Annotated in this window: 40 protein-coding genes (2 of these 40 cut by a window edge); 11 read left to right on the forward strand and 29 right to left on the reverse strand. The window is 58.8% G+C overall.

Annotated elements, in window-relative coordinates; all coding sequences use genetic code 11:
• Window positions 1-1,591, reverse strand: the 5' portion of a protein-coding gene (locus ACFSKT_RS05235; RefSeq protein WP_377719002.1) for an EAL domain-containing protein. The gene continues 626 nt to the left of window position 1, outside the view; the window shows 1,591 of its 2,217 coding nt (coding positions 1-1,591); it begins with the start codon at window positions 1,589-1,591; the stop codon falls past the left edge of the window.
• A gap of 154 nt (window positions 1,592-1,745) precedes the next feature.
• On the opposite strand from ACFSKT_RS05235, the gene ACFSKT_RS05240 reads away from it, so the two are divergent.
• A complete protein-coding gene (locus ACFSKT_RS05240) occupies window positions 1,746-2,588 on the forward strand; it encodes a hypothetical protein (protein WP_377719003.1) in 843 nt (280 codons plus the stop codon).
• A 57-nt stretch (window positions 2,589-2,645) separates the two neighbouring features.
• Here ACFSKT_RS05240 and ACFSKT_RS05245 read toward each other — a convergent pair whose 3' ends face one another.
• The 7 genes from ACFSKT_RS05245 to ACFSKT_RS05275 all read right to left on the reverse strand — a co-directional run bounded on the left by ACFSKT_RS05245 (window position 2,646) and on the right by ACFSKT_RS05275 (window position 14,916).
• A complete protein-coding gene (locus ACFSKT_RS05245; protein WP_377719004.1) occupies window positions 2,646-3,332 on the reverse strand; it encodes a YceI family protein in 687 nt (228 codons plus the stop codon).
• 466 nt (window positions 3,333-3,798) lie between these two features.
• Window positions 3,799-5,517, reverse strand: a complete 1,719-nt coding sequence (cysI, locus tag ACFSKT_RS05250; protein ID WP_377719005.1) for an assimilatory sulfite reductase (NADPH) hemoprotein subunit — start codon at window positions 5,515-5,517, stop codon at window positions 3,799-3,801.
• Window positions 5,518-5,545: 28 nt separating this feature from the next.
• On the reverse strand, window positions 5,546-7,390 hold the full coding sequence (locus ACFSKT_RS05255; protein WP_377719006.1) for an assimilatory sulfite reductase (NADPH) flavoprotein subunit: 1,845 nt from the start codon (window positions 7,388-7,390) through the stop codon (window positions 5,546-5,548).
• Between the two features lie 304 nt (window positions 7,391-7,694).
• Complete coding sequence (locus ACFSKT_RS05260) at window positions 7,695-8,300, reverse strand: pentapeptide repeat-containing protein (protein ID WP_377719007.1); 606 nt, start codon at window positions 8,298-8,300, stop codon at window positions 7,695-7,697.
• A 149-nt stretch (window positions 8,301-8,449) separates the two neighbouring features.
• Window positions 8,450-12,829: a carbohydrate binding domain-containing protein gene (locus tag ACFSKT_RS05265; RefSeq protein ID WP_377719008.1), complete on the reverse strand. Its 4,380-nt coding sequence runs from the start codon at window positions 12,827-12,829 to the stop codon at window positions 8,450-8,452.
• Between the two features lie 79 nt (window positions 12,830-12,908).
• Window positions 12,909-13,787, reverse strand: coding sequence for a carbohydrate ABC transporter permease (locus tag ACFSKT_RS05270; RefSeq protein ID WP_377719009.1), 879 nt, complete (start codon window positions 13,785-13,787; stop codon window positions 12,909-12,911).
• Window positions 13,788-14,055: 268 nt separating this feature from the next.
• Complete coding sequence (locus tag ACFSKT_RS05275; protein ID WP_377719017.1) at window positions 14,056-14,916, reverse strand: ABC transporter permease; 861 nt, start codon at window positions 14,914-14,916, stop codon at window positions 14,056-14,058.
• Between the two features lie 243 nt (window positions 14,917-15,159).
• Here ACFSKT_RS05275 and ACFSKT_RS05280 point away from each other — a divergent pair, with 243 nt between their 5' ends.
• Complete coding sequence (locus ACFSKT_RS05280) at window positions 15,160-16,872, forward strand: sensor histidine kinase (protein ID WP_377719010.1); 1,713 nt, start codon at window positions 15,160-15,162, stop codon at window positions 16,870-16,872.
• A gap of 12 nt (window positions 16,873-16,884) precedes the next feature.
• A complete protein-coding gene (locus tag ACFSKT_RS05285; RefSeq protein ID WP_377719011.1) occupies window positions 16,885-18,540 on the forward strand; it encodes a response regulator in 1,656 nt (551 codons plus the stop codon).
• Window positions 18,541-19,162: 622 nt separating this feature from the next.
• Here ACFSKT_RS05285 and ACFSKT_RS05290 read toward each other — a convergent pair.
• Both ACFSKT_RS05290 and bglS read right to left on the reverse strand, forming a co-directional pair.
• On the reverse strand, window positions 19,163-20,851 hold the full coding sequence (locus ACFSKT_RS05290) for an extracellular solute-binding protein (RefSeq protein ID WP_377719018.1): 1,689 nt from the start codon (window positions 20,849-20,851) through the stop codon (window positions 19,163-19,165).
• A gap of 293 nt (window positions 20,852-21,144) precedes the next feature.
• Entirely contained in the window at window positions 21,145-21,858 is a 714-nt protein-coding gene (bglS, locus tag ACFSKT_RS05295) for a beta-glucanase (protein WP_377719012.1), read from the reverse strand.
• Window positions 21,859-22,388: 530 nt separating this feature from the next.
• Between bglS and ACFSKT_RS05300 the strand changes: the two genes are divergently transcribed.
• Window positions 22,389-23,948: an IS1182 family transposase gene (locus tag ACFSKT_RS05300; RefSeq protein ID WP_377776307.1), complete on the forward strand. Its 1,560-nt coding sequence runs from the start codon at window positions 22,389-22,391 to the stop codon at window positions 23,946-23,948.
• A gap of 149 nt (window positions 23,949-24,097) precedes the next feature.
• Here ACFSKT_RS05300 and ACFSKT_RS05305 read toward each other — a convergent pair whose 3' ends face one another.
• Window positions 24,098-26,071: a glycoside hydrolase family 127 protein gene (locus ACFSKT_RS05305; RefSeq protein WP_377717379.1), complete on the reverse strand. Its 1,974-nt coding sequence runs from the start codon at window positions 26,069-26,071 to the stop codon at window positions 24,098-24,100.
• A gap of 137 nt (window positions 26,072-26,208) precedes the next feature.
• Here ACFSKT_RS05305 and ACFSKT_RS05310 point away from each other — a divergent pair, with 137 nt between their 5' ends.
• Entirely contained in the window at window positions 26,209-27,192 is a 984-nt protein-coding gene (locus ACFSKT_RS05310) for a helix-turn-helix transcriptional regulator (RefSeq protein WP_377717380.1), read from the forward strand.
• 24 nt (window positions 27,193-27,216) lie between these two features.
• Window positions 27,217-28,656, forward strand: coding sequence for a MocR-like pyridoxine biosynthesis transcription factor PdxR (gene pdxR, locus ACFSKT_RS05315; protein WP_377717381.1), 1,440 nt, complete (start codon window positions 27,217-27,219; stop codon window positions 28,654-28,656).
• Window positions 28,657-28,740: 84 nt separating this feature from the next.
• Here pdxR and ACFSKT_RS05320 read toward each other — a convergent pair whose 3' ends face one another.
• Entirely contained in the window at window positions 28,741-28,944 is a 204-nt protein-coding gene (locus tag ACFSKT_RS05320) for a hypothetical protein (RefSeq protein ID WP_377717383.1), read from the reverse strand.
• Window positions 28,945-29,380: 436 nt separating this feature from the next.
• On the opposite strand from ACFSKT_RS05320, the gene ACFSKT_RS05325 reads away from it, so the two are divergent.
• Window positions 29,381-30,466 (forward strand): permease, encoded by a 1,086-nt coding sequence (locus ACFSKT_RS05325; RefSeq protein ID WP_377717384.1) that lies wholly within the window; start codon window positions 29,381-29,383, stop codon window positions 30,464-30,466.
• A gap of 28 nt (window positions 30,467-30,494) precedes the next feature.
• Window positions 30,495-31,514, forward strand: a complete 1,020-nt coding sequence (locus tag ACFSKT_RS05330; protein ID WP_377717385.1) for a TIGR03943 family putative permease subunit — start codon at window positions 30,495-30,497, stop codon at window positions 31,512-31,514.
• 112 nt (window positions 31,515-31,626) lie between these two features.
• On the opposite strand, the gene cntE is transcribed toward ACFSKT_RS05330, so the two are convergent.
• The 11 genes from cntE to ACFSKT_RS05385 all read right to left on the reverse strand — a co-directional run bounded on the left by cntE (window position 31,627) and on the right by ACFSKT_RS05385 (window position 42,705).
• The gene (gene cntE / locus ACFSKT_RS05335; RefSeq protein ID WP_377717387.1) at window positions 31,627-32,850 is read right to left on the reverse strand and encodes a staphylopine family metallophore export MFS transporter CntE; all 1,224 of its coding nucleotides are present in this window, start codon (window positions 32,848-32,850) and stop codon (window positions 31,627-31,629) included.
• Between the two features lie 62 nt (window positions 32,851-32,912).
• Entirely contained in the window at window positions 32,913-33,650 is a 738-nt protein-coding gene (locus ACFSKT_RS05340) for an ABC transporter ATP-binding protein (RefSeq protein ID WP_377717388.1), read from the reverse strand.
• Window positions 33,644-34,459, reverse strand: coding sequence for a staphylopine uptake ABC transporter ATP-binding protein CntD (cntD, locus tag ACFSKT_RS05345; protein WP_377717389.1), 816 nt, complete (start codon window positions 34,457-34,459; stop codon window positions 33,644-33,646). Before cntD ends, ACFSKT_RS05340 begins: the two co-directional genes overlap by 7 nt.
• Window positions 34,440-35,327 carry a staphylopine uptake ABC transporter permease subunit CntC gene (cntC, locus tag ACFSKT_RS05350; RefSeq protein WP_377717391.1) on the reverse strand — a complete coding sequence of 296 codons (888 nt, stop codon included), beginning with the start codon at window positions 35,325-35,327 and terminating at the stop codon, window positions 34,440-34,442. Before cntC ends, cntD begins: the two co-directional genes overlap by 20 nt.
• The gene (opp1B, locus tag ACFSKT_RS05355; protein WP_377717392.1) at window positions 35,327-36,259 is read right to left on the reverse strand and encodes a nickel/cobalt ABC transporter permease; all 933 of its coding nucleotides are present in this window, start codon (window positions 36,257-36,259) and stop codon (window positions 35,327-35,329) included. The genes cntC and opp1B overlap by 1 nt, the downstream gene beginning before the upstream one ends.
• Before the next feature lie 21 nt (window positions 36,260-36,280).
• Window positions 36,281-37,900, reverse strand: a complete 1,620-nt coding sequence (gene cntA / locus ACFSKT_RS05360) for a staphylopine-dependent metal ABC transporter substrate-binding lipoprotein (protein WP_377717394.1) — start codon at window positions 37,898-37,900, stop codon at window positions 36,281-36,283.
• Complete coding sequence (locus ACFSKT_RS05365; protein ID WP_377717395.1) at window positions 37,897-39,195, reverse strand: opine metallophore biosynthesis dehydrogenase; 1,299 nt, start codon at window positions 39,193-39,195, stop codon at window positions 37,897-37,899. Before ACFSKT_RS05365 ends, cntA begins: the two co-directional genes overlap by 4 nt.
• Window positions 39,192-40,019 carry an SAM-dependent methyltransferase gene (locus ACFSKT_RS05370; protein ID WP_377717397.1) on the reverse strand — a complete coding sequence of 276 codons (828 nt, stop codon included), beginning with the start codon at window positions 40,017-40,019 and terminating at the stop codon, window positions 39,192-39,194. The genes ACFSKT_RS05365 and ACFSKT_RS05370 overlap by 4 nt, the downstream gene beginning before the upstream one ends.
• 32 nt (window positions 40,020-40,051) lie before the next feature.
• Window positions 40,052-40,885, reverse strand: a complete 834-nt coding sequence (locus ACFSKT_RS05375) for a diaminopimelate epimerase (protein ID WP_377717398.1) — start codon at window positions 40,883-40,885, stop codon at window positions 40,052-40,054.
• 204 nt (window positions 40,886-41,089) lie between these two features.
• Window positions 41,090-41,941: an AAA family ATPase gene (locus ACFSKT_RS05380; protein WP_377717400.1), complete on the reverse strand. Its 852-nt coding sequence runs from the start codon at window positions 41,939-41,941 to the stop codon at window positions 41,090-41,092.
• 179 nt (window positions 41,942-42,120) lie between these two features.
• Complete coding sequence (locus ACFSKT_RS05385; protein WP_377717401.1) at window positions 42,121-42,705, reverse strand: TetR/AcrR family transcriptional regulator; 585 nt, start codon at window positions 42,703-42,705, stop codon at window positions 42,121-42,123.
• 277 nt (window positions 42,706-42,982) lie between these two features.
• Between ACFSKT_RS05385 and ACFSKT_RS05390 the strand changes: the two genes are divergently transcribed.
• Window positions 42,983-44,410: a DHA2 family efflux MFS transporter permease subunit gene (locus ACFSKT_RS05390; protein ID WP_377717414.1), complete on the forward strand. Its 1,428-nt coding sequence runs from the start codon at window positions 42,983-42,985 to the stop codon at window positions 44,408-44,410.
• Window positions 44,411-44,543: 133 nt separating this feature from the next.
• Here ACFSKT_RS05390 and ACFSKT_RS05395 read toward each other — a convergent pair whose 3' ends face one another.
• On the reverse strand, window positions 44,544-44,711 hold the full coding sequence (locus ACFSKT_RS05395; protein ID WP_377717402.1) for a XapX domain-containing protein: 168 nt from the start codon (window positions 44,709-44,711) through the stop codon (window positions 44,544-44,546).
• A 178-nt stretch (window positions 44,712-44,889) separates the two neighbouring features.
• Between ACFSKT_RS05395 and ACFSKT_RS05400 the strand changes: the two genes are divergently transcribed.
• A complete protein-coding gene (locus tag ACFSKT_RS05400) occupies window positions 44,890-45,312 on the forward strand; it encodes a CBS domain-containing protein (protein WP_377717403.1) in 423 nt (140 codons plus the stop codon).
• A 174-nt stretch (window positions 45,313-45,486) separates the two neighbouring features.
• Here ACFSKT_RS05400 and galU read toward each other — a convergent pair whose 3' ends face one another.
• The 3 genes from galU to ACFSKT_RS05415 form a co-directional block, all read right to left on the reverse strand.
• Entirely contained in the window at window positions 45,487-46,380 is an 894-nt protein-coding gene (gene galU / locus ACFSKT_RS05405; RefSeq protein WP_377717405.1) for a UTP--glucose-1-phosphate uridylyltransferase GalU, read from the reverse strand.
• Between the two features lie 39 nt (window positions 46,381-46,419).
• Window positions 46,420-48,630 (reverse strand): bifunctional alpha,alpha-trehalose-phosphate synthase (UDP-forming)/trehalose-phosphatase, encoded by a 2,211-nt coding sequence (locus tag ACFSKT_RS05410; protein WP_377717406.1) that lies wholly within the window; start codon window positions 48,628-48,630, stop codon window positions 46,420-46,422.
• Window positions 48,631-48,835: 205 nt separating this feature from the next.
• Window positions 48,836-52,954 (reverse strand): choice-of-anchor I family protein, encoded by a 4,119-nt coding sequence (locus tag ACFSKT_RS05415; RefSeq protein WP_377717407.1) that lies wholly within the window; start codon window positions 52,952-52,954, stop codon window positions 48,836-48,838.
• 307 nt (window positions 52,955-53,261) lie between these two features.
• Between ACFSKT_RS05415 and ACFSKT_RS05420 the strand changes: the two genes are divergently transcribed.
• Entirely contained in the window at window positions 53,262-54,341 is a 1,080-nt protein-coding gene (locus ACFSKT_RS05420) for a VanZ family protein (RefSeq protein ID WP_377717409.1), read from the forward strand.
• A 108-nt stretch (window positions 54,342-54,449) separates the two neighbouring features.
• Here ACFSKT_RS05420 and ACFSKT_RS05425 read toward each other — a convergent pair whose 3' ends face one another.
• On the reverse strand, window positions 54,450-55,580 hold the full coding sequence (locus ACFSKT_RS05425; RefSeq protein WP_377717410.1) for an aminotransferase class I/II-fold pyridoxal phosphate-dependent enzyme: 1,131 nt from the start codon (window positions 55,578-55,580) through the stop codon (window positions 54,450-54,452).
• A 210-nt stretch (window positions 55,581-55,790) separates the two neighbouring features.
• Window positions 55,791-57,671, reverse strand: the 3' portion of a protein-coding gene (locus ACFSKT_RS05430) for a methyl-accepting chemotaxis protein (RefSeq protein WP_377717411.1). Its footprint extends 132 nt past the window's final position; 1,881 of the gene's 2,013 nt are visible here — the last part of the coding sequence; its start codon lies beyond the right edge, outside the window; the stop codon is at window positions 55,791-55,793.

A 57,671-nucleotide genomic window follows, 5' to 3' on the forward strand; every position in this document is an offset into this window, starting at 1 on the left:
GATCCTTATCCTCAACACCCTCCGCCATTACGCTCAGTTTCAGATTATGCGCCATGTTGATGATCATCTTCACGATCGTCGCGTCATTGACGTCGACCGGACACTCCTGGATGAACGATTTGTCGATCTTCAGCTTATCGATCGGGAATTTGCGCAAATACGACAACGAGCTGAACCCGACGCCGAAGTCATCCAGACTGATCCGAACGCCGAGCGCTTTCAAGGCTCGCAGCACGATCAACGCCTGCTCTGCTTCGATCATAATGCTTTCCGTAAGCTCCAGTTCCAAATAACGCGGTTCCAGTTCCGTTTCTTCAAGAATACGGCTAACGACCTGAACGAGTCCCGGCTGGTAGAACTGCCTCGCCGACAGATTGACGGCGACCGTAATCGGCGCAAGGCCCGCGTTCTGCCACGCTTTGTTTTGTTGGCATGCTTCGCGCAAGGCCCATGTCCCGATGTCGTTGATCGTCCCGTTCTCTTCGGCCAAGGGGATGAACGACGACGGCGGAATCAAGCCGAGGTCCGGATGGTGCCACCGAATGAGCGCCTCCGCGCCGGTCAGCTGCTGGTTGCGCAGATCGTATTGCGGCTGATAGTGGAGGACGAATTGTCCGGTTGCCAAGGCATGGCGCAAATCATCCTCGCGTTCGATCGGCGGCCGGTCGCCCGTCTCTTTACGCTCATCGAACACGCGAACGTTATTCCGGCCTTCTTTCTTCACTTGATACATGGAATGATTCGCTTTTTTCATCAAGATCGTCAGTTCCCGGCCGTCTTCGGGATAGAACGCGATCCCGATGCTTGCGGACATCCGCAGCGCTTGGCCGTGGATGAAGAACGGCTCGGACAAGGCTTCGAGCATCCGTTCGGCAATTCGCACCGCATCGTCCCGTTCGTTCAACTTCGGGATCAGCAGCATGAATTCTTCGCCGCCCACGCGAGACAGCAGCTCACCTTGACGGACGCATGGTTTCAACCGCTTGGCCACCTCCTGCAGCAGCAAGTCTCCGCCCTCGCAGCCTACCGTGTCGTTCACCGATTTGAATCGGTCCAGATCGATGAACAGCACGGCGAATTTCGCGTCCGTCATGTTGGCCAGGTCAGCGGACACGCCGTTCATAAAACCGCGGTTGTACAAACCGGTTAGCGCGTCGCGAACCGACATTCTCCCCAACTCCAGCACGTAGCTTAAATGATTCGCAAACTTCTGCAAATAAGCGATATCAGCTTCGGAATACTGCCCGGGCTGCGAATCGAGCACGCACAGCGTGCCGTACATGGTTCCGTCGCGAAGCAGGACCGGCGCGCCCAAGTAGGAGTCGATCCGGGCATTTTCCGTCACCTCGACCGGTTCGCGGCTGCCCGAATGAACGATCCCGCAGTAAGATTCATGAATGGGCAGGAAGATGCCTTTTTCGATATGCAACCCGCCGGCGTTCAGCGTTTCCAGCACGCGAAAGGCATGCTCGTCCGTGTGCGCGACAAAACAAGCTTTCTTTCCGTAATAGCGGCTGACCAGCTCCAGCATATCGCGAAGCGCATCTTCGAACGGATGGAGCGGCATGGCGTCTTGCGTCGAATTCTTCACCTTCACGTTACTCCTTTTTGCCAATCTTCAGGTATCATTAGTATGACCTGGATGCGTACCGTTAAATAATGGGGAAGATCCGGTATATCCCGCTCCGCAGATGGTAAAAATGAGGGGACATTGAAGCATTCACTCGCTTGGAGGCAGGCCTAGCATGCCGAATATGGTTCCTTATCTCATCCTTGCTTCTCTGGCGATTTCGCTCTTGAGCTATATCTTGATCAGCTCCAAAAGATGGATGAACGTCGTTCTGTTTCTCGCCTTCATCGGCATGATTTATTTGTTCGAGTACACGATTCTCGTCCTCTTCGACTGCTATGTCTATTATCCGAAAATACTGCCGAACCCTTATCTGGATAGCATGATGGGGGCGCTGATCTCGAATTTCCTGACCGTTCCCGTGCTCGGCTTGGCGATGGTCGTGTATCGGCTATCCTTTCGTTGGAACCTTGTCTTCACGCTGCTGTTGTGCGGCGTAGAGTGGCTTTTTCTTCATCTGGGCATCTATGCGCATCATTGGTGGAAACTTGGCTATACGCTGGCGGCCTTTCTGTTCTTCTTCTGGTTCGTTCGATATTGGGCGAATCGATTGTCGCGAGGCAGACGGCTCTTTCAATACGTCACGCTGCTCATGTTCTCGCTCAGCACGGTGGACACGATGTCGTACCTGTTCATGCTGACGGGCGTGCGGCAATTCCTGCCCGGCGTGTTCGAGCTGCACTCGCGCGACGACGTATTTTTCACGTTTCCGTACACCTTAGTTAAGGCGGCGCTCATCGCCAACGCGGTGTTTTGGAGTCCTCGGCTGCGATGGCTGTTCGCCGCGCTGTTCATCATTATGCTTCTGCAATATCCGCTGATTCGGACGGGCGTACTGCACATTTATATCCCCTTGTGGCTCTACTATCTCATTTATGTCCCCTGCTGTTTGTTCGCGGCATGGTGCATTCGCAGAGGCATGCGCGTCTTCCGCGACCAAGACGCCTCTACCGCATGAATTTTCGCAATTGAACAAAGCCGATCCAACCTGGACCGGCTTTGTTTCACTTCTATATTATACCGCCGGCTTATCCAGCAGCAGCCGAAGCTCAACCTTCACGTCATTCTCCGTCTCTACGATCACCTGATGCGGGTTCTTCATGCCGAAGTCGGCAAAGGTGACGATCGTGCTGCCTTCCAGCTTGACCTGGCCTTGCTCATATACCGCTTGGCTGTCGAACACGACCTCCTTGTCGACGCCGCGGACGTTCAACGTTCCCTTCAGCTGAAGCGGCACGGCGACGCCCTCGCTCCACGTCTCCGGGAAACCGTCGATCGACGTTGCGGCGAACTTCGCTTGCGGATGGGCCTCGGCGTTCAAGTATTGATCGCCTTTAATATGACCGTCACGCATCGGATTGCCGGAATCCAGTCCTGCCAGGTCGACCACGCCTTCGGCCGTCATCTGTCCGGCGCTAGCCGTATCGATCGTCCATTTGCCCGTTACCGTGCCGGCCGTCATATTGACGGTTTCCTTCGACGTTGTCATCGAGATATACACTTCGGATCCGTCGGCAATCGTCCATTCGCCGTTCAATTGCTCGCTCGTGACAACGGCGCCCGAGGCTGCCGCGGCCTCTGTTTCGCCGATCACTTCCTTAATCTCCACCTGGTTGCCCGTGAAATAATCGTACGTCCAATACCCGCCGCCTGCCAAAACCACGATGGCCGCTCCTGCAGCCAATACCCATTTCTTGTTCATCGCTTCTCCTCCTCCTATGTATGTCGCCACCAACCAACACTACGCTGTGTAGTGTTGAAGAGTAAAAAAAGATGGCAACTGGTTACCTCGCCCCACACTACGTGTTGTAGTGCAATGAGACAAATGAATTACTCTTACCTTATCAGCGCAGTATGAAAAGAACCTTAGCGCAATCTGAAAATCAGCTTAAAAACGAGAACGAACTAGATACTCGCATCGCTCGCGAGCATGGCTGCGATACCGCCGCCTAGAACGCCGTTGGTTTGCCAAATACGAAAAACAGGAAAATCAATGAAAGTCTCTTCGTTCCCGCCGCGTCCAACCAGCCCCTTTCGACTGCGTCCTCGGCACTTTAAAGCGCAATCGCATACGATTGCCCGCCTTCTCGCCTAACAAACACAAGGAGCATGCGATTCGTAATCGCATGCTCCTCGGAAGCTTGTCTCACGCCGCCATCAAGCGGCCTTTAGGCATGGAAATTGGTACCGTCCGTCGTCGCGGCGATGACGCCCGCGCGAATGACGAAGTCGCCGAAGTGTTCTCCGCTCTGGCGTTCCTGCGCATAACGCGGGATCAGCACCGACAGTTCGCGAAGAATCTCTTCCTCGCCGATATTCTCCCGGTACATCTTGCTCAAGCGGCTCCCGTCGTGAGCGGCGCCCAAATACATGTTGTATTTGCCCGGCGCCTTGCCGATGAAGCCGATCTCGCCGAGCGAGTGACGCGCGCACCCGTTCGGGCAGCCGGTCATCCGGATCGTGATTTCTTCTTCGCGCAGTCCGTTCTCATCCAGCATGACATCGATCTTGTCGATGAGCACCGGCAGGTAACGCTCGGCTTCGGCCATTGCGAGGCCGCACGTCGGCAGCGCAACGCAAGCCATCGAGCTGCGGCGGAGCCCCGAGAACCGTTTGCCGTCGGACAGGCCATAGCGCTCGATGAGAGCGGAAATCTCCGCTTTCTTCTGCGCCGATACGTTGGCGATGATCAAATTCTGGTTCGCCGTCAAGCGGATGTCGCCGGTGTGCACCTTGGCGATCTCTCGAAGACCCGTCATTAGCGGATAGCCGTCGAAATCCGCCACGCGTCCGCCTTCCACGAACAACGTATAGTGCCACGTATCGCCTACGCCTTGCACCCAGCCGTAACGGTCGCCGTTATCGTTGAAGTGGAACGGCTTGGCGGCCGCCAGCTTCCAACCCAGCCGGCGCTCCAGCTCGGATTTGACGTTCTTCAGGCCGAGACGATCGACCGTATATTTGAACCGGGCATTCTTGCGATGCGCGCGGTTGCCGTAATCGCGCTGGATCGTGATGATTTTCTCGGCTACGTCGTAGATCTGCTCCGGCTTGCAGTAGCCGATGACCTTCGCCAGCTGCGGGTAAGTCTCTTTGTCGCCGTGCGCCATTCCCATGCCGCCGCCGATCGCGACGTTGAAGCCGGTCAATCTGCCGTCCTCGACGATCGCGATGAAACCGAGATCCTGCGAGTAAACGTCGATGTCGTTGGATGGCGGAACCGCGATGCCGATCTTGAATTTGCGCGGCAGATAGAGCGGGCCGTACATTGGTTCGACTTCGTCGACCTCCGGCGTGGAAGCGACCTTCTCTTCGTCCAGCCACAGCTCGTGGTACGCTCTCGTCCGCGGCAGCAGATCATCGCTGAGCCGCTTCGACCATTCGTACACTTCGGCGTGGACGTCGGATTGATACGGATTCGGATTGCACATGACGTTGCGGTTAACGTCGCCGCAGGCGGCGATCGTGTCCAGCAGCGACGCGTGGATCGATTGAATCGTCTTCTTCATGTTCCACTTCAGAATGCCGTGCATCTGGAATGTCTGACGCGTCGTCAGCTTCAGCGTGCCGTTGCCGTATTTGTTGGCCAGCTCGTCCATGACCAGCCATTGCCCCGGCTGGGCGACGCCAGCCGGCATGCGGACGCGGAGCATGAATTGATACGCGGGTTCGAGCTTCTGCTTCTGGCGCTCGTTGCGCTGGTCGCGGTCGTCCTGCAGATAGCTGCCGTGGAATTTCATCAGCCGGTTATCGTCATCCGAGATGCCCGCGCTGAGCGGCTCGAGCATCGATTCGGCCAAGGTGCCGCGCAAATAATTACTTTCGCGCTTTATGCGTTCGACATCGCTAGGTGTTCCCTCAGGGGCCGTTAATTTCGTCTTTGCCATGCTAAGTCGTGCTCCTCTTCATCCAAAATCAATATACGTCGCGCTGATACCGCTTGCTCTGCTGCATCGACGCCAGATAGTTCTCCGCTTCCTCGCGGCTCTTGCCGCCTTCGGTCTCGATAATCTCCAAGAGCGTGCGGTGCACGTCTTTGGCCATGTTCTTCTCGTCGCCGCAAATGTAGAACGACGCGCCTTGCTCCAGCCATGCGTACAATTCCTTGCTGTGCTGAAGCATGCGGTGCTGCACGTATACTTTCTCGTCCGTATCCCGGGAGAAGGCCACGTCCATGCGAGTCAAGACGCCGTCTTTGACCCAGCGCTGCCATTCCGTCTGGTACAGGAAGTCCGTCACGAAATGCTGATCGCCGAAGAACAGCCAGGATGGGCCTTGCGCCCCGCTCTCTTCGCGCTCCTGCATGAACGAGCGGAACGGCGCGATGCCCGTGCCCGGTCCGACCATGATGATCGGCGTGCTTGGATCTTCCGGCAGCTTGAAGTTCTCGTTCGGTTGAATGTACACCGGCACCGTATCGCCCGGCTGCAGCCGCTCGGCGGCGTAGACGGAGCAGACGCCCTTGCGCTCGCGGCCGTGCGCTTCGTAACGCACCGCGCCGATCGTCAAATGCACTTCGTCCGGATTGGCGGACTGGGCGCTTGCGATGGAATACAGACGCGCCGGGATTTTGCGAAGCAACGACACGACGTCCTGCGCGCTTCCTTGCAGCGGACCGTAGTCACGGATGAAATCAAGCAGATCGCGGCCATGAACGTAGGCCTTGAATTTCTCCCGGTTGCCCGCGTCCAGCAGCTCGAGCGCTTCCTTGTTCGCGGCGATCTGCGCGAGCTTCTCGATCAGCGGCTTGGACAGCGTCGTAATATCGAAGTATTCGATGAGGGCTTCGCGCAGCGCGCGAACCTCGCCATTCTTGTTCACCGTTACCTGCGCCTGCGGATCCCACTTCGTCGCTTCCAGCAGCTCGTCGACGAGCGCCGGATCGTTCTGCGGATAGACGCCAAGAGCGTCGCCCGGCTTATACGAGATGCCAGATCCTTCGAGGGACAGCTCGAGATGGCGCGTTTCTTTGTTCGAACCGCGGCCGTTCAGGTTCAAGCTCGCCAGCACTTCGGCGCGGAACGGGTTGGTGCGGGAATATGCGGATTCCGCAGCAGCTCCGGCATCGGCCGTCGGCGCGGCGGCCACGGCCGCTCCCGTACCGGCGGAAGCCGCTTCCTTCAAGCGATCCACGACGCTCTTCAACCAAGCGGATGCCGGTTCGTCGAAGTCGACGTCGCAATCGACGCGGTCGACAAGACGCGTCGCGCCGAGCTCTTCCAGACGGGCGTCGAACTCCTTGCCGGTCTGACAGAACAGCTCATACGAGGTGTCCCCGAGCGCCAATACCGAGAAGGTCATGCCTTCCAGCCGCGGCGCGCGTTTGCCGAGCAGGAACTCGTGGAACGAGATGGCGTTATCCGGCGGCTCGCCTTCGCCGTGCGTGCTCGCCACGATCAGCAGCTGTTGGACTTTCTTGAGCTGGTTCGTCTTGAAATCGCTCATCGCGGAGACGGTGACGTTGAAGCCGTTCTCCGTCAATACCTTAGCCGATTTCTTGGCCAATCCCGCCGAATTGCCGGACTGGGAGCCGAAGAGAATCGTCACGTCCTTGCTCGCTGCGGGTGCCGGCGCGGCTGCAACGGCGCTTGGCGCCTGCTGCGCGGCCAGCGGAGCCGCGGAGCCCGCCTGTGCGGAGGCCGTCGCGGCAAGGAAACCGCTGAGCCAAATTTTTTGACTGTCGGTCAAGCTCGGCAGTAGCCGGTTCAGAAGGTCGACCTGCTCTTGGTTAAACGGACTGTTGGTTACTTGCAATTGCAACGCGATCCACCCCACAAAAGTTTGTCTTGCGAAAACATGCCGGGCGGGCAGACGTACATCTCCGCCCTCCGATTAACTTACCTTTTGAAAACTATACCATATAACGCGAGCGAAATGGTCGACTTAAAGATAATGAATTCTGATGAATCCTATAATAAAACACAATGCGCTGGGCGTTCTTTCCAATATTCGGCGAAAACGGGCTCATCCATCCTATCCAACGACGCGAAAAAGAGCATGCCTCTCAGGGACATGCTCTTCATGCTTCATGCAGGGTGCGGGAATACGAAGGCGTCGGATACGCCTACACGATCTTCGCCCCGAACGACCGCGCCACGAGCACTGCTTGCTCCCGGTCCAGCTTCACGCCCGTCAGCGCCATCGTCTTGAAATCCACGCCGTCCAGCTTGGCGCCGCGGAGATCGGCATCCTTTAGGATGGCCTTCGATAAGACGGCCATCGTCAAGTCGCAGTCCCGCAAATCCGCCTTCTCCAAGTTGGCGCCGGACAAATCGGCTTCCACCAACCGGACGCCGCGCAGGTTCTGTCTCGCCAGCCGGGCTTGTCTCAAATTCGCGTACGACCAGTCACCCTGCTCGATCGTCATGCCGTCTAACGTGGCGCCCGAGAAATCGGAGCCCGTCATTTTGCACGCTTCGAATTTGGCCACGAACAGATTGGCGCCGCCGAACCCGCAGTTCTCGAAGGCGGATTCTTTATGAATGGACCCGTTCAGCAGCGCCCCGCGAAAATCGCATGACATGAAACGGCAGCCGCTGGTGACGACCTCTTCCAGCGAACCGTTCGCGAACGTACATTGATCAAATGTGCAGCCGATCAGCTCGCCGTATCGCAAATCCTTGGCGCCGAAATCGACCTTCACGTAATGCTGTTGATGATGTTGAAACATGCTAGCCTCCCGAGTACGCGATATAGCTCCACTATAGCACACGGCTGTCAAGACCCCGGGTATGCGCCGCGAAATGTCAAGCACTAAATTTATCGAAGGCAAAAAGCGCCGAACGTCCGCAGGGGTCGTATCGGCGCTTGCTATTGACTTTATTCGCTGCTCGCCGGACCGATGTTGACCAGACGAACCTCGGAAAGCGAGATGACCGTCTGTCCTGCGCTGCCGCCGGGGATGTTGCCCATATCGAAGGAAATGCGCGCATTCCGGTAGCTTTCGGCCGTCGCGTCGAATGTGAACGAGAAGGACTGCTCCTCGGTCGTCAGGTCCACCTGCCCGCCGAAATAGCCATGCCATTCATAGTTCGCCGCGACGTCCACCCAACCGATGCCGATGCCCAGCTTCCGCGGCGAGACGGCCTTCGCCTTGAAGGTGAGCGTATACCGGGAACCTTGCTGAACGGCGAATCCTTCGTTGATGACTTGGCGGTCCCATGGGTTGTCCCCGACGCTGCCGATGGCCGCTTGAAGCTTGCCGCCCTCGGCGGTGATTGAGAGCTGGCTCGCGTCTCCGGCGGCATAGGAGAACCAGCCTTCCGTACCGCTGGCGAAATTACCGTTATGCAGCAGATTGACGTTCACCGGTTGTCCGCCGCCATCCGCCGACGGATTCACCTCGTACAGCTGCACGTCGTCGATCACTACCTCGTGAGCGTCACCGGCGGCCGCGGGCACTCCCAGACCGAAGGCGAGTACGGCGGCGTTATCCGTCGGCGCGTTCATCGTGAAGGTATAAGCGAGGTGAGACTGCTCTTGCGCGAGCGCTGTTTCTTCTATTAAATACTTCGTATATTCGCCGTTGCTTTGCGAGACGACGACGTGCATCGTCCTTGGCGTCGACGACCTGGCCGCAAGCTCCAGCCGGTAGGTTTTCCCTTGTTCGACCTTCAGCCCTGCTTGCTGAATCTGATGATCCCACCACTGCGCGCCCGTACCCGGCAGACGGACGGTTAACTCGCCGCCTTCGGCCACCGCCATGCTCGCCGAATCCGTCGTGATCAAATTCCATGTCTCGGTACCGGCATCGAAGTCGCCGTTCCGCACTTTATTTTCCGACATATCTACCCACAGCGTATTATAGTCGCGACCCTGGAACTCGACGTAATAGTTCCTGCCGGCCGCAAGCGCGATCGAATCAAAATAAATCGTCTTGTACGTCTGCCAGCCGCCCGTATTGCCAACGTTCGCTTCGGACTCGGCAATCGTCGCGCCGTTCTCGTCCTTCACGCGAAGCCGAATCGGAGAATCGTCCTCGCCGCTCGCGACTCGCGCGGAGAGCACGTATTCGGCGTCCTTGGCGACGCTGATTTTATATTGAAGCAGGTCGCCTTCGTCCATATAGCCGACGTTCTTGCCCCCTTCCGAGGCATCCTCCAGCTGAAGGCCGCGCATCTCCCAAGCCTGAACAGCCGGGATATGGGCATAAGCCGAGACATGAACCGGCTGTCCGCGCTTCACCAATCGCACGTTGTCCACGTACACGGTGCCCGCGTCGCCGCCGAACAAGAGCTTAAGCTCCGATTCCGCATCGGCCTCCGGCCCGATGACGATCTCTTTCGAATAGGTCGCAAGCTCGGTGCCAAGCTGAACGGACGCGCCCTGCGGGAGTTGCGCGCTTCCTCCGTCCTCCCGGGCGATCGCCACCCGCATGGTCCTCGGCGTATCTGCCTTCGCCTCGAAATAGAGACCGTACGCCGCGCCCGCTTCCAGCTTCAAGCCGGGCTGACTGACGACGACGCTGTCTGCCGCGAACCCTTCTTCTTCAACTTGGACGACCAGCTGCCGCTCCATGATCGGGAACTTGAGGAAGTTGTTCACGCTAATTCGCGCCTTTGCATCCGACGCGATTGCAGGCGACCAGAACCCCAACCGGTCCGTCCCTTGATCGAACGTGCCGTTATAGACCAGGTTCCCGTCCGGGAGCGCACCGCGTTCGATCGTCTCGTCCGGCAGCGGCGGCGCATCGCCGATCTCGACCAGCTTCACGTTTGCAAGATAAACCGTTTCTTCATTTAACCCGAGGTTAAATTCGAACCGGGCGTTATTGTCCGTGCCCTCGCGCATGTCGAAGGTGTATTCAAACGGCTGCCAATCCGTCGTTAGCGTAAAGGTTTGCTCGCCGGAATAATTTTTCCAGCTCTTCTGATATTGGTTTACCTTGGCCATGATCGTTCGGTTCGCGTCCGCTTTGGCCTCGAAAGTCGCCTTGTAGCGCTTGCCATTCTGAACATACATCGGCATCTGCGTGAGCTGGACCGCATACAGCTGCTCGCCCGCGTTCGCGATCGACACCTTCGCTGCCTTCCCTTTCGCCGCGTCCTCGATGACGGACACGCTTCCTTCGCCGCCTGCGTTCAGAAGGAATTGCCAGTCGCGCGGAACGCCGTCCGCGCCTTGCTCGCCGCGGAAATCATGATTGTACAGCTGGTTGCCGTCCGGCTGCGGCTGACGCTGCATCGCCGGTTCCGGCGGATGGCCCGTCACGTCCGGCCATTCGTCCAGCTTCTTATAGGAATAGACGCGTACGAAATCCACCTTCATCTCGTCCGATACGAAATTCGCATCCGGCGAGCCCGGCCAATCGCCGCCGACAGCCAAATTGAGAATCAAGTAGAACGGACGATCGAACGGAGCCGGGTAGGTGTAATATTCCGGCTGGCCCGGACCCTTGGTCTTCCAGTCGCTCACCTCGTGATACAGCCGGCCGTCCACGTAGAACCGGATGACGCCCGGCAGCCATTCAACCTGAAAATCATGATAATCGTTCGCGAACGATGCGCCCTGCGCTAATTCATAGATACCTTGGTCGTGGCCGTGGGAGCCGTCCGGCTGCACGCTGTCATAGTGAAGCGTGCCGTAGACGCGGTGCTTGTTTTGCTCGCCCCCAATCAGCTCCATAATATCGATCTCGCCCGAAGCCGGCCAGCCGCCGTAATGCGCTTCGTCCGTCGGCATCATCCAGATCGCCGGCCACATGCCCTTGTCGACCGGAAGCTTGGCGCGAACAACGACCTTCCCGTATGTCCAATCCCCTTTTCCCTGCGTGATTAGCTTGGCGGACGTGTAATCGCGGCCGCGATACGATTCCTTCTTCGCGGCGACGTTCAGCACGCTGCGGCTGCCGTCCTTCTGTATGGAAGCATTGTTCGGGCTGTAATATTCCAGCTCGTTATTATAAACGACATCCGTATCCAAGACCGTCCACTTGGACGCGTCGATGCCGGGCGCATTGAATTCGTCGCGCCAGACGAGCTCCCAATCCTGGTCGGGAATCGTCGTCGGCGCGACTGGCGGCTCGCTGCCGGCGGGCGGCGTGCCGGGATTCCCCGGCGGCGTCGTCGAATCGGACTTCGGTTCAAAGGAGACTGCGTAGCCCGCGCGCACTTCTTTGCCGTTCACGGTCACCTTGTCGGCCTCCACCAGCAGTCGACCAATCTTCCCATCGGTCGTCAGCTTGGATGTGCCCGCCGTCTCGCCGAAGGTCATCGCGCCGATCGCGCTATCCGCCTCGACCTCGATCTGAGCAGGCTGCCGAACGGCCACCGTCTCCGCACTCGAGCCGGCTTGGAAGGCGACCCGGATCGGCTTTCCCCGCTTATCGATGACGACCCGTCCCAACTTGGCATTCTTGAAGACGATCGAATGGCTCCCGCCGCCCTTAATGATCGCGCTTCCGGTGACCGTTACGCCCTCCAGCGTAACCTCGCCTTCTCCGATGCCTTCCGCGAGCAGCAAGTTACCTTCTATAACGGTGTTCCTTATCGTGACGCCGCCCGTTCGAACGAGGACGTTCCCCGTGATCTTCGCTGCTTCGTATTGCGTCGGCTTCGCAATAAGCACGGACATCATGCCTGCGAGCAGCGATGCCGATTCCGCGCGGGTTATCGGCTTCTTGGGCAGCAGTCGCCCGTTCGCCCCCTTCATCGCCTTCGTCTCCACGAGATAAGTAAGCGCTTTCTCCGCATAGCCGGCTATATCCTCGCTATCGTCAAAGGTCTGCAGCGATGCGACGGACTCCGCCCCCGTCGACAATTGGAAGGCTCGGTCCAGCAAGACTGCCGCGCCTTCTCTCGTCACCGGGGCGTTCGGCGCGAATCGGCCGTCCTCCGTTCCTTCGACGATGCCCGACCCGGCGGCGTTCATGACGGCGCGGTAGTACCACGCCTCGGGAAGCACGTCGGCGAACGATTTGGATCCGACGCCGGCGAAGCCGAACGCCCGATCCAGCACCGCGATGAATTCCGCTCTCGTGATCGGCCGGTTCGGTTGGAACCGCCCGTCCGCATCGCCGGTCATCAGCCCCAGCGCTTGAAGCTGCTCGGCGGCGGGCTTCGCCCAATGCGAGCCGCTCACATCCGCGAATCCTTCCGCGGTCGACAGCTTCTCCGTTTCGCTTGCATATGCCGCCGGACTGATCGCCGAGATCAGCAAGCCGCCGACGAGAATCGAGGACAGCCATTTCGTCATCTTCATGTTCGTCTCCTCCTGAATGTAACGTTCATGCGTTTGGCGAAGACTGCCCTGGGCAGCCCTGCCAACCGAAGCCATGCGCTTATTCCTTTACCGCGCCGATGACCATACCCTTGACGAAAAACCGCTGCAGGAACGGGTAGACGAGCAGGATCGGCAGCGCGCCGATAAAAATTTGAGCCGCCCGCACCGTCCGCTGCGAGATATTCTCCAGCTGGCTCGGATCGACGTTGATTTTGGAGAAATCCTGCTGCACGATGATCGTCTGGAGCAAGGACGCGAGCGGATAATCTTTCACATCCGACATATAGATCATCCCGTCGAACCAGGCATTCCAGTGATAGACCATCGTGAACAGCGACAGCGTCGCGATCGCCGGCATGGAGAGCGGAACGTACACGAGCATGAGCGTCTTCAGCTGACCCGCGCCGTCCAGATAGGCCGCCTCCTCCAGTTCCTTGGGCAGCCCGCGGAAGAAATTCATCATGAGGATAATGTTCCATACCGAGACCGCGCCAGGCAGGATGAGCGCCCAGATCGAATTCATAAGCCCCACCTTCTGCACGAGAATGTAGCTCGGAATAAGACCGCCGCTGAACAAAATCGTGAAGACGAAAAACCATGTATACATCGATCGACCCTTGAAGCTGTGCTCCTCCTTCGCCAGCGGGAAAGCCGTCAGCGTCACGAGCGCCATGCCGATGACGGTCGCCAGCACCGTCCGCTCCGCCGAGATCCAGAGGGAGTTCAAGAAGTTCGAGTTGCCGAACGTCTTGACGTACGCATCGGTCGTAAAGCCGATCGGCCAGAATCCGACCAGATTGGCCGACGCCGGAGCCATGCTGCTGAACGAGACCGCCAGAATGTGGATGATCGGCAGGATGCACAGCAGCGACAGCGCGCCGAGGAAGAGATAGTTTGCGATGCCGAACAATCGATAGCCTGTTGTTTTGTGATACAAGAATGAGCCCTCCTAGATAGAATCCGAGCACCGGACCTCGAGCTTGATTGCGCAAGATTCGATGCCGTGTTAAACCTTGAACTGCTTCGTGATCAATGTTCAAAAAGTCGACCATTCAGCACCGAGAAGGTTGCGTGAAGGCGAAGAAGGAGGCGCGGAGTTTAGGCCAACCTAAATGAGCACCGGACTTCGAGCCTGAACGCAAGATTCGATGTCGAGTTACACCTTGAACTGCTTCGTGATCAATGGGCGACTTTTTGAACTTCCGCTAAAACACGCGGTAGTTGGCGAGTCGGTAGGCCAGCCAGTACGAGACAACGATGAGCACGGTGCCGACGACCGATTTGAACAGGCCGACCGTGGTCGCGAAGCTCATTTTGCCATTCAGAATGCCCAGCCGGTACACGAAGGTGTCGATGATATCCCCCTTCTCGTACACGAGCGGGTTGTACAGATTAAATACCTGATCGAAGCCGGCGTTCAAGATGTTGCCGATCGAGAGCGTCAGCAGCACGATCGCGATCGGCAGGAGCGCGGGCAGCGTAATGTGCAGCGTCTGCTTCAGCCGGTTCGCGCCGTCTACCTCGGCCGCCTCATAAAGGGCGGGGTTAATGCCCGCAAGCGACGCCAGGAACACGATCGTGCCGAAGCCGAATTCCTTCCAGACGTCGCTGACGACGAGCGTCACCCGGAACCAGTCCCCGTCGCCGAGGAAGAACACCGGCTGTCCGCCCAACGCGACGACCAGCTTGTTCACCATCCCGCCGTCCGGGGACAAGATGTCGAGCAGAATGCCACCGAGAATAACCCACGACAGGAAGTGCGGCAGATAGACGAGCGTCTGGGAAATCCGCTTGAACGCCATCGACCTCACCTCGTTCAGCAGCACCGCGAACAGGAACGGCGCGATCAGCCCGGCGACGATTTTGAAGAACGCGATCAGGAGCGTGTTCCAGATGACTTGGTCCACGCCGGGATAGCGGAACAGGAATCGGAAGTTATCGAGCCCGACCCACTTGGACCCGCCAAGACCGAGCCACGGCTTGAAATCCTGGAACGCGATGACGAGCCCGCCCATCGGCACGTACTGGAACAGCAGCGTCAGCAGCACCGCCGGTAAGAGCATCATGTGCAGCGGCCAGTTCCGTTTCAGATTCCATTTTCCCCTTGCGGCAGCCCGCTCGGCGCGCGGCTTACTCGCTTCTAAAGCCAACTCATTCAATTTCGCATCCTCCGTTATTCGACGAATTTTTACTTTGCTAGGTCCGGCAGACCTTGTAATATAACGATTATAGCAACGGCCATTAGCGTTCTATATCCTAAGATTGCAAGAACGGTATTGATATTTTAACTAGATGAGGAGGCTCCCGCCGTGCTGTCGCGCTTCAACGTGTTCACCAAAATCACGCTGCTGATCCTGCTGCTGCTCATCCCCGTCCTCACCTTGTACACCTATTCCAACCGGGAGAGCGTGAAGGTCATCGAGCACGAGATTCAGAGCGGCACGACGAATCGGCTGTCCTTCTTCGCCTCCCAGGTCGAAGCGACGATCTATCAGCTGTCGTTGTACGGCGTGTCAATCGGGCAAGACTCCTCGATCCAGGAGTACCAGCGGCCCGATTTCGCGGGACAGCCGTACGAACGGGTGAAGCTGAGCGTCTCGATTCTGGAGAAAATGAATCTCTACAATGCCGCCAGCAAGTGGCATTCCGACATCACGCTGTACTTCCCCCGCATCCGTCAGGTGCTGTCGACCGACTATTACGCGGCGCTAGCCTATGACGAAAAGCAGTTCGAAGCACCCTTCCCCCAAACATGGCGCTATGAGGGCAACCGGTTCGTCTGGCACGCGACCGACCCCGTGTCGGCGATGGCCAGTCCCAAATTGGCGCGGCTTATTACGAAAATCAGCTTCCCGATCGAGCACTTGACCGCGCTGCTCGACCAGAACAAGATCAACAACAGCGGCGATCCGTTCCTGTTCGACCCGGCCGGCGGCACGATTCGCAACGGTTCGGCGAACGAAGCGCGCATCGCGCTCTTGTCGAACCGGTTGAAGGATACGCCCCTCGCGGAGAACGGCGCCTTCCGCGCCGAGCTGGACGATACCGAATATTTCGTGTCGTATATCCGGTCGAAGAGCCTTGGGTGGTACTATGTCGATTACGTGCCGATGCAGCAAATTTTGACTCCCGTCACGAGCAGCCGGAATCTGTTCTATCTGTCGATCGCGGTGCTGCTCGTCATGAGCGTCGCCGTCGTCTTCGCGCTCTATCGCAGCGTGCAGCTCCCGCTCCTGCAGCTCGTCCGGGGGACGAAACGATTGTCCGCCGGCGACTTCTCCGTACGGCTGCCGAACGCGGAGCGCAACGAATTCAGCGTGCTGTTCGGACGGTTCAATATCATGGCGCAGCGCATCCAGGAGCTGATCGAGAACGTCTACGAGGAGCAGCTGCGCCGGCGCGAGGCGACCTTGAAGCAGCTCCAGTCGCAGATCAACCCGCATTTCCTGTACAATTGCCTGTTCTATATCAAGAACATGGCGCGCATGAAGAACGAGCAGGCCGTTGTCGCGATGTCGCTCAATCTGGGCGAATATTACCGGTATATCACGAGAAGCGAGAATGATCGGGCCACCCTCCGCGAGGAAGTACGCATGGCGACCAACTACTTGAACATCCAGGCGCTCCGGCTGGAGCGGATGAGGTTCGAGATCCGCATCCCCGATGCGATGCTGGAGCGCGCCGTGCCGCGGCTGACGCTGCAGCCCATCATCGAGAACGCCATCGTGCACGGATTGGAGCCGCAAGCCGAGGATGGCGAGATCCTTGTAGACGGGTCGTGCGAGAACGGCTTATGCATGATTACGGTGGAGGACAGCGGAGTCGGCATGACGGATGAAGCCATGGCGGTTTTGCAGCGGAACTTGGAGAAGCCGCTGGACCGAGATATGGGGTGCGGAACATGGAATGTCCATCAACGCATGATCTTTCTCTTCGGCGAAGGCGCCGGCCTCCGTTACGCCCGATCGGCTTCGGGCGGCGTCAGAGTAACGCTAACTTGGCCGGATAATACAGACGAATAGGTGGAGACGCATATGCTGCAATTATTATTGGTGGACGACGAGCGCTCGGTCGTCGAGACACTCGCCGAGACGATTCCGTGGGCGGAATGCGGCATCGGCGCCGTGCACGAGGCGTTGTCCGGCGCGATGGCGCTGGAGGTGCTGGAGAACAACGCGATCGACGTGGTCATGACGGATATCCGGATGCCGGGCATGTCGGGAATCGAGCTCATCACGCAAATCCAGCAGCGATGGCCGCATATTCGGACAATCCTGCTCTCCGGCTATGCGGACTTCGAATATGCCAAGCAGGCGATCGCGCAGCAGACGTTCGATTATTTGCTGAAGCCGGTCAGCGACGAGGATCTGATCGATTCGGTCACGCGCGTCGTCGGGCAAATCAAGGCGAAATGGGAAGAAGCCGCCTCCGTCCAGAAGGCGCTGTACGCGTTGAACGAGAATTTGCCGCTGCTGCGCTCGACGATGCTAAGCGAGCTGCTGGCCGGCAAAGCTTACGCCGCGCCTGCGCTTGCGGATAAGCTCCAGCTGCTCGATTTGCCCTACTCCGTTCAGGACGAATTCAATCTGCTGCTCGTGCGCATGGAGGAGCGGTTCGCCGATCTGTCCGCCCGCGAACAGGCGCTTATGGAATATGCGATTTGCAATATCGTGAGCGAAGTCATGCAGGACGATTTTCACATCTGGCCGACGCGGGATGCGCACGACTATATCGTCATCCTTGTCAAACGGAAAGCGACCGCTTCCGGAGGCGGACCTTCGGACGCCGCGTCATCGCGGCCTCTCGTCGAACGGCATGCCGCGCAAATTCAGACGAACGTGCACAATTACTTAAAGGGCGCCATCTCCATTCTCGTCGGCGGCCGGGGCGTCTTCCCCGACCAAGTCCGAGACATCTACGACCAAGCCGTTCGCTCCATGCGCCAGAAGATGGGGCACGTCCAAGGGCTGTTCGTCATGATGCCGCAGAACGCGGAGCCGGCGAATACCGCGGTGAACGCCGTCTGGTCGCTGTACGAGCCGCCGACGCTCATGCATCTGCTGGAGGCCGGACGGTTCGACGACGTCGAGAGCAAGATCAGGCGGATCTTCGACGAGCTGCTGCGAGCAGACGATGCGGACGTCCCGGAGCGGCTGATCGAAGCGTATCACGTGCTGGCCGGCGCGTTCGCCTACATCATCCGCAAGAACGGCAAGCAGCTGCGCGCAGTCCTGCCGGATGAAGCGTACCGGCATTTCCAAAGTCCCGCCTACTCGACCGCGGCGCAGCTGCACGAGTGGGCGCTGCGGACGCTGCATCGCATTCGCGACGACGCCGAACAGGAGCTGCTGGACAACCACAGCACGATCGTTCGCAGCGTGCGCAGCTTCGTGGACCGCCAGCTGGCCTATGACGTGTCGCTGCCCGCGATTGCCGGCCACGTGCACCTGCACCCGGTCTATTTGTCCAAGGTGTACAAGACGGAGACCGGCGAAGCGCTGACGGAATACGTGTACCGGCTGCGGATGGAGAAGGCGGCCTTCTATCTGCGGACGACGGCGTCGAAGGTGTTCGAAATCGCGGAGCTCGTCGGCTACAACAATACCGCGTACTTTATTCGGGTGTTCAAGAAGTATTACGACGTGACGCCCCAGGAGTACCGGGACAGTCTGCATCAACCGCAAGGGTAACGGCACCAGAACAAAGGGCTTCGCCCCTTCGACCCCGTTTTTATTGCTGCCTCCCCCTTCCCCCTCCGCTGAGGGGAACCAGAGGACTTTGCCCTCTGGACTCCCTTTTTCGTGCTGACTTGATGGTTAGTGGATGGCGGGTGCTTTCGATCGTGGCACGCTTTTGTCCTGCGGACAAAGCTTACGTAGGTGTTGAAGTCCTAAGACATAAGCCTGTCAACTATGGGCCATGGGTGGCTTCACAGGGCGTTTTTCCTTAACCCGACTGCATTGTCTTTCGCTGAGGGGAACCAAAGGACTGAGTCTATGCTCCCGAAGTCGTTTTCCTCCGGAAAACGTTCACCTCTGGACTCCCTCTTCGTGCTTGAACGTTTGTTCGCGTTCGGCGGGTTGGTTTGAGCGGGACACGCTTTTGTCCGGACGGACAAAGCTTCATGCGTAGTTGCCCCCTACCCAGTCCACCAATGCTGTCTTGTTACGCATATCGGGACGGGTGACAGAGCAGTAGGTGCATCAGGGCAATTTTTCAACGACGAAAAAAGCGCCGCGGGGATTACCCCGTGGCGCTCTTTTGCGCTGTTGTCGCGACTGAGGCAAGATACTCTGCCCCATCGCTTATCGTCTATTGTCCGCTGACGGACTGATACCATTCGTTGACTTCCTGCGTGATCTGATCGCCGCCGGACGCCTTCCACTTCTCGACGAAGGCGTCGAACGAATCGATCGGCGCTTTGCCATAGATGATTTGCGAGAACGTGTCCTTCTCCATCTTCGCAAGAATGTCGTTGTTCATCTGCATCGTCGCCGTCGGCGCGCCGGTGAACAGCTGCTGCATCGTGATGTCCTTCTGCTCGAGCACGATCTTCGCCGCGTCCAGCATCGTCTGCGGCGTGCTGAGCTTAAGCTTCTTCTCGAATGGCGTCGCCGCCTCGCCTCCGTCCGCGAGCTTCGCCAGCGTCTCCATGTTCAAGCCCGGAATGCGGGCCCCGTCGAACGTGAGCGTATATTTCTCCGGCGCGAAGCCGCCGGTGTGGGCCGCGTCGGTCGTCGGCTTGCCGTCCAACATGACCCAGTCGTAGCCCTCGGCCAAGCCGTTCTCGAATTCCCCGCCGATCGGCGGATTCGCGAATTGATCGAACAAATAATTCTGATACGTAAAGAACGCTTCCGGGTTCGCCATATCCTTGTTGATCAGCACGACGCCGTTCGCGTTGGACGTGCCGTGGCGACCGGCTTGTCCGTTCGGTCCGGACGGAATCGGATATGCCTTGTACTGCGCGTCCTTGTTGTTCTTCTTCACGTCTTCGAGCGGCCAAGCCGGCATCCAGTGCGGACCCACGACAATGCCCGCCTTGCCAGCAGTGAAGTCCTCCGCCGCCTTCGTCTCGTCGTACAGCCCCGCCTCGGTCGGCAGATAGCCTTTGCCCATCCAATCCTGCAGCTTCGCCAGCGCCTGCTTCGCGCCCGGCGTCACGGAGCCGTACTCCAACTTGCCATCCGCGCCTAAGTTCCATTGGTTCGACATCGTGCCGAATGCGCCGAAGATCCAACCGGCATCGGACATCCACGTGTTGATCCAGTTTTTGAAGCCGATCGCCAGACCGTAGGTATCCTTTTTGCCGTTGCCGTCCGGATCTTGGTTCGCGAACGCGTCCATGACCTTCTCGAGATCGTCCAGCGTCTTCGGCGCGGACAAGCCCAACTTCTTCATCCAATCCTCGCGAATCCACATGACCGGGTCGCCGTTGTACGCGTAATCGAGAATCGGTATGCCGATCCGCTTGCCGTCTTGCATGTACGGATACCAGACCGAAGGATCCTCCGCCATCGCCTTCTTCCACGTCTCGCTCGCGTACTGGTCGAACAGCTCGCCCGCGTCGACGAACCGGCCGGAATCGATCAGCTCCCGGACGAGGTTGAAGTCGCCGCGGTACGAAATAATATCCGGCATTTTCTCATTCGTCGCCAGCGACAGGCGCAGCTTCGTCTCGAACGCATTGTTGGTCGACGGCGAGATCCATTGATTTTTGAGCTCGATGCCAAGCTTCTCGCGCGCCCACTTCACATGCACGTTGTTGTCCTGATTCTCTCCGTCCTTGAACTTCACGTCCGGTCCCCACGGGCGGAGATACGTGATCGTAATCGGCGGATCGTATTTGCCGTCCTTCAGCCCCGCGCCTGCATCCGCTTTCGCCTCGGCGTTCGCCGGCTGCTCGTTCGCCCCTTCGCCCGCGTTCTCACCCGCATTATTGCCGCAGCCGCTCGCGATCGCAGCCAGCGAGACGAGGCCGGTCAGCAGCATCGCGCCCATGCGCTTCTTGTTCCGTGTGTCCAACGTTGTTTCCCCCAATTCGTAGGTTGTGTACAAAGCCTATAGTAAAGAAACCGCGTTTGGTCCGCCTATACAAAGATTGCAACATCGATTGCACTTCTTTAGGATGTTGCATATTGAATAGTATTTCTTGCAAAAGTAGCATCTTCCTCTCGCGGAGACCGCGCAATTTGGCTTACGGCGTCGATTTAACGGCATAGACGGCAAAAAAGCAGCCCCTGGCAGGGCTGCTCGTCTGATCATTCTTGTCCGGCGATACCGTTCGCATCGCTTTAATTGCTCGTATACTTCACCCAATCATACTCGGCGTACAGCGGATTCGCCCCGTTATACGCGCCAAGCCAGCTGTCGACTCCCGTCCCGTTCCAAATGTTCATCATGATTTTGCCCGGATGACTCGGGATATTGGTCGTCGCCGTATGCTTCAGAACCCCGTCGACATACCACTTGATATGCCCAGGCTGCCAGTCGAATGCGTACGTATGGAAGCCGGCAGCCGCATCAAAGCCGAGGTCCACCAGCTTCTCGTGTCCGCCGACGCCGTTGGTGAAGTAATTGAATTGCACCTTGGTCGTGTCCTTGCCCAGGAATTCGATGTCGATCTCGTCCCAAGCCGTGCCTTCGCTGGGACCCGTGTACGTGAAGAAAGACGAGACGATGCCCACGTTCTTCGCCGGTTTCATGCTCACCTCGTAGAGACCGTAGCCCGTCTTGAACGTCGAACGATATTCGCCGCAGTCGAACTTGTTGTACGCGGAGCTCGTCAATCCGAGTCGAAGCTTGCCATCGGCTGTGAAGCCGACGTTGTTCGCCCGCCACGTGCAGTTGAACATCCCGCCGTTCGAATAACCGTCGGCCTTCTGCCACGTAGCGGAATTGAAATACGTCAGCGGCTCCCAGAATACGGACGCGCCATAAGCGTTCGTGACAAGCAAGACGGACGCGATGACCGTCGCAATCGAGGTAAGCCAAGTTTTCTTCTTCATCATTACACCTCCGCATCAATTCGCCTGGAATATGAACGCACGCCTGCAACCAGCCGCATTCACGCCTCCCTTCCTTCTGAAATAAAGCGTTTTCATTTCCGGCGATTTCATTGTAGCGCCTAGCGGCCGGGACATTATATAGCAACCTTGCAAGATCAGATAGCAATATCTAAAGGTTTGCGTTCCCAATCCAAAGATTGGGAACGCAGCATTCAGCGAACGCGAAAACGGGGGTGTCCCAAAAGTCATCAAAAGATGACCTTGGGATACCCCGTTTTTTAAAAACAATGTCTGGGTTACCGCACCCACTGCGCGGTCACATGTTCTTCCGATCGCTGTTGTTCCCGGATTCCCTGAATGTAATGGGCGAAGGTAGGAATCCGCTCACAAAGGCGAACGCTGACGCTTCTCCAGAATCATGCGACCTGCTCCGTTTTGGCTAACCATTCATTAAAATTTCAAAACAAAAGAAGCCTGTCCTTGTTAGAATGGAAGTACCACCAACCATCTAACCAAAGGAGAGGCTTCTTTTGTACAAAGAATATACCATGGACCAACTGTCCTTGCCAATGGACTTGCAAGAAGATATCCCTCAAAACCATCTCGTTCGCATCGTCAATGATGCGGTCGACCGCTTAAATATGAACCTCTTCACCAAGGCCTATCCCGGCGGCGGTCGGGACAGCTACCACCCCAAAATGCTGACGAAGATCATCATCTACGCTTACACGCAGCGGATTTACTCCTCACGCCAAATTGCCAAAGCCGTTCGGGAGAACATCATGTTCATGTGGCTGGCTGCGCGGCAGCGCCCAGACTTCCGCACCATTAATCGCTTTCGTTCCGAGCGCATGAAAGACGTATTGGAATCCATTTTCACCGCCGTTCTTCAGTTTCTCATCGAAGCGAAGTACGTCAAACTCGAGCATTACTTCGTAGACGGGACCAAGATTGAAGCCAATGCGAACCGCTACACCTTCGTCTGGGGTAAGGCGGTCATTAAACACAAAATGAAACTGCAGGAGAAAGTACAGACCTTGTTCGCGACCATCGAAGAAGCGGAGAAGCAGGAAGATCAAGTCCTCCGCGGTCTGGATCTAAGTGAGCTTGGTGAAGCAGCAGACATGACGAGCGAAAAGCTGGAACATGCGGTGCAGCAGCTCGAACAACGACTCGAAGCGAAACCAAAGGACAAGCCGCTCAAGAAAACAGTTCGCATCCTTCGTAAAGACCTGCTGCCGCGACTCCAAAAGTACGAATCCCAGCAAACCATCTTGGGGAGCCGCAACAGTTTCAGCAAAACAGATCCAGACGCCACCTTCATGCGCATGAAAGAAGACCATATGCGAAATGGTCAGCTCAAACCCGGCTACAATGTACAGATCGGAACCGAGAACCAATTCATCCTAGGGTACAGCGTTCACCATCGTCCAACGGACACCAGATGCCTGAAGCCGCATCTGGAGAAAGTGAAACACGCATTAGGAGTACTACCTGGCACGATCATCGCGGACGCCGGCTATGGCGGAGAAGAGAACTACGCGTACCTGGAGCAAGAAAACGTGGAAGCCATTGTGAAGTACGCAACGTACCATCGCGAGAACACCAAGGCTTGGCAGCAAGACGTGAGCGAACTAGATAACTGGACGTACACCGCTGAAGAGGACAGCTGGGTATGTGTGGCGGGACAAACGCTTACCTTCCGCAGAGAAAGCAAAGAACGTACGGAAAGCGGTTATGAACTTTGCCACCGTCATTACCGTAGTGCCAGCTGCGAAGGATGTCCGCTAAAAGTAAACTGCACAAAGGCAGCTGGTGACCGCGAGATTAAAGTGAGCCTGGATTATCTTCGCTACAAGCAACAGGCACGTGAGCGCTTGAAGAGCGAAGAAGGCTACGCACTCTCGGTTCGACGAATGCATGAACCCGAGAGCGTATTTGGACAGATGAAGAACAACCGGGGATTCCGAAGATTCCTGCTTCGGGGCTTGCCAAAAGTGAGCCTGGAGGTCGGGTGGCTTTCGCTCGCCCATAATTTGCTGAAGAAAGCCGCAATGGACCGAAAATGGCAAATGGCGTCACAGGGATAAGACCCTGTAACGCCATTTTTTGTGCAATTGGAGGCCATTCGCGAGTTAGGAGTCACTTACTTCAACCCTTTTGAGACGGCCTCGCCCCTGACGCCCAGCTTAATACGCGTAAATCGCAGAACTGGCGTACGTTTGACCTGCTAGCTTGCCTACTCCTTCATCCGGAACCATACGCTCATCTCGCCGGCGCCCCGATTGCCCCACGCGCTGTACGGCACCCATTGCAGCTGTACGGACTCCGCCTTCCGGCTGACCGGACGATACAGCTCGCAGCTCCAATCCGCTTGCGCGTCGCGGAAGCCTTCCCCCTTCAGCACGACCGTTCCGCCGAGGACGTCCGGCTCCAACACGGCCTCGAACTTCGCATCCGGCTTGACCGCGATCGCGGACAGATGGCTGCCGTTGTCCGTCTCCTCCAGACAGTAGACGAGCGGGCCGCGGGTCATCGCCGCCTTGCCGGCATTCGCCCGGACGCTCGGATTCGCTTCGATCAGGCGCGCTTCCATCGGCAGCGCAAGCTCGAGGGCATCTCCGTCTCCCCATGTCCGAGTTACGTAGAGATACCCTTTGCGGAGACCCTCGCCGCCCGGCTGCAGCGGTTGTCCGTTGACCTTGACTTCGAAGCCGTCCGCCCACGACGGAATGCGCATCGCCAGCGTGAATGTGCGCGGCTCCCCGATCCCCACCGTTAACCGCACGTTCCCGCTCCATGGATAATCGGTCTCCTGCTTCAGCTTGATCGCCGCGCCGCCCGGCAGCGCCGCTTCGGCTTCGCTGCCGATATAGAGATGGGTGTAGATCGTCTGATCGTCCGTCGTATAGATATACTCGCCGAGCGAGGATAGCAGCCGCGAGACGTTCGGCGGGCAGCAAGCGCAGCCGAACCACTTCTGCCGGACCGGCTTCACGTGATGGCGGCCGGGATTCTTCTCGCTCGCCTCCGGCCACACGTCAAGCGGATTCACGTAGAAGAAGTGCTTGCCGTCCTGCTGCATGCTGCCGGCGACGTTGTTGTAGAGCGCCCGCTCCAGCACGTCGGCATATTCGGCGTCGGCTTCGATTTGAAGCATGCGGTGCGCGAAGAAGATGAGGCCGATCGAGGCGCATGTCTCCGCATAGACCGTGTCATTGGGCAAATCGTAATCGAACGAGAACGCTTCCCCGTGATGCGTGGAGCCGATGCCGCCCGTAATGTACATTTGCCTGCCGACCATGTTGTTCCACAGCTTGCGGCATGCCAGCAGCAGCTGCTCGTCGCCCGTAAGCGCTGCCAAATCCGCCATGGCGGTATACATATACACTGCGCGGACCGAATGTCCGACCGCGACGTCCTGCTCGCGGACCGGCTTATGGGCTTGATTGTAAGCCGGGTCCGGCTTGCGCGTGACGCCAGCCTGCCAGTGCGAGGTTCTGCCCCGCTTCTCCCATTCCGCAAGCAAGAAATTCGGCTCTTGTCCGCGCTCGTTAATAAAGAAGGCGGCCAGCTTCGCATACTTTTCTTCGCCGGTCGTCTTGTACAGCTTCACGAGCGCGAGCTCGATCTCCTGATGACCGTCGTATCCGCGGAGCTTGCCCGGCTCAGGCCCGAATACGGCGTCGATGTAATCGGCGAACCTGCACATGGCGTCCAGCAGCTTGCGCTTGCCCGTCGCTTCGTAATAAGCCACGGCCGCTTCGATCATATGTCCGGCGCAGTAAAGTTCGTGGCAATCGAACAAATTCGTCCATCTTTGCTCCGGCGCCTTGATCGTGAAGTACGTGTTCAAATACCCGTCCGGCTGCTGCGCTTCCACGATCAGATCGATCGCGCCGTCTGCGATCGCCTCAAGCTCCGGATCGGGATGGACCGCCAGGCTGTAGCCGACGGCCTCCAGCCATTTCGCCAAATCGGAATCCTGAAAGACGAATCCGCCGAATTCGCCCTCTTCATGTCCTGCGGCAATGCGGAAATTGCGGATCGCGTAACTCGGCTCCGCGTCCTCCACGCGGTCATTGAGCGCATCCCATTGATACGGAATGACCGTATCCCGGACCAGCCGGGTGTAGACCGACCAATACTTATCTTCAATTCGGACCTGCTTGAACGAAACGGGCCGGCTTGCGTGCAAATTCGTTTGGATCATCCGGGCATCATCCTCCGCCTTCAATTTTTCATCCTTCTCAGATGCCATTTTATCGCTTATAGTAAGGACTAACTACGTAGAAACTAACCTTGTTTTTTCAAAATATGAACCTCAGCCACAAAGGAGATCGGCGGCTTATGAACGAATCCGCGGAACGTATCGTGTCCTTCGATATGCCGGCCATGCCCTATTATGCGGAATGCGGCAAAACCGTCTATGCCCCCGGCGAGCAGCACCCGAACCGGCGAAATCTGGGGCTGTTCGATCTGCTCATCGTCGAGAAGGGAATGCTGTACATTGGCGAAGATGAGCGGCAATGGGCGGTGGGGGCCGGCCAATCGCTGCTCCTGCTGCCAGACCGCCACCATTATGCGGCGAAACCGTGCGAGACGGCCACCGCCTTCTTCTGGCTTCACTTCCATGCCGCCGGCGCATGGCGGGAGACGGACGGATTCGAGCCGCCGCCGTCCGCCTTGCCGGAAGCGGCCGCAGCTTCGCCGGAGGCGGCGTATTCGCCTTCCTCGCCCTATACGATCGGCATGCTCCAATATGCCGCCCTCGTATCGCCTAAGCAAACGTTCCTGCAGCTCGAGAAGCTGCTGAGACTGCACGAAGCGCGCCGATCGGAGTCGTTCTGGGAGCAGCAGACGCTGTTCCAGCAGCTGCTGCGCATGTACGACGAGGCGTTACAGCAATCGTCCGCTTCGCCGGCGCAGCACGTCGCCGAGCGGACGGAAGCATACATTAAGCAGCATTACCGGGAGCCGATCACGAATGCCCGGCTGGGCGAAGCGCTGCATTTTCATCCCGGGTACATCGTGCGATGCATGAAGGAAACGTACCGCTGTACGCCGATGGATTATTTGCTCTACTACCGGATCGAGCGCGCGAAGCTGCTGCTGTTGAAGACCGAACTGCCCGTCGCGGCGGTCGCGGAGGCGGTCGGCTTCAACCAGACGCCGTATTTCTCCGTCTGCTTCAAGCAGCAGACGGGGCTTGCGCCGCTCCAATTCCGCAAGCAGTATTCGTATCCGAAGAGAGCCGCCGCGGGGGACCGGTTGTTCGGGGAGTCGGCCGGACGAACGCGCGCCGGGATACGCGAAGAACAGCGAGAGATGTAGCCAACAGAAGAGAGGTGCAGCCAGATGTGGAGACCGGACCGCGCGAGCGATCGTCCGCTATACCGACAAATCGCAGCTTATATCGAACAACGCATTTCGCTCGGCGAGATGCCGCCCGGCAGCCCGCTTCCGTCCGAGCGCAAGCTGGCCCAGCAGCTGGGCGTCAACCGGAGCACCGTCATGCAGGCGTACGAGACGCTTCGCGCATCCGGCTTAATTGAGAGCTTGACGGGAAGCGGCACCCGCGTCTGTCGGGATCGGGGAGGCTCGGCTCCAAAGCAGACGCCGAATTGGAGCCGGTACGTGGAAAGCGGAACGCTGCAGCCTAACCTGCCGATCATGCGCCGGATTCGGGAAGGTCTCCATAGCGGCGTGCCGTTCATTAATTTCGCAGGCGGTGAGCTGGCGCCGGAGCTATCGCCGAGCGATGCCATCGCGGATATTATGGCGAGCCACCCGTTCCGGGAACCGCTCAGCTACGGCAACCCGCAGGGCTATGTGCCGCTGCGCGTGGCGCTCGCCTCCTTCCTGCTGGAGCAGCGCGGCATTCCGGCGACTGACGAGTCGATTCTGATCACGTCCGGCTCGCAGCAATCGTTGTACCTCCTTACGCAATGCCTGCTTAATCCCGGCGATGCGATCGCGATCGAGAATCCCTCCTATGCGCACTCGCTGGCGATGTTTCAATCCGCGGGCATTCGCTTGTTCGGATTGCCCGTCGACGATGAAGGCGTTCATCCGGACGGCATCCGATCGTTGTACAAGCAGCATCGCGTTCGCATGGTCTTGTTGAATCCGAATTATCAGAACCCGACCGGAAGGGTCATGAGCGCCGAACGAAGAGCCGAGGCGCTGGCCTGCTGCGAAGAGCTTGGCATCCCGATCGTCGAGGACGATCCGTTCAGCTTGACCGCCTTCGGCGAAGACCCCCCGCCGCCGCTGAAGTCGCTCGACCGCAACGGTACCGTGCTCTACATCGGCTCCTTGTCCAAAGTAGCCGCTTCCGGCCTTCGGATCGGCTGGATGGTAGCCCCTCATACCGTGATCAGCCGGCTCGCGGACGCGCGGCAGCAGATGGATTTCGGCCTCAGCATCTTCCCGCAATGGATCGCCGCCCGCCTGCTCGATTCATCGTCGTTCCTGCCGCATCTCGAACGGCTCCGGACGTCGCTTCGCGATCGACGCGACCTTATGGCTTCGGCGCTGCGGCGCATGCTGCCAAGCGAGATCTCGTTCGAATTGCCGCAAGGCGGATTGAATCTGTGGTGCCGGATTCATGGAGAGGTCAACGATTACACGCTGCTGGAGAACGGCATCAAGAACGGCGTCGTCTTCGTGCCGGGCAGCGTCTACGGCGCGGAGCAGGGCTTCGTCCGCCTCTCGTACGCCCGGCCGCCGATGGAAGAAATCGAGATGGGCATCGACAAATTAGCGCAGGCGATACTCAAGAGTCTCCGAACGTAAAGAAGGCCGCTTCCGAATTCGTCGGAGCGGCCTTGTCCAATTGCATCGCTTCCGGCACAGCCGGATGCAGCAATTAATTCCTATTTACCTATTGATATACCAGATCAGCCCGATGAGGCTCAACACGGTAACGACGGCATAGAGAATGGACAGTCTCTTCCATTTGGCGCCGTGTTTGCGGTCGTAATCCGGGTCCTCCGCTTTGTTCTCCTTCGAGAAACCGACGGCCAAGGTGGCAATGAGCGCCACCGCGATGACCGCGATAACCAAGATATAGCCGATGCCCATCGTAACGGCACCTCCCTGCGCGATGTGTATGGCAGCCGAACGATTAGTGCCGCTTTTCGACCAGCTTGTCGTCATCGCGGATCAAGCCCGAACCGCCCAAGTAGACAAGCGCGACGCTCACAATCATGATCACGCTCAGAATTACAATATATGTCATGTATAATCCCCGCCTTATTCCGAAAATATTCGTGCTGACACTCATTGTATAGGGTTTGGCCGGTGATGAAACGAGCCAATTTCGCGCTGTTTTGACCCATCCACTTCAACAAAATGACACGTTATGCGAGAAGAGAATCTACATCCGACCCGCACAGACGGGTACCCGAAGGCCTGCCGCGCCATTTGAAGGCACGCTTTGTCCCTTTGCAGGTTTACGAATCCCTGCCCATTCGATATACTTATAACCGTAAATATTACTAAGTTGAGGAGGTAAGTTTTGCCTGGTACGCTTGCCAAATACGCGCTGCACACCCTTACAGCCGCGCTGCTCCTCTTGTTGTTCTTCACGTTAACGGGCCGCGGCGCGTCGTTGTTCGACTCGTTCACGTTCACCGCCGCGCAGTGGCACAATATGAAAACGGTGTTCGTCAGCATTTTCCTGGAGGCGCTGCCTTTCATCCTGCTGGGCTCGCTCGTCTCCTCCGCCTTGCACCTTTACGTATCCGAGGATACGGTGCGCAGGTGGCTGCCTCGCAGCCCGCTGCTCGGCATCCTCTATGCCTGCGCGCTCGGCATTCTACTGCCGATCTGCGAATGCGGCATGATCCCGATCATGCGAAGGCTCATTCGCAAAGGCATGCCCGTTTACATCGGCATCACGTACATATTGGCTGCCCCGATCATCAACCCGGTGACCTATGCGGCGACATCGATGGCGTTCCCCGCGAATCCGTCTATGGCCGCGATGCGGCTGGCGCTCGCTTTCGTCGTCGCTTCCGCCGTCGGGCTCGTGCTGTTCCGAACAGTACGGCGGAATCCGCTTAAGGCGGACGTAAGCATCAGACAAGCTCATGCTCATGCCCATGACCATGGACACGATCATGTCCATGCGCATGATCCTGACCGCGCGCATGGACAACACGATGTCCACGAGCATGATCATTCGCGCGACCCCGCTCGGCGCAAGGCGGTCGGCGTGTTCACGCATGCCGCCGAGGAATTTGTCGAGATGGGCAAATATTTGATGTTGGGCGCCTTCTTGACCGCATGCGTGCAAACGTTCATCAGCCGGGAAGATCTGCTGACGCTGAGCGGCGGAACGTTCGGCGCGCACGCGTTCATGATGGTCTTCGCTTACGTGATCTCGCTGTGCTCGACGTCGGATGCGTTCATCGCCGCTTCGTTCGCGAGCACGTTCCCGCCAAGCGCGCTGCTCGCCTTCCTGGTGTTCGGACCGATGATCGATTTCAAGAACACACTGATGCTGATGTCGGTATTCCGCAGCCGTTTCGTCGCGCAGCTGATCGTCCTCGTGACGGCGGCCGTCCTTGTCCTGTCCTTGATCCTGAATAAAGCGATGTAACCCGGCCGCATGCCGGAAAGGAGCTGCCATGAAGCAAATTGCCCAAACGGACCGCAAAGCCGCTCTTCATCACGCGATCCGTGCCATGATCCTCATTGGCATCGCGTTCTATGTCGTCTACCTGCAAACGACCGGCAAGCTGACGTTATATATCGCGCCGCGCATGACGATCTATGTAAAGCTCGCCTCACTCGCGTTATATGCGACGGCTGTCTTCAGTATCTATGAGGCATTCCGGCTGCTGTCCAAGCCGCCGGCCGAAGCTTGCGGATGCAGCCATTCGGCGCCTTCGTCCCCGTTCAGAAGCGCGTTGACATACCTGCTGTTCATCCTTCCGCTCGGCATCGTCTTCCTGACGCCGGACACGACGATTGGCAGCGCGATGGCCGCGAACAAGGGGATGACGCTGAGCGCGGCGCAAGCGCTGCAGAAGCCGGCTGAGGCAAGCGCGGAAGCGGACGTGCCGATCGCGGAGGATAGCGGCGCGCCGATAACGGAAGTCGTGGACGAACCGACGGCTGAACCAGATCCCGCGGTTAGCGAATTGCCTGCCGATGCCCTTTCGACGCCTTCGCCGGACGGTGAAGCCGAGCCTCCCGCCGGCTCGCTAGATGCCTTGTTCCCGGCCGACGAGTATACGATCTCGTATGCGAATCTCGGCAAGAAGCTTTATCAGCAGGAGGTTATCGTCGTCGAAGAGAAACGATATATGGAAATTTTGACGGCGCTTGATCTGTTCCTTGACCGGTTCGTCGGCAAGACGATCACGATTGAAGGGTTCGTCTATCGCGACGATACGCTGACCGGCAACGCGTTCATCCTGGGTCGATTCGCCGTCTCCTGCTGCGCCGCCGACGCGATGCCGTACGGCGTGATGGTCCAGACCGACCATCCTGAGCAATACGGGAACGATACGTGGCTGCGGATGACCGGCACGCTCTCGACGACGACCTATAACGGCAACGACATCATGCTGCTGCAGGCTACCGCGACCGAGCAGATCGAGCCTGCCGACGATCCGTACGTCTATCCGAATTATGATTTCTAGCGAACAATTGACCGCGCAGAAAATGCCGTAACCAAAAACAGGATACGTGCAAACAGGGGCGTCCCAGCGTCATCTCGTGATGACTTCTGGGACGCCCCTGTTATTCGAAGCATTAACTGCCTGCTTGCCTGCCTGCGCCTTCCAGCTCCAACCTCTCGTCCATTCGGTGCTGGCGCTTGCCATAGGCGATGATGACTTGCACCGCGCCAAGCCCGGCGCAGATCGCGTACATGCCCGAATATGAGGTCGCGTCCGCGATCGGTCCCATCAACACGCCGCCTAGCGAGACGCCCAGATCGGCGGTGGCGATGAACAGTCCGATGAGCACGTTTCGGCTCGCCGGCGGCAGCACGAACGATAGATAAGTGGTCAACGTTGGATATAGAAGCGCCTGCGCAATCCCCATGAGTAGCGCCCCGACATACAGCAGCATCGCGCTGACGGTCGCGGCAAGGCTGACGCACAGCGCCGCGGCCGTCAAGAGGAGCATCGTGCCCATCATGAACGCGGAATGCCACTTCCCGTCCGACGGGATGCGGCGGCGGAGGGCAAAACGACCGAGCACGACCGTCCCCGCCTGAATCATCAAGTAAATGCCGGCGCTGACGCCGGGAAGTTCAGCCGCATAGAGCGGCATGAACGTCGTAACGGCTCCGAATACAACGGATGCGCCGCACATAAGCAGGCTGCATGTCAACAAAATCGGATTGCGCACGAGCTGCCCCCAAGATTGAGACGCGCGCGAGTGCGGCCCGTTCGCACCGGCTCCCGGCCTCGACTTGTCGTCTCCGCGTGCGGCGCTGAACCCGAAGAGGCCCGTGAAGACGGCGATCCCGATCAGCATCCACGTAAAATCGCCCATCCCGCCCGCCTGCCACACATTAAGCGCGATGATCGGACCGACGATGCCCGGCATATAGGTAAACAACGAATAAAGCGAAATGCCCTGCGAGCGCTCCTTCTCCGGCAGTGCGTCAATAATGCCGATTTGCAGCGCCATCGAGAAGAACGCCGTCGACACGCCCTGCATCATCCGGGCGACGAGATAGCCGCCAAGTCCGGTGAACGTATACAGGATGAGCGCGCATCCGTTCAACAGCAGAATTAGACGCAGCACTTTCAACGGACCGTGCTTCTGGATGATATGGCCCGCCCACGGCCGCATGACCATGGCGGTAAACATATAGGCGCCCATAATGACGCCGATCGCGGCGTTGCTCGCGCCCAATTCGTCGCCGCGCAGCGGAATAATGACGTTCAAGATCGCATTCGCGCTGAAGAATAACAACGCCAATACATACAGCCTTACAAATGGCCATGATAACGCTCCGCCCACAACCTGTTCCTCCTACGCGATCCAAAGGATTGCCGTATTCGCCGCCCGCACCGATGGCGGCTTCAGATGACCATCCGCAGCAGCTTCTTCGCATAGTCCGATTGCGCGTGCGCAAGCCGTCCGACCGAAATCCGCTCCTCGATTCGTCCCGCCTTGAAAATAACGAGATCGTCGCACAAATACGCCGCCGCTTGGATGTCATGGGTGATGAAAATATAGCCGATCCCGCGCCCGACGCGCAGCGCCTTCAACAAATCCAGCACCTGCAGCTGAACCGAGGCGTCCAGCGCATTCACCGCTTCGTCGAATACGATCCATCTCGGCTCCGTCGCGATCGCGCGGGCGATGCACACCCGCTGCGCTTCCCCGCCGGATAGCTCATGCGGGAATTTGGTCCCGTAGGAAGACGGCAAGCCGACTTGCCGCAGGAGCTCGTCGACCTTGCGCCGCTGCTCGCGCCGCGGCTGCTTCGCCCTCCATACCGGCTCCAGAATCGCTTCCTCTACGGTGAAGAACGGGTTGATCGAAGAGGCGTAATCTTGAAAGACGGCGCTGATGCCGCCTCTTAAGCGGCGGTCCGCCACCGGGATGCCGTCCAGCTCGACCTTGCCGCGATCCGGCTTCTCCAGACCGAGCAGCAGACGGCCGAGCGTGGATTTGCCGCTGCCGCTCTCCCCAATAATGCCAAGACTGCTTCCCGCCTCGCAGGCGAAAGAAACGCCCCGCAGCACGGGATGCAGCTCGCCCAGGAACCACCCGCGCTTGCGATAGCTCTTGTCGACGCCATCCACCATCAGCATCCCATCTCCCCCTCCATCATGCGCCGGAATGTGCCGCTGAGCGCTTGCCTAGCCGCGACAAGCTGGCGCGTATAAGGATGCCGCGCCTCTGAGAACATCGCACGCGCGTCACCGAACTCGACGATTGTTCCTTCTCTCATAACCGCGACCTCGTCCGCAAGCCGTTCCACGACGCCCAGATCATGGGAGATGAGCAGCATCGAACCGCCGACCCGTTCGCGTAAGGCGAGCAGCTGCTGCACCACCTCGAATTGGGTGACCATGTCGAGCGCCGTCGTCGGTTCGTCCGCGATGATCAGGTCCGGCTCCAACACGATCGTAAGCGCGATCATCATCCGCTGCAGCATCCCGCCCGACAACTCATGCGGATATTTGCCCAGCAGCGCGGCCGCATTCGGGAGCATGACGCTTTCCATGGCCGCCGCCATCCTCGCGTCGACGTCGCTTTTGCCCCAGCCGTAGTGACGGCGAAGCGTCTCCCGCGCATGAACGCCGACCGGGGAAGAAGGATCGAAGGCGCGCATGCCATTCTGCGGAATGAGACAAATCCGCTTCCCCCGCATGGCGCTCATGCCGCGCTCGGATCGCGCGCCCAGATTCTCGCCCCGGAAGACAACCTCGCCTGACTGGCGAAGCCCGGGAGGAAGCAATCTCATGATCGCTCTGCACGTGAGAGACTTCCCGCTCCCGCTCTCCCCGACGATCGCCAGACAGCTGCCCTGCTTGACGCGGAACGAGCTGTCCTGCACGAGAACGCGGTCACCGGCCGGATCGTGGATGCGCAACCGATTAACCTCGAGTATATTCATAGGCGACCGCCTCCACCTTCCGCCGGCGAAGCCGCTGCCTGGATGTGAGCAGCTTCGGATCTAGCGCCGTCTGCAGCGCATCGGCCAGGAAATTGAACGCCGACACGACGACGACGACGGCGACGCCCGGAGCCAGCATCAGCTCGGGCCGCGAGAACATGACCTCGCTCGCCTCGTTCAACATCATGCCCCACTCCGCATGGGGCGCTTGAATGCCAAGCCCCAGGAACGACAGTCCCGATACTTGCAAAATCATGGAGCCCAGGGCGGTACTGGAGAGGACGGCCACGTCCGCGAACGTCATCGGCAGCAGATGCATGCGCATGACGCGAAGCGGACCGCTCCCGGAAAGCCGGGCGAATTTGACGTAATCCATGTCCGAATATTGCATCACGGACGTGCGGATGATCCGGGCGAACCACGGCCACTTCATCGCGGCGAACGCGATCAGAATGTTGTCCAGACCCGGGCCCAGCATCCCGACGATCGCCAGCGTCATCACATAGCCGGGGAAGGCGAGCATCACGTCGCAGATCCGCATCAACGCCGCATCGATTCGCCCGCGCAAGTAGCCGGCCGCGAAGCCGACGACCGCCCCGATCGCGACCGAGACGAACAAGGCAAGCATCACCCACAGCACGCTCGGGCGGATGCCGTAGAGCAGCCGGGACAGCAGACATCTGCCCAGGTGATCGTTCCCCAGCCAGTGCGCCCAGGACGGCCCCGCATAGCGAAGCCTCATATTGACGGCCAGCGGATCGTGCGGCGCAAGCCAAGGCGCGCAGATACCGGCCGTCAGCGTCATGGCGATGACGATCAGCGCCGCCATGCCAAGCCTATCGTTCGATAGATTTCGTAATACGCGCATCAGAGTTCCTTTCTGAACCGGGGGTTCAGCGCGGCTTGAATCAGGTCCGCCAACGTATTGAACAGCACGAACGAGACTGCCACGATGAACACGTAGGCTTGAATAATCGGAAAGTCTCGACTTAGAATCGCCTTGACGCCGAGCCTCCCCAAGCCCGGCCAGGCAAACACGTTCTCGATGACGACCGTGCTGCCCAGTATCGTCGGCACCGCCATGCCGAACACCGTAATCGCCACCTGCAGCGAGTTCCGCACGATATGTCTGGTCACCGCGGCTTCCGCCAGTCCGCTAGCCCTGCCATACAGCACATAACCCTCATGAAGCTGTCCGAGCATCGAAGCGCGGACGCTGCGGAAATAGATGCCCGCATAGCCAAGCGTCATGACCGTAACCGGCAAAATATAGCTGGCTCCGGAATCCATGCCGCTCGTCGGCAGCAAATCCAGCTTCACGGCCAGCAGCCAGATCAACAGGGAAGCGAGCCAATACGAGGGCATCGCGGTCAGGACGAACGAGATGCCCCTAGCCGATTGATCAAGCAGCGTCCCCGCCCGCATCGCGCACGCGACGCCAAGCAGGATCGACGCCCCGATAATGGCGGCCGACGAAATCAGCGTCAGCTGCAGGGTGTGAAGGAACGCCGGTCCGACCTGGGACCAGACCGGCTCGCCCGTCACGTAAGAATAGCCGAAGTCCAACCGCATGCAGTCGGCCGCCCATCGCGCATACCGGAGCAGAAGCGGATCGTTCAGGCCCAGCTCCTCCCGCGTATGCGCGATCAAGTCCTCGGTCGGCACCGGCACGCCCTGCGCGTGCAGGACGACTTCGGCCGGATCCATCGGGGACAGATGAATCAGGAGGAACGTCAGGAACGAAGAGACGGCGAGCATCGGCATCGCGATCAACAGCCTTCGTATTAAATAAGCGCCCATTCGTCCGCTCTGCCCCGCGCGCTATTCGAAGCGCATCCGCTCGAACGGCAGCTCGAACTGGGTTTGCTTGAAGTCGATGCCCTGCATGGACGTCGGCGCCACGACGGTCACCCCGCCGTTCGTAATCGGGATGAAGACCGCTTCCTCATGGACGATGGCCATAATGTCGGCATACAGCGACTTGCGTGAAGCTTCGTCCGTGGACACCATGACGTCCTCGATTTTCCGGTACAGCTCATCCGCCTTGGCGATCCCGCTCGTCGCATGCAGGTAAGAGGAAGCCGAGGTGAACGCGGCGATCGTGCTCTGCGGATCGTACGCCAATCCCCACGTTTGGTTGAACAGCAAATCATAGTCGCCGGTCGAACGACGATTCGCGATGGAGGAGGATTCCTCGCCGATCACCGCAATCTCCATCCCGATCGACTTCAGCTCGCTCTGAATGAATTCGGCCTGCGTCTTCTGCGAGGAGGAGTTGCTGTCGTAGTACAGGTTTGCTGCCAGCGGCTTGCCATTCTTAACGCGGACCTGCTCTCCTTCCGGCATCGTCCAGCCCGCTGTCTCCAGCAGCGCGGCGGCTGCGTTCAGATCGTACTCGCGCGGCTTCAGATCGGGATTGGCATAGGGCACGTTGTCCGAGAACAGCTTCTGCGCCGGCGTCTCCACGCCGCCGAAGATATCGCGGCTGATCGTCTCCCGGTCGATCGCCTGCCAGATCGCTTCGCGTACGGCCGTCTCCACGACGGGACTGCCTGCCTTGCCGGTATTCGCCACGATCATCTTCGTGTTCATCGCTTCGCTGCGGACGATCTGGTAGTCGCCAGCTTCTTCCAGCTGCTTCATCGCTTCGACGTCGATGCTGTCGGCGCCTCGGTCATCCGTGAAAGCGAAGTTCACCTCGCCCTTCTGCAAGGCAAGATACGTCGTCTCTCCGGCCGGCAGCACCTTGGCCGTCACCTTCTTGATGGCCGGCGCGCCGCCCCAATACGACTCGTTCGCTTCGAAGACCGCGAATTGATCGGTCTCATGCTCGGTAAACTTATACGGCCCCGTGCCGTGGAAGCCGTTCACGCCGTCCTTGGTCCCGCCATTCTTGAAGTCCTTCGGGGACAAGAACACGAACGGTCTCGTCATGGACAACTCCACCAGTGCCGGATAATACGGCTGGGCAAGCGCGAGCTCGACCGTATGCTCGTCGATGACGCGGATGCCCGTCAGCTTGGTCGTCAGCTTAATCCAGGAATGCTTCTCCGCGTTTTGCAGCACCGCTTCGATATTCAGCTTGACGGCCTCCGCGTTGAACGGTTCGCCGTCATGGAACTTTACGTCCTTGCGCAGATGGAACGTGTATGTCTTGCCATCGGCCGAGACGTCCCACGATTCGGCCAGCAGCGGCTGGATGCCGTCCTTCGTGTTCTCGACGAGCGATTCGTAGACCATGCCCTGCGCCGGCATCGAGCCGGAATATAAGTGCGGATTCATATCTTGAATATCTTTCGCCGTCGCGTAAATCAGGTCGGACGGTTCTTCCGCGGCGGCCGCGTCCGTGGCCGCCGCCTCCTTGTTCGAGCTGCACCCTGCCAGCATGATCATGACGGATGCAGCAATGCCGATCAGAACGGCACGATGTCTTGCGTTCACGCGAATACCTCCCAATTGTCGCAAATCCTCTTTATGTCTTCCTCGAATGTCTGCACGACGAACGCCTCCGATAACGGCATGTGCTGCCGAACGTCGGACGCGCGCCTCAGCGCCTCTTCGTAGGTATAGATAAATCGATCGATCGTCGGGCAATCCGCGCCGAGATGCCGGGCGATGCCCTGAATGATTTTGATGCGGTAATAGTCTTCCTTCGGCATCCGTGGGATGTCCAGGCAGCCCTCCTTGTTCACGAAGACCGGTCGGATCGGCACCGCGGAGAAATCGTAATAGCGGCCTTCGCGGTCAGGCTCCGAGAATGGATCGATCATGAGCGACGCATATCGGACATACAGCAGATACGCCTGGTGAATCGGCGCGAGCCGCTCGAATCGTTCGATCTCCGCGCGCGGCAAGCTCTCCGGCCGCACCGGATAATTGTCGTCGATCATGAATTTCAGCAAATTCAGGCGCGGGAGATGGAGCCGGTCCACGATGCCCATCATCTCGCTCCACTGCGCCAGCATGTCGCCGATGAGCGATGGCGTGATCGGCCCTTCCGGGAACAATTTGTACACGTATTTCGGGACGTCCCCGGGTTCGAAAATCGCCTGCAGGGCGAACGCGTTCATGAACAGCGGCGGATGGACGTACAGCGAGATGTTGCGCGACTCGGCCGCAAGCGGCGAATGCAGCGCTTCTGTAGCGATGCCCAGCTGCTCGAAGCCGGCTTGCAGGCGGCGGACGTTGTCCGATCGCGCTGCCGTCGACCCGAGGTACACCTTGCGCTTCACCGCCGCGGTAAGGACCCGATTGGACGGCTCGCCGCCCGCCCATCGCGTGTCTCCATAATAGGTGGAGAAGCTGACGACCTCCGCGTCCGGCCGGATGTCCTGCATATAGCGATGGACCAGCCGGTTCGAGCCGAAAGTCGGCGAGACGAGCACGAGCAGCTTCGCTTCGCGCAGCACGCTTGGCGGCAGCCGCTTCAGCACGTCGAGATAAGCATCCGCCGTGACGGCGAGAATGAGCGTGTCCCATACGCCCCGAACCAATTCATAGCCTCGGAATACAGCATCGAAGGCGCATTCGCCTTCCATGGCGCGATGCTTCTCGTTCTGCACGCTGGCGATGCCGAGCGATCCGCCATGATGCAGCGCCTCGAAGATAGCCGCAGACCGGACGGACTCCCGCCCGGCGATCGCCACGCGCGATTGCCACAGCCGCTTGCACGTCACGGCAAGCTGGATGGATGCGGGTCCCGTGCCCAGCAGCAAAACCCGTTGAAAGTCGTTCATCGCGCCGTTTCCACCTCCCGTTCGTTAGCCGAAGCTTTCGTATAAATGGCGATGTCGAACACGCGATCCGGGCGCTGCAGCTGCTCGGTCAGCCTCCATTTGCGATCATGGACATGCTCCATCGGATAATTGAACAACGACTTGAACCCGTCGCCGTAACGCATCGCCACGACGACCTGATCGTTCGTTAATGCGTGCAGCCGGTCCAGCAGCTCATATTTCACGTCCACGGTGGAGCTGAAGATCACGTGGGTGGCCTCCATCGTGAAGTTCAACTCCTCCAGCAATGCGCGTTCCAACCGGATCGGCAAGCCTTCCCCAAGCTTCGCGGTCACCTTCCGTCCCAGGTCGATCGCCTCCTCGTCAATGTCAATGCCGACGACCTCCGCGCCGGTCTGCCTGGCGATGTAGAGCGGAGTCATCGGGAACGAACCCGAACCGACCAGCAGCACCTTGGACGAAGGTGCTGCCCTGAAGCGGCCGAACTCCTCTTCGATCCGCGCTTCGATATCCGCGAAGTATGACGCCGCAGCGGTCTCGCCGCCCAACAGCTTGCGCGCGCGGTACTTCTCCATCATCGCCACGCACCGGGCCGAATCGCGGCGAATAGCCGGCACGAGCTGGTCGAACTCGCCTGGTTCCTGTTCCGCAAGCCTCTCCCAGGCCGATTGGTTCGCGCGATCCGTTATCCATGCGGTATACCGGTCGATCGCCTGCTCGAGCTCGTTAGCGTGATGAAGCGAACGGTCATAACCGTCCGCCAAGTCGGCGAATTGACGGGCAAATTCGCCGAGCTGCGCATGGAGCTTATGTAAGGTCTTCATTCTTTCCCCTCCCGAATGAATGGACGTTCGCGCTAGATATCGATATAAGCCTTGCCTTGCGCGACGATATGCACGGAGCCCTCGATCGCGACGCTTCCCGGCGAATCCGGATGATGGGCGGCGCACACGCGGATGACGCCGCCGGGCTGACGGATGCCCACATCAATGTCGCGCTGCCGCTTCCAGGCCAAGTAAGCGCCGACCGAAGCGGTACCGGAGCCGCAACCGCGTTCCCAGACCAAACTTTCCAGATGCGGGACATAGATGAGCGGGGCCATCTCGTAATCCGTCGGGTTGAACAGCATGATGCCAATCAGCGGAGCGCCAGTCGCCACGCCCAGCAGCTTGGCCAGCGCCTCCGCCTTCTCTCTTGCCTCGTCATGGAACCGCTCCAGCTCCAAGACCAGATGGATGAATGCCGGATAGCGCACGATCGCGATATCGAGCTCGGAACCGTCGAACCGAATAGTTCGCCGTTCGATTTGCTTCGGCGCAGGCATGTCGACCCGGCAGAGGTAAGCGTCCGGTCTTCTCGTCACTTGGCAGGAGACGAGCTGCTCCGTGCCTGATGCTTCCAAGCGGACGTACGCGGTGTCGTCCGGTCCAAGCCCTCGTTCCGCCGCTTGGTAGACGGCGAGCGCCATGCACGCATTGCCGCAGAACTCGCCGCCGGCCATCATGAGCCGAGCGTCGGCTTCCATGCGGGCGGCCTGCCCGATGAACCCGACCTGCTCCGCATAGACGCTGTCATAGGACATCACCTTGGAGGCGATGTGCGGCAGCTGTTCGGCCGGATGATCCGTCTTCACGAGAACCGTCATGTTCTGCGTCGGACTGAACTTTATAAATTCGATCTCCTGTTTCATCGCCACTACCCTTTGCGCGTATGGTTGTCGTGCCCGATTAGACTTGCCATGCAGGTATGGTTCTGGATGAGTACTATGTAATTTTTACGAATTGACGATATGCCGACAGCGACAGGATGACAAGACGAAATGCCGGGAATTTCCCCACTTTAGACGGTCTTGAGCGAGATTCTTATCACACCACCCCTTTCATTGGCGTAAATATTACGATTTCACGGCAAGCAGCTTCCTTTCGTCTCCCCGTTCCTTCCGCTTGGCGTACGGCCGATATTCCTCGAGCGATTCCCCTAGCAGACGGACGCTCAGCGGCTTGTCATCGATAATCGCCTTCCGCTTTGCCTTCAGCACGATCTGCTCCATATCCGCGAAGCTGAGGTCTCGCGTCAACTCCGCGGCCTGTTCGATGATGCCGGGTTCGTGCTCGAATGCGCCGACGAGCAGCTCCGCATACCTACGCCGGCCGGCCGCATCGGGGACGGCATACGTCATCTTCGTGTCGAACCTTCTCCACACCGCATCGTCCAGCTGCGTCTCCAAGTTGGTTGCCGCCATAAAAATGCTGTCGCACTCGAATTCGTCAAGGCACTGCAGCAGCGTATTGACGACTCGCGCCATCTCCTTGACCTCGTCGTTGTTGTCGCGGGTGCGGGCGATCGCATCGAATTCGTCCAGGAACAGCACGCACGGCGTCGCTTTGGCAAATTCGAAAATTTTGCGGATGTTGCTGCCCGTCTCGCCCAGATGACTATGAATAATCGCGTCTAGTCGGACGAGGATGAGCGGAAGGCGGAGCTGTTCCGCAAGATGGAAGGCGGTTAGCGTCTTCCCGGTGCCCGGCGGGCCGAACATGACGATCTTGTTCGGCACGGGCACGTCGTGCGCCGCGAACTTCTCCTTCATGCCGAGGATGGTCAGAAATTCCCGCACGATCCGTTCGTTCTTCGGCGTTAGCACGATATGCCTCGCCTTCTTGGCGCACTCCTTCGGCGTATAGACCGTCGCCGTATCGATGCCCTTGGCTCTGGGCAGCCGGCTGTTATTGTTCGTCTTGCTCATGGATGTCGTGCTCTCCTTCATGGATTGTTTTGTAATTATTACGATTATTAGAAGCATACCGTTCGCTTGCTTATCTGTCAACCCTCTCCATTTCGCAATTCTTTTGTCCTTTCCGAGTGCAAAAAGAAGTAAAGAGCAGCCGACCGCTTGTGCCGGCGACTGCCCTGCTGTTCTACTGACTATTGATGATGCGTGCGAAGCAGCGAGAACTGCTGCGCCAGAAAACGCGGCGTATACGGCATATCGTTGCGCACCCAAGAGACGATCGTGCCGATCAAAGCGGCGGAGCTGTACCAGATCGCGATATCCTTCTGAACGCCGGCCGTATTCACGAAGGAGGGCCGTCCGCTCTCCAGCCTTAGCCGAACGGTCTCCGACAGCATTCGGAGCAGCCGCTCCGTGAAGATCGGCGTCCTCCTCGAGGCGAGCACCACCTTGAAAAATTTCGCATGTTCGGCAATATGTTCGAGCAGACTTAGCATAGCCAGTTCGTCCTCTTCTTCCGCCGAATCGGCGTCCACGGGCTTGCGATTCACCGCCTGCTGAATATCCTCGATCATCTCGTCGGCCATCTTCTCCAGCATATCGGGGATATCGCGGTAGTGCAGGTAGAACGTCACCCGATTAATGGTCGCTCGCTCGGCGATCTTGTTGACCGATATCTTCTCGATATCCATCTCCTGCAGCAGGTCGACGAAAGCGTCCTTCAATAATTGGCGCGTTCGGAGGATTCTGGGATCCGTGCGGGGTTTGTCCTGATTCATGGGCTTGATTCCTTTCCGGCATCGTGATTTACACTTTCGCCCATTCTGTCTTATAACTATCCGTTAAGCAACAAAACGAAGACGAACGATGATTAGTTTACACTTCTACCCCATTGCGTCGCTTGTAAGATACAGCTTTCTGCTTATAATCTAATTTATAATGTGTTAATTATCTAACACCTTGTAAATTAAGTCCAGCGTGGAGAGGATGGAGAAAGTGAGTAAAGGTACGGAAACAAGCAATTCTTCAATTAAGCGCGGACCGATCTTGTTCGTCATGATCATAGGCGCTTTCCTTGCGACGTTGAACCAAACCATCATGAGCGTGGCGACCCCCGTGCTTATGGAAGACTTGAGTATTACCGCCGCTACGGCGCAATGGCTGACGACGGGCTATCTGCTCGTGAATGGGGTTCTGATCCCGATTACGGCTTATTTCATGCAGCGCTTCAGCACGAGGCAGCTGTTCCAGGCGTCGATGATCATTTTCCTCGTCGGCACGATCGTCTCCGCCTTGGCTACGGACTTCCCCGTCCTGTTAACCGGACGGATGATCCAAGCAGCGGGCGCCGGCATCATCATGCCGCTGTTGACCAATGTCATCCTTGTGCTGTTCCCGCCGGAGAAGCGCGGCGCCGCGATGGGGATGATGGGACTTGCGATTATTTTCGCGCCGGCTATCGGACCAACGCTGGCCGGTTACATTATGGAAAATTATGCATGGGAAACGATGTTCTACGGCATGATCCCGCTCACCCTCATCGTTATCGCCTGCGGGTTCATCTATTTGCGGAATATATCGGAACGAGTCGACACGCGCATGGACGTCCTGAGCGTCGTGTTGTCCACGATCGGCTTCGGCTCCTTGCTGTACGGCTTCAGCCGCGCGGGCAGCTTGGGCTGGTCGAGCGCGGAGGTGCTGATTACGGTCGCATCCGGTCTCGTGTCTCTGGCGCTGTTCACTTGGCGCCAGCTAAGCACCCGCGAACCACTGCTTGATCTGCGGGCGTTCAAGTACAGCATGTTCTCGCTGACGACGATCATCAATATCGCCGTCACGATGGTCATGTACGCGGATATGATGCTGCTGCCGCTCTACCTGCAGAACGCCCGAGGCTACACGGCGCTGGAGTCCGGCTTGCTGATGCTTCCGGGCGCACTCGTCATGGGCTTCATGATGCCGGTGGCCGGTAAGCTGTTCGACCGGTTCGGAGCCAAATGGCTGTCCGTCATCGGGATGATCGTGACGATCGTGACGACGCTTGGCTTCATCGACCTGACTGACACGACCAGTTACACGTACCTGCTGCTCATGTCAACCGCGCGCCGGATCGGGATGGCGCTGCTGCTGATGCCGATTCAGACGGCCGGCTTGAACCAGCTGCCGAACCGCTTGAACGCGCACGGCACGGCGATCTCCAACACGATCCGCCAAGTGGCCGGCGCGGTCGGCACCTCGCTGCTCGTCACCGTCATGACCAATCGGACGACGACGCATATGAAGGATATGATGGCTTCAGGCGGCACCGAAGGCGCTACGCAAGCGCAGATGATTACCAACGCTTCGATCATGGGCATCAACGATTCCTATCTCGTCATCGTCGGCATCGCCGTGCTTGGGCTCGCGCTCTCGTTCTTCATCAAGCGCGTCCCGCAAGCCGTGGAAGAGCCCGCTTCGACCGGGATGAGACGCGCGGCGTCGTAAACAGCCTCACGTGCTCGGCATGACAGCCGGGGCGTGGCATGAACCTCGGCACGAATCAAAGAAGGCGGCATGTTCTCTGCATGAGAACGACCGCCTTCTTGCCGTTGAAATTGGCCATTCTCGCCCGCCGGCGTCAACGCCAATGCTGAATGATCCACTGTCCCGCTAATCCCCCTAAATACACGCCGACGATGCCGATGACGCCGGACAATACGGGCGGCGCCGGAATCGGCAGCCGGATCAGCTTGAACACGATGCCGACGATGATGCCGGCCAGCAGGCCGAGTACGAGCTCTTTCATCCCTGCTCCTCCTTTCCGACAAAGAATGGCTTCACGCATCGAATATTATTATTCTGCCAACGTTTGGACGATCCCATCCCGTCCATGTTCGGATTGCCGCTAATCGGGAACATTCCGATTGCCTGTCCGCCCCGGCGGGTATATAGGACATGAGAACACCCTAAGGAGGAGATTCCACATGGCAAACAAAATCCGTGAAATTATGACGTCAGATGTGAAGACGGTCAGCCTGAAGGAAGATATTCGTACCGTAGCGGCTCTCATGCGCGACGGCGACGTCGGTGTCATCCCCGTCGTCGAAGGCGATCGGTGCGTTGGTCTCGTGACCGACCGGGATATCGTCATTCGGGGCCTCGCCGAGAACAAAGCCTCGTTCACCGTCGAAGACGTGTTCAGCAAGCGGATCATTAGCGTCAAGCCGGAGACGAGCATCAAGGATGCGGCCAAGCTGATGGCGGACGAGCAAATTCGCCGCCTGCCCGTCATAGAGAACGACAAGCTGGTCGGGATCGTGTCGATGGCAGACTTGGCGCTCGATAAAAATTCCAAGGATGAGGCGGAGCTCGCCGTATCCGGCGTCTCGCAGCCTACTTCCCGGTAACGCAAAGCCATCTACTGCCACCCCGTTCATTCGGAAGGGGCCGGCCCGAACGCCATCATCATGATGGCGACGGGCCGGCCCCTATTTGCTTCTCGCGCGAGGTGAAACTAAATCTGACGAAAGGCGCGGCAGGATCTACCCTGCCGCGCCTTCTCCGCTAACTTCCGCAAGCCGCTACTTGCTCATGCTCGTCTGTTCCGCTTCCCGCACGATGTCGGCTAGATACGGGATCAGCCGCTGCCGCAGCTCCGGATTTTGCAGCGCATAATGGATCGACGTCTCGATGAAGCCGTACTTCTCGCCGACGTCGTGGCGAGTGCCGTCGAAGTGATACGCGATGATGTCCTCCATCCGGCCCAGCCGCGCAAGCGCATCGGTCAACTGAATCTCGCCGCCTACGCCGGGATCCAGCTCACCCAGAATATCGAAGATCGCCGGGGTTAGAATGTAACGGCCCATGATCGCCAGATTGGAGGGCGCGTCTTCGCGCTTCGGCTTCTCGACCAGTCGACGCGCCTTGAACGCGCGCTCCGCGATCTTCTCGCCGTCGACCAAGCCGTACCGGGACACCTCCTCCCACGGCACGGGCTGGACGCCGACGATCGTGCTGCCGTATCGCTCGTGCGCGCCGATCAACTGCCTCAGGCAAGGAACCTGCCGCGACTCGACGATATCGTCGCCGAGCAGGACGGCGAACGGCTCGCTGCCGATGAACTTCCGGGCCACCCAGATGGCATGGCCGAGACCGCGCGGCTCCCCTTGGCGGATATAGTGAATGTCCGCCATCTCGGTCGGCTTGCGCACCTCGTCCAGCAGCGCCCATTTGTTCTTCTCCGCCAAATTATGCTCGAGCTCGAACGAGTTGTCGAAGTGATCCTCGATCGCGCGCTTGCTCTTGCCCGTTACGATAATAATGTCCTCGATGCCGGACGCGACGGCCTCCTCGACGATGTATTGAATCGTCGGTTTGTCGACGATCGGCAGCATCTCCTTGGGCATCGCCTTGGTAGCCGGCAGGAACCGGGTTCCCATCCCGGCTGCCGGAATAATCGCTTTGCGAATTCTCATCGTAGTCTCCTCCTGTTGTTCATGGTGGTCGCCTGCGGGTTAATGGAGCAATGGCTTCGGCTCGACGCTTGCATCGGCCAACCGTTGGAGCAAACGGCGCATCGCTTGGTGCGATTTTAGCTGGCTGCGGGCATTCGTGTGGCCGGAGCCGATCTTGATCGAATACGCTTCGGACGGCAGCGCCGCGAACATGTCTTCGTCGGTATGGTCGTCTCCCGCGCCGAGTACGAAATCGTATGCCTTCTCCCCCGTAAGCAGATGGACGCCGTGCCCTTTGTTCATGCGGACGTCCTTGACTTCCAGCACCTTGTTGCCTTCGAGCACGCCGAGGCTCATGGTACCTGTGATCGATAACAGCGCTTCGCGCAATTCCGTTCGCTTCAGCTCGACCAACTCGGACTCGCACTGCCGGTAATGCCAAGCCAGCGCGTAGTCCTTCTCCTCGATGAGCGAGCCGGGCATCTGGTCGGTGTATGTCTCCATCAGCGGACGGATCGTCTCCTTCCACTCGTTGTCCACGTGGATCGTCTTCGTCCAGTCCCCATCCGGCTTGCGCAGCCACAGACCGTGGGAGGCGATCAAGTGCACGTTCAAATCGCCCATCCACTTCTCGATGCCGGTATGCTCGCGTCCGGTAATAATGACGACCGTATTAGCGGGATCGTCGCTCAGCTTCCGCAGCAGCCGCTTGAGCTCCTCGTCCGGCTTGGCTTGCTCGGGCGTCGGCTTGAAGCCGACCAGCGTACCGTCATAGTCCAGCAGCAGCAGCCTGCTCGACGCGTTCCGGTAGTCTTCTTCCAAAGCGGCGGCCTCGGAAGCGCCGAGCAGCGGCTTTGAAGGCTGATGTCCGGAATCGGCCTGACCCAGCGCGGTAATGAACTTGTCCGCCCAGAAGTGGACGTCGTAGCGGGCGAGCCGGCGGTGCATCGCGCGGTTCTTCTCCGTCTTCTCGTCCTCCGGCATGTCCAGCGCCGTCTTCAAGCCGGACGCGATCGCCCCGTGGTCGTTGGCGTTCACGATGACGGCCTCGAACAGCTCGCTTGCCGCGCCGGCCGTCTCGCTGAGGACGAGCATGCCTTGCAGATCCGTGCGGGAGGCGATGTATTCTTTGGCCACCAGGTTCATCCCGTCTCGAAGCGGCGTCACGAGCAGCACGTCGCTGCTGCGGTAGAAGGCGATCAGATCCTCCTGGGAGAACGTGCGGAAGAAGAACCAGACCGGCATCCAATTGGCCGTGCCGAACTGCCCGTTCACCTCGCTGACGAGCACCTCGATCTGCCGCTTCAACTTGTCGTACGATTCCACCTCCACCCGGGAAGGCGCGACGATCAGATTCAGCCGCACTTTCTCACGGTACTCCGGATAATCGGTCAAGAAGCGCTTGAACGCCTTGATCCGATCCGGTATCCCTTTCGTATAGTCGAGCCGGTCGATCGACAAAATATTGCGCACCGTCTGCGCGTTCTCCGTGAACGACTGCAGCTCCGGGGAGAGCTTGTCCGCCTCCCGCGAGGCGGTGAAGTAGTCGTAATCAATGCCCATCGGGAACGCTTCGACCCGCACGCTATGGGTATCCTGGTTCATTTTGTACAAGTGGTGCTCGACGCCGAGAATCCGCCTCACGCTATTCACGAAGTGGCGTACATAGTCGTACGTATGGAAGCCGATAAGATTCGCGCCCATAAGACCCTGAAGTATTTCCTCCCGCCAGATCAGCAGACGGAAGATTTCGAAGGACGGGAACGGAATATGCAGGAAAAAGCCGATCTTCGCGTCGGGATACTTCTCGCGAATCAGCTGAGGCAGCAGCATAAGCTGGTAATCGTGAATCCAAATCGTATCCTCGTCCCCGATCACCGGATCCAGCGCTTCGAAGAAACGTTCGTTCACGCGGCGATAGGCTTCCCATGTCTCCGCGCTATATTCCGTATGACTCGTGAAATAATGAAACAACGGCCAAATGGTCTCGTTGCAGAAGCCGTGGTAATACTGCTCGATATCCGCAGCCGTCAACGAGACCGGCAGGCATTTGTATTCGTTTCGCAGCTCCCGCTCCATCGCCTCGGCCTCGTCCGGACGCAGCTCCTCATGCGCGATGCCCGGCCAGCCGGCCCACAGGCTGCTCCCCTGCTCGTGATAGCTCTTCAGCCCGGTCGCCAATCCGCCGATGCTCTCGCTGTAGCGCAATGCATCCTCCGTCTTCTTGACGGTGACAGGCAGCCGGTTGGATACGAAAATCAATTTGCTCAAGGTCAATCCCCTTTCCGTTCGCGAGATGCGAGGTAGCAAGATTTTACCCGTTCGAGGCAAGCCTGAAGCAATCGAGCGAGCAGACGAAGAAGACGAGCGTGAACGATAGGAGGGAATAGGGGTGAGACAATAGCGGCCGTTACGCGAATAGGCATGATCCATTAACTGGACCATGCCTGCTCTGTCGCCGATAGACGGCTTCCTATTATTGGGTCATGCCTTGCAGCAGCGAAGCCAGCAGAACGGCCGCTTCCGCGCGGGTCGCCGTCCCCTTCGGCGCGAAGACGGTTCCGCCGCCCGCCGGTTGGCCGCCAAGCAAGCCGGCCGCATGAAGCGCGTCCACCGCATCCGCCGCGAACGGCGAGATGGCGGCTGCATCCTGGAACGGGGCAGCTTGCCTGTCACGAGGCAGCTCGTAGCCGACGGCTTCCGCGAAGCGGGCGATCATGACCGCCATCTGCTCGCGCGTGATCGGCGCGTTCGGATGGAAGCGGTCCTTGCTCACGCCGCTGACGATGCCTGCATCGAGCGCCCAGCCGACGGCACCGGCATAATAAGCCCCCGGCTTCACGTCCGCGAAATTCGCACCGCCGGCAGCGCTTGCGTCCACGCCGGCTAAGCGTGCGAGCAATAGCGCGAAATCGCCGCGGGACACCTGCCGATCCGGCGCGAACTTCCCGTCTGCCACGCCGTTAATCACGCCGCGCGCGGATAAGTACGTAATCGCGGAGGCAGCATAGCTGCCGTCCGCATCGCCGAAGATGATGCGGTTATACCCGATCGCATAACGCGAGAAGCGGCTCGCCGTGAAGCTTACCGTGCCGGAATCGGCATCGTAACGACCGTTCGCGACGGTCGCAAGCCGCCCGCTGCCATCCACCTCATAGACGACGATCGCGTTCCGATCTTCGCCAGCCGCAGGCGTGTACGGTATCGACACCTTCGCGCTGCCGCCCTCGAACGAGGCGACGGTCGCACCGCCGGCGGCGATCGTCAGGTCGACGACCGGTCGGCTGCCGATCCGGCTTGCGCCTTCGCCCGTCAGGGCGCCGTCCGCGGCACGGGCTGCCGTAATCGTCGCGTCGCCGCTGCCCGCGGACTTGACGATCGCCTGGATCGCCGCGCGGTCCAGCGTGATGGCTGCCGTACCGGAGATCAGCTTGACGGTCGGCACGCTAGCCGCGGCCAATTTGGCAAGCGCCGCTGCGGTAACCTTAAAGCTGATGTGCCGAGCATCGCCGGCTTCCGTCGCTTCCACTTCCAGCGCCGATGCCGCCGCGCCGCCCAACTTCGCGAGCGCATCGTTCATCGCCGCTTCGCCAATCTCGGCTGTCGCCTGCCCGTTCGTCGTCGCCGTCTTCACGGCGATCGTTGCGGTTGTGACGCCGTCCTTGGTCGAAGCCGTCACCGTCGCCGCCGCCGAATTTCCGTTCGAGCCGACGATTGGACCCGGCACATATGGCGCGCCGCTGACCGTGACGACGCTCTGCGCCGATCCATAGCCATCGGCCGATACCGCGGTGATGACCGTGGTTCCCGCCGCCACCGGGGACACCTTGCCCCCGGCATCCACCGTCGCCACCTCCGAATTCGAGGACGTCCACGTCACGGCTGCCTCGCCCCCGCCTACCGGCTCGACCGTCGCGCTCAGCTTGCCCGCCGCACCGCCGGCGGTAAGCGACAGCGTCTTGTTGTCGATCGTTACCTTCGTGACGTTCAGCTCGAGTACCGACACGCGCCCGCCGACCTCGTACGCGACGAGCAGCAGCGGTCTGCCTGTCGGGCTGTTCTCCGCCGGGATGAATTCGACGCCTTCGGGCGCCGTGTCGGTGTCAGTCACATTGGCCGCGTTGAAATCGCGCGTATTCGTATAGTTCGCGAACACGGGCTTCGCCGGATCCGTCACGTCGTACGACACGATGCCGCCGACGCGCTCGAGACCGATGAACGCGATCGTCCGGCTGCCCACCTTGCCGGCTTTGACATCCTCCGGCTCCGGACCTTTCTTCGCGCTGCGGCTGTCCAGGTCGGCGTCGTCATTGCTCGCGTTGAATCGCTCCGGCAGCCGCTGTGCCGTAATCTGCTCGAAGTCGCTGCCCGAATCGTATACCTGCTCGATCGTCGAAGCATCCCAGATCGAGAACGAGCGGCCTCCGAACATATAGATGCCGTCCGTGCCCATATCGGTCGCGACCTCGATGCCGTCATAAGCCGTCTTGCCGCTTAGGAACTTCGCCGCTTCGGAATTCGGATCCAGACCGCCTTTCACGGCGCTAAGCTTCGCCCCGTTCTTTCGGCTCGGCGTGTTGTTCTCTCGCCCGGTCCACTCCGTTACGTCGCCCTCGTTCGCCGAGAGCAGGTACGTCTTGCCGCCGACGGTGAAGGAAGCCAAGCCATCCGGCATATACATGCCCTTGAACGGCACGTTCTCCAGCTTGATCGCTTTGTCCTTGATAACGTCGATCCTATTCGCCGGATCGGACCAGTCTTTGAAGCCAAGACCCTTGACCGCCGTGAACTGCTTCGCCGCGATATCCAGCACCGCGATTGCGTTGTTCTCTTGGAGCGAGATATAAGCTTTCGTATGATCCGCCGACAACGCGATGTATTCCGGCTCCAGATCGAATACCGCGTCATCCTTGCGGCCTTCGCCGCGGATTTGGCCGCTCTCGGAAGAGCCGCGAATATGGACGCCGTCGCCGATGATCGCCGGCTGATCGAATTTCGCCTGCGAGGACGTGCCCGACTGCCGGTCCACGATCGTCACGCCGCCCTCGGGGTCGATTTTGGAGGCGCGAGGCTCGCCTTCGTTCGCCGTCAACACGTACCGTCCATCCGGCGTCGACTTGATCATATCCGGCTGAATGCCCGATTCGTAAGCTTTTACCAGATTGCCGTCGTAGTCCAGCTCGAGAATTTTGCCCGCTTTCGCCGGACCCGCCTCCTGGACCGCCACGAATACGCGATCGACTGACGTATTCACATCCACGCTCGTCAAATCGCCATAAGCGAAGTCGCCCGTTTCCGCCAGCGCCTTGACCTGGATCGTCCGCTCATGCTTCAGCTTCCCGTCCGCCTCCAGCTTCACGATCTCAAGCGAAGGCGGATTGCCGGAGCCGTTCACGAGATAGAATTTGCCGTTCTCCGCGTTGTACTTGACGATCTCGGCTACGCCGCCGTCCTCATTCGTCGTGCCGACCGAATATTCGCCAAGCTTGCGCAGCGAGAAGCGATCTACGTAGGTATGCGTCGGCGCCGCGCTTACGGCGAGCGTCAGCGTCTTGGTCGCGACCGCCGGCGTCTGAGCGCCGTCGGTTACCGTGAACGTCACGTCCGCTGTCCCCTCCGCCGTCGGCGTCCCGGTTAGCGCGCCCGTAGCCGGATCAAGCGCCAGCCCATCCGGAAGCGCCGAGCTGGAGAACGTGTAAGGTTTGGTGCCGCCTTCCGCTTCGATGACCGCAGAATATGCCTTGCCGGCCGTTGCGACAGGCAGCAGCGCCGTCGTGACCGCCAGCTTCAGCTCTTTGCCGCTGTGCGGGCGTACGTCGGCGATCGGCGTTGCGGCCGAGCTATAGTCGATCGGGACGAAATCCGTCTTGTTGTTGTCCGCGTCCGCGAACGCTTGGCGGCGCAGCGCGATCTTCTTGGAATTCGCGCCCGGCTTGCCGCTTGGGAATGCCTTCTCATAGCCATCGATCATCGTGCCGCTGTCGTTGCCCGACGTGCCGAGCATGTCCACATACCCGGCGGTCTTCGCCGCGAACGGATTTTTGTTGTCGGCGGCCAGCGTCGCATCGTTGCTCATCAGGACGACCTTCAGCGCTTTGTTATTGATAAAGGTGTTCGGCCAAGCGAGGTCGTACTTGTCCGGCGTGGAGATATCGACCTTCACGTTCGCCACCGAAGCGCCCGTCGGAGCAGCGGATACGAGGTAGTACGACTTGGCCTTGATCGTCCCGCTCAAGCTCAGCTTCTGCCAGTCCCCGGATATGCCCGTAGCAGGGTCGGCCGCGTACGCGTAATGGAGCGACCAGCCGTTCAGCGCGATATCGGCGTCCGTCGGGTTGTACAGCTCAATGAACCCGTTGGAGATGTAGGTATCCGCCGCCGCCGCCATCCCGCCCCCGTATACTTGATTGATGACGACATGGGGAAGCGTCACGTCATAGGTGCCGTCCGCCTTATATGGCGTGCCCGGAAGCACGCTTGCCGCGGCGACCGCAAGATCCTCCGCTTCCGCGGCTTGTCCGCCCGCTAGCGCCGTGTTCATTACGATTCCGGCCGCCAGCAGACCGGTTAGCATTTGCCGACTACGTTTGTTCACTGCCACTTCACTCCTGTTCTCCTCGTGATGCGCGAGCATTCGCCTGCATAGACCGTCGGAGAGACTCGTCCTCTCCCCGAACCGCGCATGCCCGTGATCTTAACGGCAGATTAACAAACGGATGTAAAGCCGACGTGATGCTTTCATGAAGATATTGTTAATGACCGAATTAAACGCAACTTAAACGGACGATCGTAGATGAGCTTTAAGGCTTCGGGGTATGATGGAGGAAGTTCTTCTTCGCGATGCCGGCCGTGTCAGCCGCTTATGACGAGGTTAAGGAGCAAAGATGAGGTGAATCAAGACGATGGAAGTGTACGCATACACGATTTCTATGGCGTTTTTGTCGTTCCCGGCCGCCGCCGCGCTCTTTACGCTCCCGTTTCTGCTCACCCAGTATCGCAGGCACGGGTATGTCCATAAATACCGGGCGCTCATGCTCTATCTGCTGCTGCTCTATTTGATGAATGCGGTCTATTTGATCCTGCTCCCGCTGCCGCCCACCATTCATAACGAGCCGCCGGCCGTCGATTCGTACGCCCAGTGGATCCCGTTTCATTTTATTCAGGATATCGCCGCGGAGACGACCGTCCGTCCGGATTCCCCGTCTACCTATTGGCGGCTGCTGCGGGAACGAGCTTTCCTCCAACCGGCCTTCAATATCCTGTTGACCGCGCCCTTCGGCATGTTCCTGCGCCTTTACTTCCGCAGGTCCTGGCTCGCCTGCCTGCTAATGACGCTGAGCTTGTCGCTTCTATTCGAAGTAACGCAGGTCACCGGCGTTTACGGGATCTACGACTATCCGTACCGATTGTTCGACGTTGATGATTTGATTACGAATACGGCGGGCGGCTTACTCGGCTTGCTGACCGCATCGCTGCTGATGAAGCGATTACCCCGAATCGATCGGCTTAACGATCAGGTGGATTTGGCAACCAAGCGGGTATCCTATACCCGCAGGGCCGTTGCGCTCCTATGCGACTGGACCATCGCGCTGCCCCTTTGGCTCGCGCTTCATCTGCTGCACGTTCCATTCCCCTATTGGGTGAGCATCGCGCTCTATTTCATCGTCGTGCCGCTAATGACGAATGGCAGAACGTTCGGCAAGTGGCTCGTGCGGATCAAGCTGCGCGGGCAAGCAGATCGGCTGCTGTTGCGGGAGCTCGTCATTCGTTACGGACTGCTTTACGGCTTGATCGGAGGGCTGCACGAGGCATTCCTGCTCCTGGCTGCCGCTCATTCACCGGCAATCTTGCTGCTGCCGGCTGCCCTCGCGTTGTTCGCGCTGGACGCCGTTCTTGCCGTACATGCGCTGCGCTGCTTGTTCAATCGCAACCGCAGGCTGTTCTACGAGGCGCGGAGCGAAACGCATCACGTGATTACGTAGGCCGGTAGTCTGTCTTCCGGTTCGTATGCGAGTATAAGATATACACTGAACAAAGCCGTTCCTGTCCGGCAGGGCGGCTTCATTGCAGCAGGGTTCAACGTACTCCCACTATGCATCGTGATGGAGGAACCAATGGAGATGGGCCAATCCTTCTTGCAGCACGTCCGTCTTCCCCGCGCAGCCCACCCGCATATAACCTTCGTCTAATCCAAAACATGCTCCCGGCGTCAGGAGCACACCGGTTTGCTCCAGCAGTTTTTTGCAGAATGCTACCGTATTGCGTCCGTTCGTCAACCTCAGCAGCGCGGCTGCCCCTCCTTGCGGAGGATGAAACTCGATGTCCGGTTCATTCGCCGCCCACTGCCGCAAAAGATCTACGTTCCTGCTCAAGAGTGCTCTGCCGCGTTCCAGGAGACGATCATAGTGGGTCAGCGCATGGACCGCGATTTGGTCGTAAAGAATACCGCAGCTAATCGTCATATAGAAATGATTTTGCTTGCAGGCTGCAATCACGTCGGACGGCGCCGTCATCCACCCGATCCTTATCCCCGCTAGCGACAGCGTCTTGGACAGGCTGGACGTGGCGATCCCCCGTTCGTACACCTCCGCGATCGAAGGAGCGGTCTCCCGATCTTCGGGCCGCAGATTGAAGTACACTTCGTCGCATAAAATAAATGCCCCCGCCTCCCGAGCAATCGCGCTTATCTGCATCAACATTTCACGATCATATAGCGTGCCCGTCGGATTGTTCGGATTATTGATGACGAGGAGCTTAGTCTCCGGCGTGATCATGCGGCGGAGCTCGTCCGGATCGGGCTCAAAATCGTTCTCCGGCCTCAGCGGCAGCAAATCCACCTTGGCGCCAAGCATCGCCGGGAATTCAAAAAGCTGCTGAAAAGTAGGGTGAAACGCAATGACGCGGTCGCCCGGCCGAAGCAGCGTCATCATGACCAACGCATTCGCGCTCAGCGCCCCGTTCATGACCATGACTTGCCCCGGAGAAGCACCCTTATATCGTTTCGCGATCGCGGACCGAAGCGAAGGCGATCCGATGCTATCGCCATAAATTTGCTTTCGGTACACAAGCGCGTTCCACAGCTGCTCCCGCGCCTCCTTGCCGCCTAAACCAAGCAGCTCATCCAACGTCATGCAATCCACGCACGTATCCGCCAGGTTAAACCGGGACCGCTTGCCATATCGATCCATCCATACTTCCACCGCGAAAGGCGGCATTTCCATGGGGAACGCTCCATTCTCACGCTCTAACGCGCGGTGACCTAAGATCTCTCCAAAAATGCCAAAAGGAGCTCCGATTGACGCGGAACTCCTGTTAACTTTACTCGAACTTGCTTAAACGGTGTCCAGTGTGTATTTCTCCGCGGCAAGCTAGGGTTTGTTGTCCTGTTTACTATCTGACATGACCGCTGACTTTATGCATAACCGCGCACGTTAAATTTTGAACGTCTCCACCAGCTTGGACAGTTCGTCCGCCGTCTTCGATAAGTAAGCGGCGGAAGCCGAAAGCTGCTCCATCGAGGCCAACTGCTCCTCGACGGAAGCGGCGACGCTCTCGGTGCCGCCCGCATTCTCGCTTGCGATATGGATCACATGGTTGACCGAATCGATCATAAGCGCGGCTTGTTCGGCAATCTCGGACGTATAACCGCGAAGCGCGTGGCTCATATCCGCTAGCGGACTGACGGACAATAGGATACTTCTGAAATTGTGGTCCGTCTGCTCGACGACCTCGATCCCTTTGCCGATCTCGGCAATCGTAAGTCCCATGGATTGGACCGCGTTCGCCGTACTTGTTTGCATCTCGCCGATCAGTTGTTTAATCGAACCTGTCGATTTCCCCGTCTGCTCCGCCAACTTGCGGATTTCGGCCGCCACGACCGCGAATCCTCTTCCATGTTCACCTGCCCGGGCTGCTTCAATGCTCGCGTTCAAGGCCAGCAGATTCGTTTGTCCCGCTATTTCTTGAATGACTTTGACGATCTGTTCGATCTGGCTCGAGTGCGTCATCAGGCTGCTCATCATCGTCGATTGCTGCTGGGCATAGTCATGAATGACGTTCATTTGATGGACGACGTTCTGCACATTGTCGCTGCCCGCGCGTGAGCGGTCTCCTGCTTCAACCGACAACGTATCCAACTGCGTAACGAAGCCGTCAATCTTCGCCATTCGCGCTGTGATGGACGAGAGATGGCCGTGATTCTCGGTCAACAGAGAGCCTTGCTTGCTAGCCCCGTCATGAATGCCTTGCGAAGATTCCGCGATATGTTCCGTTGCCTTGGCTGCCTGCTCGACGCTGGCGCTCATCTCTTGCGAGGACGAAGCCAAGGAGACGGCGGTGGCGTTGATGCGGCTGATGGTGCGATGGATGCTTTCGGCCATTTCGTTAAAGCTTGCGCTTAATTTGCCCAGTTCGTCTTGTCGCATATTCGGAATCCGCGCGGACAACTCCCCTTTGCTGATCGTATCGGCCGTCGTCATCATAATGCGAAGCGACTTGAACATGCCGCGCAAAATGTAGAACACGAGGGCGGCCGCGATCAACAGCGCCACGATGACGACAAGCAGCGTCTGATTCAAGATCGGACTCGACTCTGCCGCGATTTCCGACTCGAACATCGTGCCGCTAATTTTCCAACCCGTTACCGGATTCGTCGTAAATGCGATGACCTGCTTATCGCCGTTCACGCTGGCCACGAACTGATCCTCATCGGATGCGAACAATCGCTCCACCCAGCCGCCTTCCGCGGCCTCGCCCGCCTCCATCACCGGGTGAAACACGCTTTTGCCCTGCTCGTCCAAAATAAAAGCATACCCCTTCTTCCCGATCTCTACCGTGTCCGCCATGCTGATCAGCTCATTGATCTTCACTTCGCTGCGGACAACGCCGCTCCCGTCGGCTACTGCCTTGGCAATGCCGATCACGAACTCGCCGGTAATGGCCGATACATAGGGGTCCGAGACGATCGCGGCCGCCTCGTTCTTCGCTTCCTCGTACCACGCCTCCGTACGGTGTTCGCCGTCGAGCGCCCAGGGCGTTCCCTGCACGTTCCGGTAATAACCGGACTCGCCGCCGAATTCAATACTCGAGAGAATCGGATGCGAACGGTAGAACGGATCGAGAATTTTCCGTTGCAGCGTCTGGTCCGGTCCTGTGTATGTATCTTCCGTAATAAGTGATGCCAAATAGTCTACATTCGCCACCTCGGCCGAGGCGTATTGCGTAATAACCGAATTCAACAGCTGCACGTTCTGATGCGCGCCGCCCGTCATTTGGTCGGCAACCTTATCCTTCGCCGTGTTGTAAGAAAGCAA

This window comes from Paenibacillus xanthanilyticus (assembly GCF_042682185.1).
In the GTDB taxonomy this organism is placed as follows: Bacteria; Bacillota; Bacilli; order Paenibacillales; family Paenibacillaceae; genus Paenibacillus_Z; species Paenibacillus_Z xanthanilyticus.

Excerpts from the sequence above, each read along its gene's own strand:
- ACFSKT_RS05240 (WP_377719003.1), top strand. The coding sequence starts at position 1,746 with ATGCCGAATATGGTTCCTTATCTCATCCTTGCTTCTCTGGCGATTTCG.
- ACFSKT_RS05245 (WP_377719004.1), bottom strand. The coding sequence starts at position 3,332 with ATGAACAAGAAATGGGTATTGGCTGCAGGAGCGGCCATCGTGGTTTTG.
- cysI (WP_377719005.1), bottom strand. The coding sequence starts at position 5,517 with ATGGCAAAGACGAAATTAACGGCCCCTGAGGGAACACCTAGCGATGTC.
- ACFSKT_RS05260 (WP_377719007.1), bottom strand. The coding sequence starts at position 8,300 with ATGTTTCAACATCATCAACAGCATTACGTGAAGGTCGATTTCGGCGCC.
- ACFSKT_RS05265 (WP_377719008.1), bottom strand. The coding sequence starts at position 12,829 with ATGAAGATGACGAAATGGCTGTCCTCGATTCTCGTCGGCGGCTTGCTG.
- ACFSKT_RS05275 (WP_377719017.1), bottom strand. The coding sequence starts at position 14,916 with ATGATGCTCTTACCGGCGGTGCTGCTGACGCTGCTGTTCCAGTACGTG.
- ACFSKT_RS05285 (WP_377719011.1), top strand. The coding sequence starts at position 16,885 with ATGCTGCAATTATTATTGGTGGACGACGAGCGCTCGGTCGTCGAGACA.
- ACFSKT_RS05290 (WP_377719018.1), bottom strand. The coding sequence starts at position 20,851 with ATGGGCGCGATGCTGCTGACCGGCCTCGTCTCGCTGGCTGCGATCGCG.
- bglS (WP_377719012.1), bottom strand. The coding sequence starts at position 21,858 with ATGAAGAAGAAAACTTGGCTTACCTCGATTGCGACGGTCATCGCGTCC.
- ACFSKT_RS05305 (WP_377717379.1), bottom strand. The coding sequence starts at position 26,071 with ATGATCCAAACGAATTTGCACGCAAGCCGGCCCGTTTCGTTCAAGCAG.
- ACFSKT_RS05310 (WP_377717380.1), top strand. The coding sequence starts at position 26,209 with ATGAACGAATCCGCGGAACGTATCGTGTCCTTCGATATGCCGGCCATG.
- pdxR (WP_377717381.1), top strand. The coding sequence starts at position 27,217 with ATGTGGAGACCGGACCGCGCGAGCGATCGTCCGCTATACCGACAAATC.
- ACFSKT_RS05320 (WP_377717383.1), bottom strand. The coding sequence starts at position 28,944 with ATGGGCATCGGCTATATCTTGGTTATCGCGGTCATCGCGGTGGCGCTC.
- ACFSKT_RS05330 (WP_377717385.1), top strand. The coding sequence starts at position 30,495 with ATGAAGCAAATTGCCCAAACGGACCGCAAAGCCGCTCTTCATCACGCG.
- ACFSKT_RS05340 (WP_377717388.1), bottom strand. The coding sequence starts at position 33,650 with ATGCTGATGGTGGATGGCGTCGACAAGAGCTATCGCAAGCGCGGGTGG.
- cntD (WP_377717389.1), bottom strand. The coding sequence starts at position 34,459 with ATGAATATACTCGAGGTTAATCGGTTGCGCATCCACGATCCGGCCGGT.
- cntC (WP_377717391.1), bottom strand. The coding sequence starts at position 35,327 with ATGCGCGTATTACGAAATCTATCGAACGATAGGCTTGGCATGGCGGCG.
- opp1B (WP_377717392.1), bottom strand. The coding sequence starts at position 36,259 with ATGGGCGCTTATTTAATACGAAGGCTGTTGATCGCGATGCCGATGCTC.
- ACFSKT_RS05365 (WP_377717395.1), bottom strand. The coding sequence starts at position 39,195 with ATGAACGACTTTCAACGGGTTTTGCTGCTGGGCACGGGACCCGCATCC.
- ACFSKT_RS05370 (WP_377717397.1), bottom strand. The coding sequence starts at position 40,019 with ATGAAGACCTTACATAAGCTCCATGCGCAGCTCGGCGAATTTGCCCGT.
- ACFSKT_RS05375 (WP_377717398.1), bottom strand. The coding sequence starts at position 40,885 with ATGAAACAGGAGATCGAATTTATAAAGTTCAGTCCGACGCAGAACATG.
- ACFSKT_RS05380 (WP_377717400.1), bottom strand. The coding sequence starts at position 41,941 with ATGAGCAAGACGAACAATAACAGCCGGCTGCCCAGAGCCAAGGGCATC.
- ACFSKT_RS05385 (WP_377717401.1), bottom strand. The coding sequence starts at position 42,705 with ATGAATCAGGACAAACCCCGCACGGATCCCAGAATCCTCCGAACGCGC.
- ACFSKT_RS05390 (WP_377717414.1), top strand. The coding sequence starts at position 42,983 with ATGATCATAGGCGCTTTCCTTGCGACGTTGAACCAAACCATCATGAGC.
- ACFSKT_RS05395 (WP_377717402.1), bottom strand. The coding sequence starts at position 44,711 with ATGAAAGAGCTCGTACTCGGCCTGCTGGCCGGCATCATCGTCGGCATC.
- ACFSKT_RS05400 (WP_377717403.1), top strand. The coding sequence starts at position 44,890 with ATGGCAAACAAAATCCGTGAAATTATGACGTCAGATGTGAAGACGGTC.
- galU (WP_377717405.1), bottom strand. The coding sequence starts at position 46,380 with ATGAGAATTCGCAAAGCGATTATTCCGGCAGCCGGGATGGGAACCCGG.
- ACFSKT_RS05420 (WP_377717409.1), top strand. The coding sequence starts at position 53,262 with ATGGAAGTGTACGCATACACGATTTCTATGGCGTTTTTGTCGTTCCCG.
- ACFSKT_RS05425 (WP_377717410.1), bottom strand. The coding sequence starts at position 55,580 with ATGGAAATGCCGCCTTTCGCGGTGGAAGTATGGATGGATCGATATGGC.